Source organism: Corynebacterium sp. HMSC074C03, assembly GCF_001838285.1.
In the GTDB taxonomy this organism is placed as follows: domain Bacteria; phylum Actinomycetota; class Actinomycetes; order Mycobacteriales; family Mycobacteriaceae; genus Corynebacterium; species Corynebacterium amycolatum.
On the sequence record NZ_KV836189.1, the window covers coordinates 1 to 57671 of the forward strand.

Consider the following 57671-nt stretch of genomic DNA (forward strand, 5'->3'; position numbering starts at 1 on the left):
GTCTTGGGCTTTCTGCAGATGTTCCATTGCGCGGTAAGCGCCGGTTAGCGTTGCGGTATCCAAACACTGCTGAATCGCTGCCTGCGCTGCCTGTAGACGCTGGAAAGCTGCTTGGCTAGTCAGCTGTGCAAGCGCGTTGTTAATCAGCCCCAGCTCTGCCATACCCAGCGGGTGGGCACTGTAGCCGTTGCTGTTGCTAATGCGCCGCCATACCCGCGTGCCTGTGCTGTGCTGCTTTTCCTGCAGGCGTTGACCAAACTGCACCATATCCACACGTTCCGAGGCGCTACCCGTGTTGATGTGTTCCTCAGCGCATTCCAGCAATACGAGGTACGCCGGGCGATACAGACGCGGGAAATCAGTGGCCGTTACGCCGCGTCGGGCGGTGGCATACTGCACCATCTCAGCGGTGGAGGATACGAGTAGGGCTAGTGCGTCTACAGCGAGTGTTTCCCACGCGCTAGGCATGCTGCGCCGTACTTGGTTACGATATGGGTAACAGTTGTTTTGAATTTCCCTGCGTTCGCCCGGCGCGGGGTTTTTCTTTGTGTCCACGGTTAGAACCCCCCGAAATCCGTGCTCTGGGATTGAGCAAGGGAATCCAGTTCATCGAGGTTCACGCGCAAGGTACGCGGGGTGAGTTTGTAACCGGTGATTGTTCCGGCGTTAATCATGCGCCGGATAGTTTTGGTGGATACTCCCCAGTGTTCCGCCGCCTGTTTTACGGTGGCCGGGCGGGTACATGGCTTTGAGTGGGTTACAGGATTCGACATTGCCGTCGCTCTTTCTGCGCCCATTTTGGGCACGCAAAAGCGCAACTCACACTCCATACGGAATCTAAGTTGCGGAATGAGCGTCAACGGCAAATGCCATTGCCGAGCAGTGCGTCACCGCTCTGCCATCGGAGGGGTATTTGAATCTCCCTGTCCACAGGTTAGCACAACAGCCCTATTGAGCCTGCGAGTACGCCGCAATAGCCCTCTGCAACTGAGACGCGTCAACCTCTAAACTCCCCTGTGGAGGCTTCGCCGTTTCGCGAATCACCGCGCGGTCTACATCGTTGTTTATAAGCCGTTCAAGCGTCTGCGCCACAAGGTCAGCCCGGTATCTCCCCGCCCCAGGAATCTGCACCATAAAGGCCATATCCATTTGCCCCACGATTTTTAGCGCCTCATCGTCGCGGTACGCGTTACCCTGCTCCAGATAATCGTGCTTCTTCACTGCCTCCGTGGTGTCCAGCGTGTTCTTGCCTTCACGGGCAACACGTTTCCCGAGCGCTTCAGACTTCACTTCTTTAATCGAATCTGCCCACACCCATTTGCGACTAGGGGCAAAGTGAATACAGCCCGCAATGTGCCGCCGCTTTAGCTCTTCTCTATCGTCGCGTACATACACGTGCCAGCATTTTCCATCGTTGCTACCCATTACTCTCCTGCCTTATGGGTGGGGCTAATACTTGCGTCTACAACGTCCATAAGCTCCGTTGTCCGTTCAGCACGCACCTGCATGTAAATCTTCATGATTGTGTCAAGATCGTTGTCTCCCAGAATCTTGGCAATCTCTTTTACGTGCGCTCCCTTTTCCGCTAGCCGGGTTACCAACCAGCGCCGCCCCGAGTGCGGTTTAATCCGCTCAGACACGCCCGCCCGCTTAGTGGTGCGGTCTAGTACCGACCTGTAGGACGTATCCATCAACATCGCCCCCTTATCGGTTGTGGTCAACAGCCGCGCCGGGCGGGTACCTCCCCCGAGGTCTGCAGCAAGGTTCACTGATACAGGGGCGGTAGCAAGGTGGTTAGCCATGTGTTCCCACAGCACCGGCACCATTGACGGCATAAAAGGAACCTCCCTGTTACCCGCCTGGCTCTTAGGCTTTTGAAGCAACATGTGCGTGCTACCCCCGTCCGGTGTAATCCGTTGGGCATTCTGTCTAACCCGAATCGAGTACCGAGGGGCATACGGCATGGGGGTATCGGAAATAACGTCGTCTATCTCCAGGGCGATTGCCTCCCCGAGACGCAACCCGTGGAACAAGCACAGCACGGTCAACAGCTTGTACGACGGCTTCATTGCGTCCACTACCGCGTGTAGCTCTTCCGTCTTTGGCAGATACGGCAATTCCCGCTCTACACGCCGCCTAGCCGCCGCTATCTCTACCGGGTTACGGTCTATCAACTCACGCCGCACCGCTTCATCACACGCCGCGTTAAGCCGCACATATGCCTTGTGGTTAGTTTCCGGGGTGTCATAAGCACGGGTGATACCGGCCCACCACGAATAAATGTCAGCTTTGGTTAGTTTCACAAGGGGAATATCAGCAAGCCGTGTAACGTCCGGGTCTTTGTCGCCGGGTGGCCGGGGGTCAGTAATGCGGTTGCGGACGGTACGCCGATAAGTCTGCAGCGTGGACGCGCGGACTGTAAGGCCGTCGTGATACTGCTCTAGCCAAGCTTTGACTGTGAGGGCGTGGCGCTGCTTCTCTAGCTCCTTTTCCGCCGCGCGACGCTCTGGCGGTGTCCATTCGCCAAAGGTGATTAACTTCTCTTCCGCATTTAGCCAGCCCTGTGCCAGCCCCCGAGTCTTAAAAGTCCCGGGTGCCTTGAAGTTGGCTCCCGCGTACCTGTAGCGCGCTTGGTACCTGCCAGAATTGAGCTTACGAATATTGCCGAATGTCATGCCGCCCCGCCGCCTTTCGTGCCAAATTCGTGCCAAATTTTTCTGAAACGTGCCAAATTTGTGCCACTTCAAAGCCTACCCGTGCCCACACCTGGCGTTCTACAGAAACCCAAAAACGCGCTACTATCAGGGCAGATACAAGAAAACCCCCGGTCAAACGACCGAGGGAATTTTCTACTTGTGGAGCTAACGGGACTCGAACCCGTGACCCCCACACTGCCAGTGTGGTGCGCTACCAGCTGCGCCATAGCCCCAGAATCAACATCGAAGTGGCTTTCACCCTCCGCTGTGGACTCCTCAAAGGCTACATGGCACTGTCATGTATCACCAAATCCGCATGTAGAACACTCTTTTACGCATTCGCCGAGTGCTCCAGAGCGGATCTGCCGAACATGAACTGAAGATGAATCGTGTGAGCGTGCACGGAACCTAGCGCAGGGCCACCTTGACCCACTGCCCCAGTCCGCCATCACCGGAAATGTTCTCCAGAATATCCTTGCCATCGACAAAGACGTGCGGCGAGGAAACCTTGCCCAAGCGCTTCTCAAGGTCATCGAAGTTGGCATTCGCGCTTGCCTTGGCCTCGGTGGTGTCGATGCCGGAGCGGACTTCGCTGACAATTTCGTCGGCGACACCGAGCTGCTCCAGGCGGTCAGCCAGCTCGTCATTGCTCCACGTGACGGAGTTCTGCTGGTCAGCCATCACCATTGTGCGGAAGTTCCAATATGCGCGAGCATCCCCGGTCTCAGCAATCTTGCGGGCAGTCGCGTAGACGCGAGTGGAGTGACCGTCACGCTGCTCCTTCTCCTCACCATCCAGGAAGTTCAGCGTGCGGTATTCAGCGACTAGCTTGCCGTCGTTTAGTGCCTTGAGCTCATCATCGTGGCCCTCTTCGCTCATCTGAGCACAGTAGTGGCACGAGAAGTCCTCAAAAATCGTGGCTGTTTTAGCCCCTTCGGCGCCGTCCTTGCTTAGTCGGATGACATCGCCGTCGAGTGCGACAGAGAAGTCGACGTCCTCATCTGGCAGCCCCTCAATCGGCTGCGACCGGCCGATGTAGATAACGCCACCAATAACAACTGCAACGACAGCAAGAAGAGCAATCAGGCCGACGACGAAGCCACTGCCCTTTTCATTTGGATTCTTAATCTTCTGACTCACACCGCTTACGATAGCGGTGTTTTCTTGCCAATGACACAATTGCGCCTGAGAAAACGGAAATGGTTACTAGGTCCCATCACTAGCCCCATCACTAGGCCCATCGCCTTGACCCCAGCCCCCCTGTCCCTTCCCTCAGACTTCAACCTCTAGCCAGCGGGCTAGGCGTAGATGGCAAACTTCTTCCACGGCCATACGTACACAAATACAGCCAAGGCCAGAAAACCTATATCTCGGGCGATTTCCGTCAGATACGTAGCGGGGCCAGCGTTCTCGTCGTAGCCACCGCCACCAAAACAACCGCAGTCAATTTGCAGGCCGCGCGCCCACGCCGAGATAATGCCGCCGATGAACGCCAGTAGGAGCAACCCCGACAGCACTGCTACCGGACGCAGGAAAAGCCCCAATACCAGTAAGAGTCCGAGGATGACTTCGAAGGCGGGCAGCGCAACCGCTACCATCGGCACCAAATCACTCGGCAGCAGCTCATAAGCTTGCACTGCCTGACGCGATTCCAGCGGGTTCAGCAGTTTGATTAGACCCGAGTACAACCAAACTGCAGCCAGGCCGAATCGTGCCACCACGCCTACGAAATTCTTCATGCATAGAAATATTAGTACAGGCTAACTGTTTACAGCTAGCCCAACGGATACCGTTTACCCGTTCAGAACCGCCGAGACCACGTCCTGTGCCTCAGCCTGAACCTGTGCCAGGTGATCCGCGCCCTTGAAAGACTCCGCGTAGATCTTGTACTTATCTTCAGTGCCCGACGGACGCGCCGCGAACCATGCGTTTTCCGTAACCACCTTGAGGCCACCAATCGCAGCGCCGTTGCCCGGCGCTTCGGTCAGTTTGGCTGTGATGGTCTCCCCTGCCAGGGTGTCGGCCTTGACCTGCTCCGGTGAGAGCTTCTTCAGGATTGCTTTCTGCTCACGGGTTGCGTCCGCATCGGTGCGGGCGTAAGCCGGGGCACCGTACTTATCGGCGAGCTCTGCGTAGAGTTGCGATGGAGTCTTCTCGGTCACGGCCTTGATCTCGCTGGCCAGGAGGTCCAGGATGATGCCGTCCTTGTCGGTAGACCACACAGTACCGTCGTGACGCAGGAACGATGCACCAGCGGATTCTTCACCACCGAAACCGATGGTGCCGCCGAGCAGACCCGGGACGAACCACTTGAAGCCGACTGGAACTTCCACGAGCTTGCGGCCCAAATTGGCAACGACGCGGTCGATCATCGACGAAGACACCAACGTCTTACCGACCGCGGTCTCCTGCGACCAGCCCGGACGGTGTGCGAAGAGGTAGTCAATGGCAACGGCCAGGTAGTGGTTCGGGTTCATCAGACCCGCGTCCGGTGTCACAATTCCGTGGCGGTCCGAGTCCGCGTCATTACCGGTGGAGATGTCGAACTTATCGCGGTTACCAATCAGGGACGCCATCGCATTCGGCGAGGAACAGTCCATACGAATCTTGCCGTCTGTATCCAGCGTCATAAAACGCCAGGTCGCATCAACCAGCGGATTGACCACAGTCAGGTTTAGGTTATGCGCATCGCCAATTGCGCCCCAGTAATCCACCGACGCACCACCCATTGGGTCGGCGCCGATACGCACGCCGGCATCACGAATCGCGTCGAGGTTGACAACATTTGGCAGGTCCGACACGTACGCATTGAGGTAGTCGTGCTTTACGACGAGATCTCCTGCCTTATCCACCAGCTGGCGCTTAACCCCATCCAGGCCCTTAGCCAGGTATTCATTGGCACGAGCTGCAATCCAGTCCGTTGCATCTGCATCCGCCGGACCACCGGTCGGCGGGTTGTACTTAAAACCACCATCCCGTGGCGGATTGTGGGAAGGGGTAATCACGATGCCGTCGGCACGCGCGGAGCTACTACCCGACGGACCGCCCTCCACGTCGCGGTTATACGTCAGAATCGCGTGACTGACGGCCGGGGTCGGCGTGTAGCGATCCTGAGCGTCAACCATCACGGTAATGCCGTTGGCCGTGAGCACCTCGAGGGCGGAAATCATTGCCGGCTCGGACAGGCCGTGGGTATCGCGGCCGACGTACAGTGGCCCTTCAATGCCCTGGCCCTTGCGGTAATCCACGATGGCCTGAGTAGTGGCGTGAATGTGGTCTTCGTTGAAAGCGCCGTCGAGGGAGGAACCGCGGTGACCGGAAGTACCGAAGACGACCTTCTGGTCGGGGTTATTCGGGTCCGGGTGCTTCGTGTAGTAGGCAGTGACCAGTTCCGCGACATCGATAAGGTCGGATGGCTGGGCCAATTGCCCGGCGCGCTCATGAGCCATTGTGGGTATCCTCCTGCTGAATCGGCGAACTGCGCAACCACCGATTTCACCGCCGACCAGCCGGCCGGAATGGGGAAACCGAACTGAGATGCGCTTCCTCCTCTCCAGTGTCCCCGTTTTAGGGACAGCGCGCATGGCAAGAACCACTCGGTAAGGCAAACTCGCCCCTGCAATAGGGTGCAGTAGGTAGATTGTCGCGCGCCGACGGGAACACCTTTTCGTGAAAGATCCCGAATTGTCGGCGCCTACCTCCCCTTTTAACCACTGTGCTAGCGTTTTCACCGTGAATGAGGAATGTGCTAGCGTTTTCACCGTGAATGAGGAATCTGTCGCTGCGAAACTGCCATCAGCAGGACGAGCGCAGGTTCTCATGGCTCTGTCCGTGGCCGGCGGCGCCGCTATTGGCGCAGTAAGTCGCTTTCTGCTCGGAGCGGCAATCGATGCGATTGTGAGTTCGGGAATTAGCGCAGTTTCGATCACTGTCGTCAACTTGTTGGGCTGCTTTCTCTTCGGTCTGGTCAGCAGTATCGCGTTTACTAATCCTCGGCTTTCCGTTTTCTGCGGTACTGGCTTTTGTGGCGGTTTCACCACTTTCTCCGCATTTGTCATTCTTTTGTTGGCGCAGGCGGACACGTCAGTCGTGCTGATTGTGAGCGTTGGACTTATTCACCTGCTGTGCTGCCCTCTCGCCTACTGGCTGGGCACCAAGTGCTCACGGGAGGTCGCGGAATGACCGGCGATCTCCTCAGTTCTTTTCCCTCGGCGCTCTCTGCCATCCTCGCTATCGCAGTTGGCGCCGCGGTAGGTGGAGCGCTGCGCTATGCGCTGGCCGAGCTTGCGGTGAAGTGGGCTGATTCCAAACTGCCCGGAACGTGGACCGCGAATATGATTGCCTGCTTCGTCGCCGGTGTCGCTGCTGTGGTGTGGTCGCGAGGAACGTCGATAAGCAATGGCATGACACCTGCCCTAGCCTATGCGACGGTAATGATTGGTTTCGCCGGCGGCCTGTCGACGTGGTCCACACTCGCCGGAGAGATCACACGCCTTAAAAACCAACACTTTTGGAGGGCATGTGGGTATGTTGCTCTCACACTGATTGGCGGAATGATTTTTGCTTTCGCCGGAATGCGTTTACCCCCACTTGTGGCGAATTAGTAGCACAATAATCATTTTCTGAGAATTTAATGATCGGGTTTAGGCTTTCTACCAGTAAAGTTCCACAGCATGGAAAGCTTCAGCGATTTTGCCTCAGCGGCGGATAGTTTTATTTGGAGTCCGTACCTCCTCATCCCCGCGCTGATCGGCACCGGAATCATCTTGACCATTCGCCTGGGCGCAATTCACCTGGTCAAACTCGGCCCGGCACTGCGCCTCGGACTCATCGACCGTAACGACGACGACGCCGAGGGAGATATCACCAACTACCAGGCGCTGGCGACGGCTCTCGCGGCAACTGTCGGTGTCGGCAACATTGTCGGTGTCGCTACCGCAATTGGCTTAGGTGGACCCGGTGCGCTGTTCTGGATGTGGGTAACCGGCCTGCTAGGTATGGCATCGAAGTACTCCGAGGCATTCCTGGGCGTAAAGTACCGCCAGACCGATGCAGCTGGCGAACAGTCCGGCGGTCCACAGTACTACCTGCGCAAGGCCATCCCGAATGGTTTTGGTAAGACGTTGGGCATTCTCTTCGCCGTCTTCGCTGCGCTGGCGGCGTTTGGTATCGGCAACCTGACCCAGGGCAATGCCGTGGCCTCGAACCTGGAAAACAGCTTCGACATCGATCCGACGCTCTCCGGCATGATTATGTTCATCCTGGTAGGTGCAGCTCTAATGGGTGGCATTAAGTCGATTGGCCGCATCACCGCCAGCTTTGTGCCGATGATGATTGTGCTCTACATCGGTGCGGCCGTGTGGGTGCTCGTCGCCAATGTCTCGGCGCTGCCCGAAACCTTCAAGCTCATCTTCACCGATGCTTTCACCGGCACCGCGGCCGTTGGTGGGTTCGCAGGCTCCACGCTCATTCTCGCCCTGCAGATGGGTGTTGCCCGCGGTCTGTTCTCCAACGAGTCGGGCCTGGGTTCCGGGGCTATCGCCGCTGCCGCCGCATCGACGACTCACCCAGTTCGTCAGGGTTTGGTCTCCATGACTCAGACCTTCATTGACACCATCATCGTCGTGTCCTTCACCGGCCTGGTTATCATCAGCACCGGTGTTTGGCAGGATGGCAACGTCGACATTGGTGCTCTGACCGCTGAGGCATTCTCCCGCGGTCTGCCGGGCCACTGGGGTGGCACCATCGTCACGCTGTCGGTTGTCTTCTTCGCATTCTCCACCATGCTGGGCTGGTCCTACTACGGTGAGCGCGCCTTCGAGTCCCTGGTCGGTCGCCGCGGCACCGGCCTCTACCGTGCAGTCTTCACCTGCGTGGTCTTCGTCGGCGCGGTAACTCAGCTGGAAACCGTCTGGTCCGTCGCCTCGGCCCTCAACGGCCTGATGGCGCTGCCGAACCTCATCGGTCTGATTGTCCTGTCCGGGCTCATCGCGCGTGAGACAAAGGCATACCTCGAATTTGACCCTCAACTTCGCGCAACGGCTGCGGAAATCGACAAGTGGCAGTCTCAGCAAGACTTCGAGGCTTTCAGCAAGAACTAACTGAAACTACCTGCTGCCCGTAAGGGCTACGGCAAAACTACGAGCAGGTCTGCGCGGTCTCCGGCTTTTCGATTGCCGCAAGCGCGTCGTCAAGCACAGAGACCTTTACCAACTTCATATCGCCTCGGTCGGCAGTCACAGCTTCTGCACAATTGCCTTCCGGCACGAAGAACATCTCGGCGCCCTCATCTCGGGCAGCCGAGATTTTGTGTGTAATGCCACCGATTTCGCCCACGTTGCCGGCAGCGTCAATAGTGCCAGTGCCAGCGAGGTGCTGCCCCTCGGTCAGATCGCCTGGACTCAGCTTGTCAATCACTCCAAGCGTCATCATGAGACCCGCCGACGGACCTCCAATGCCGCTGAGCTGGTACTCAACTTTGGTGTCGTCCGCGGATTGCGCCCCCATCCCAACGCCGAGCAGCGCGGCATTCTTTTGATGCGGGTTTTCCGCCAGTGTCACAGAAATATCAATGGCTTTCTCGGGGGCAGAGTCCTCGCCCTTAGCAGCCTTCTGCTTATCGACGGTCGCAGGCTTGACCCTCAACGTGACAGTATCGCCCGGGTTGCGTCCGGCAATAATCGCCTTGACTTGCTCGGGCTTGCTTACTGCCACCCCATCCACTGCGAGAATCACATCGTCTTCATGCAGTCGCCCATCGACGGGACTATCCGGCACTGTGTAGGCGACGGTGACTTCCATCGGCAACCCGAGATGTGCCAGTGCAGCGGAGGTGGCGTTGGCCTCCGACTCGGTGAATGCAGCCTTGTTCTCCTCTTCCACCTCGTCCTGGCTCTGGCCCGGAGGGAATACCGCCTCAATGGGGACGATATCGTTGTCACGATCGAACCACAGGCCAATGACCTGCGGCAATGTCAGGTTATGCCTGACTGCGACGGTTGTCATATCCAGCGTGCCCTTAGAGCGTTCGGAGTCCGCAGCACTGCCGCTGACTGAGATAATGCTCTTTCCCTCGACATCGCTGAGGACGTCGAAGACCGGGCCAGGCCCCTGCGCGGCATAGGGCACTGTCAGCGTTGGCAGCGAAAGCACAGTTGCCAACGCGGCGATGGGCACAGCGCCCGCAACAAGAGTTTGGGTACGACGATTCACAAATAACACCCTACATTCTCGCTATCTGCCTACTGGACACCTGATGAATCTTGTCCGTGTCTGTTCGCTGGGCGCGAAGTTGCCAATAAAGTGGTGCTTTTAAGTACTCACGCGGGTCATTGCCCGGTACGGTGGGAGCATGAGTTCTAACGGATTTGGCTTTGGTCCGAACGACAATGATGACGATCGTGACGACGCTGGCAACAATGACTCCGGCCAGGGCGGTCAGGGCGGCCAGGGCGGTCCTTTCGGTTTCTTCGGGTTTCCCTTCGGCGGCATGGGCGGCGCCGGTGGCTTCGGTTTCGGCGGCCCCGGGCAGCCCGGCAGCGGCGCCTCTGGCAAAGGAGAACAGCCGAACTTGGGCGATATTCTCAACCAGTTCGGCGAGATGTTCTCCGGCATGGGGCAGCGATTCCAGGAGTCTAACTCTGGCCCTGTCAACTACGACGCGGCCGAGCGCGTTGCGCGGACCCGTCTTGGTAACCCTGCTCCGGTGAAGGACTCGGCCCGCGAGGCGCTGACTGATTCCTTGCGCCTGGCCGAACTGTGGCTAGATGACGTCACCTCCCTTCCCGCTGGTGTCAACCGCGTAGAAGCGTGGAATAGCCTGCAGTGGTTGGAGAACACCAAGTCGACATGGACTCGCCTTGTCGATCCCGTCGCCAGCCGCATGAGTGATGCCTCCCTCGAGGGCGTTCCAGAAGAAGCTCGCGAGATGATGGGCCCGATGCTGGGCATCATGCGCCAGATGAACTCGATGAGTTTCGGTACTCAGCTAGGGAATGCGCTGGCTGAATTGGCACAGACGAGCCTGACTGGTTCTGACCTCGGGCTGCCGCTACACACCACTGGTGCGGCGGTACTGCTGCCAACGCATCTCGTTGCTCTCGCAGAGGAACTCGAGGTTCCAGCGCGCGATCTGTTTATTTACGCCACTGCCCGCGAAGCTGCGCACCAACGTCTTTACGACCGCGTGCCATGGCTGGCTGAACGCATGATTTCCTCTGTCGAGGAGTACGCCGCTGGCATCGTCATCGACTACTCCGCGATTGAAGAGGCCGCCCGCGGTCTGGATATTGAGAACATGCAGGATCCGCAGCGTATGCAGGAGGCTATGAGTCAGCTGCAAAATATGGATCTGAGCCCGAAGATTCGTTCTCGTAACGAGAATGCTCGTACTCGTTTCCAGACGCTGCTAGCACTGGTCGAAGGGTGGGTGGACATGGTTGTCACCGATGCCCTCGGTGAGCGTCTACCGGGTGCCGCACAATTGGATGAAGCCTGGCGTCGTCGCCGCGCCACCGAAGGTGCTGAGCAGGCGCTGGAGAAGGCCACCGGCATTGACCTCGGCTCCCCCAAGGTGCGTGAGGCAACCAACTTGTGGCACCGCCTGACCACCGCTGTGGGCATCGAGCGACGTGACAAGGTCTGGGATCACCCGGACTTCCTGCCCGTAGCAGAAGATTTGGATGAACCCGCGGCCTTTATTGACTCGGTTCTTGGTGGCTCGGACAACGATGACTTCGACCCGATCGCAGAGCTTGAAGAGCAGCTGCGCAAAGAAGCCGAAAAACGCGCGGCTGAGGGCAAGGACAGTGACACCGACGAGGACAATTCTGGCGACACCGATGACGATAAGTAGCTAGTTAGCTCTGGGTTCCCCAGCGCTGATACGCCTCTAAATAGCCCCGTGCCCGTTCGTGGTACGGGGCTTTTGCCGCCCAATACCAGAACTCTTCGGTATGACCCCCGTCGACGAAAGTGTGCACCAGTTCGTGCACAATGACATCGTCGAGGACGTACCCCGGGACGTCGGCAAGCCTGTGCGAAATGCGAATACGCCCCGGACTATCGACGCCGCCGGTGACCGATGCCCACCTGCGCGACATGTTCTTGACCCATTTGATTGACTCAAACCGCGGGCGATCTTCCAGCACCGTACGCGAGAGCAGCCGCGCGCGGCGCTCCAGCTCGGAATTATCCAGGTTGCTGCCAACTTTCTTCCGCACTCGCGCCACAATTTCATTGACCTGCTGTTTTTCCGCAGCGGCGCTGAGGTCGTCCGGAACCATGACAATGATCCGGTTTCCCTCCGCGCGGGCGGACACAGTACGGCGGCGGCGCTTCGAGCGCCGAACCTCAACATCCGGGCCGTACTCAGGTCGCTTGGTGCTCATGCTTTTTAAGCGTATATGCTCTGCGCTGCGATTGCGTAAAAGCTGGCCCCGGGGTAAAAGATATTTTTATGGGGGAATACAGGGATACGTCTCGGGGGCGGGATGGTACGGCTGGCGTAATAGGTTCGGACGCACCCGCAGCACAAACGCTTGCCGCGCCTACCACGGACTACGCGCTGCGGCCGGAGATACCGATTGTCATGCGCCCAGGCGCGCGGATTCAGTTCGGCGTGGAACCGGAGCGCAGCATGATTCTGCCGCTTTCCGACGGCACCCCGCCGGGGCCTGTCTTCTCGGCACTTCTTGCAGCTCATAGAGGTAGCACCTTAAGCGAGGCCTTTGCTGACAGTCACGACAAACTGTCACCGCAGTTCATTACCGCACTTATCTCCGACCTTCACCGAGCCGCACTGGTCCAAAAACCACCGACACGGCGGAGGATTACACTGATCGGTCGGGACAGTTTGCGCACTGGACTTTTAAAAGAGCTTCGTCGCACGGGTTGTGGTAGTTGGACGACGGCAATGTCGCCTACTCGCAATGCGACGCTGAAGATATCTCAATCCACGCCGGAAGACATCGGGCTCGCGGTGGTCACGGGCATGGAAGTACCGAGCATGCCCTTGGTTCGCGCTCTGTTTCATCGTGGAATTGAGCATCTGCACACGCATTTCCGCGATGGAGCACTGATTCTTGGGCCGCTTGTTCAGCCAGGTCAAGGGCCCTGCTCGATGTGTTTCGAAGCTTATCGACGAGACCGCGACCCCGTCCGGGCACTGATTGCGCTGCAGCTTCGCACTTTTACGCCCGTAACCGCACCGGAATGGCTGAACACAGCGGTGCCGCTGTTGGTTGGACAGCTGCGGCGACCGGACCTCTCAGATCTATGTGCGACAGAGGTGCGCATAGATCTGGAAAGCCTCGATATCACCCGCACTACGGTTGCTCCCCACCCGCAGTGCCCAGTGTGTGGTCATGGCAACTCGCAGATGCAGTTCATGTAATTCGAAGTGCCTTGAGCAGAATCTGACTAGGAATTCACAAAAGAATTGACGATTCCCAAGATGCCTTCGCCGAAATGATTGAGCTTCGCTTCTCCAATTCCGGGAATCTGCAGAAGTTCCTCCGGCGTAGTCGGTTGCTGCTCACCGATGGCCAGAAGGGTCGCATCGGAGAAGATCACGAATGCGGGGACAGTCATTTCTCTCGACATTTCCAGGCGCCATGCACGCAATGCTTCCAGTAGCGCAGGATCCGCACTGACCGGGCACTCTTCACAGCGCCCTGAGATCCGCTCCGCATCGGTGTGCAATGGCTTAGTGCAGCCCTTGCACTGTTTGGACTGCTGACGCTTACCACGGGAACTAGAGCTCCTTGAGCTTCGCTGTGCCTCCGCCGAGTAGTCAGAGACATCAATGTCGAGTTCATCGAGGAATCGTGTGCGGCGACGTGACCTGCGGCCGCCTTCTGTCCTCGACAATGACCAAGATAGCTCCAGATGTTCACGGGCTCGAGTAATGCCGACATAGAACAGACGGCGCTCTTCCTCGATGGCTTCCTCTCCCTGTGCAGGAGATCGGTCGAATTTATTCAGCGAATGTTGGATAGGCAGCGAACCGTCGGTAAGCCCAACAAGGAACACCGCATCCCACTCCAGCCCCTTGGCTGCATGCAGGCTAGCCAACGTCACGCCATCCAGCGTCGGCGGATGCTTGGCCTGCTGCCGAGTGTGCAATTGACCGAGGAGCGCCTGGATATTGACCTCGATGTTGGCATGAACGATGTCCTTACACAGGTCGAATAGGGCGCGCAGTGACTGCCAACGTTCCCTGGCACCAGTGCCTTCCGGCTCTTGGTCAGTCATGCCAAGACCCGCGAAAACCTGCTTGACCAAATCCAACAGATTCGTGCCCTGCAATGTCGGAACAGTCCGTGAGGAACGGGAAACTCGCACAAGTGCTGCGATGGCATCGCGAATCTCGGGACGCTGGTAGAAACCGTCCCCGCCACGAACCTGGTAGGCGACTCCTACCTCGGACAAAGCCTGCTCAAAAACTGCGGACTGTGCGTTAATCCGGTACAAAACGGCAATCTCCGATGCCGGCGTACCCGCGTCGATAAGTCGCTTGATGCTGCGCGCGGTCGCGCGAGCTTCCATCGGCTCATCGTCGTACTGATTGAAAGTCGGCTCCGGGCCGTCTTCACGCTGCCCAATCAGCTTCAGCCGCGAGCCGGCGATACGTCCCTGCGCACGGCCGATGACATTGTTGGCCAGCTCGACGACCTGTGGGGTCGATCGGTAGTCCCGCTGCAGGCGGACCACTGTGGCTTCCGGGTAGTCCCGAGAGAAGTTCATCAGGTATTGCGGAGTCGCGCCTGTGAAAGAGTAAATCGTCTGGTTGGCGTCCCCGACAACTGTCAGGTTGTCACGGTCTCCCAGCCAGGCGTTGAGAACTCGCTGCTGTAACGGGGTGACATCCTGGTACTCATCGACGACGAAGCACCGATACTGGTTGCGGAATTCCTCCGCCACTGCACGGGAATTCTCCATCGCACCGGCGGTGTGAATGAGTAGGTCGTCGAAGTCGAGCAATAGCCCGTCAGGGGTGGTTTTTATGTCCTCGTAAGCGCGATAGCAATCGACAATTTTCTCCGCAGACAGAGGCGCCGTGCGCCCATGCTCCCGCAGCGCGGCTTGGTACTGATCCGCACCGGCCAGAGTGGCCTTAGCCCACTCAATCTCGCCCATGACATCTCGGATTGTTTCCTTAGAGATGTCCAAGCCCACTCGACGTACTGCTTGGGCGACAACACGGAATTTCTTGTCATCCAACAGCTGCCAGGGCATATCACCGGCGACTTGGGGCCAGAAGTAGCGCAGCTGGCGAAGTGATGCCGAGTGGAAAGTGCGCGCCTGGACTCCAGGCGTTCCCATCTTTGCCAGGCGGTCGCGCATCTCCCCTGCGGCACGCGAGGTAAATGTCACCGCTAATACCTTTTGCGGCTGCACAAACCCCTGGTCAATGAGGTACTTGATGCGATGAGTAATTGTTCGGGTCTTACCTGTACCGGCTCCGGCAAGAATGCACACCGGCCCCATCGGAGCCGTGGCTGCCTCGAGCTGATCTGGATCCAGCCCAGCTAGATATTCCGGCTCGTTCACATCCGCCTCTGAGTAAGTCAAAAGTTGTTAGACCCCATTTTTAAACTTGTCGAGTGCTATTCGTCATTGCTGTAGACACGGCGGACGTACAGCAGCCGGTCGCCTGGCTCCACCGATTCACACTCTGGTGAATCAATTCGGTACAGCTCACCCGAGCGCACCACACCGAGTGCAATATCCGCGAGGTGCCGTGGGCTGGCACCGATTTCCTCTTCGGTGACGAGCCTCTCTGCAACAGAGAATCCTTCATCCGGGCTCAGGAGGTCTTCCATCATCTCCACCACCGAAGGAGTCACTGTGGCCAGCCCCAGCATTCGGCCGGCGGTTTCAGAAGAAATGACCACTTGGTCCGCACCTGACTGCGTCAACAAGTGGCGGTTTTCTGATTCACGCACTGAAGCCACAATTGAGGCACCCGGTGCCAACTCGCGGACAGACAACGTGACCAGCACCGCTGTGTCATCTTTGTTCGGTGCAACGACTATAGAGCGGGCACGCTGAATACCAGCTAACTTCAGCACATCAGATTTAGTAGCCGACCCATGCACCGTCGCCAAGCCTTGATTCGAAGCGTGGTCGAGTGCTTCCTTGTCCGTATCAATGACAACGATTTCTGCCGGATCTACGCCGTCCGCGAGAAGAGCTGCAATGGCAGAACGACCCTTGGTGCCGTATCCGATAACGACGGTGTGGTTGCGCAACTGTCTCCTCCAGCGCTGAATTTGCAGGGTTTTCCGAGACTCTTGGGTCAAAACGGTCAGAGTAGTACCGACCAAGAGAGCAAGGAAGGCCACACGCAGTGGCGTAATGATCAAAATATTGAGTAATCGAGCCCTCTGAGTCACCGGCGTGATGTCACCGTAGCCCGTCGTCGACAGGCTGACAGCCGAGTAATACACAGCATCGATGAAGGTGAGAGGCTCCGTGTATCCGTCGTGGTCGTAGTAGACCACGACGGATGCAATCAGCAGCAAAAACACGGCGTAGTTCAAACGACGTATGATTAGCCGCCAAGGATTCTTCGGCGCGGACTCAGGCAGACCAATGACTCCCAGCAGTGCATGCCCGGGAAGATCATTGAGCCCGGTTTCGTATCCCGAAGATTTCCGAATTGGATTACGCAACCGCTCCTCGCCTGCCTTTCATAAAACTCCTCCCGGTGAAAAATAGCGCATACAAACTGCAGCTTTCACCTGGATAACTGGCCACGGCCACGCGGCAGTTACATACGTAGATGATTATCCAATCAGCTCGCGCATTTTCCTGTCCAACTCTATCCTGCTTGGCAGTAGCGCTTCATCTGGTATTAGCGTTCGTCCTGCCGAAACATAGAAGAACCCGGCTTCAATGTCTTCGGGGGCCGTTTCCACTCCCATCTCACGCAGCCTATCCGACCACGCCAAGCGGTAAATCGCCAGCTGTAGCGCCGCTACTTCCCTTTCCTTTCCGCGCGGCATCTGGCCTGTCTTCCAGTCAATGACGCTCCACTTCCCGTTGTCCTTAAACACCGCGTCGATTCGGCCGACGACCCGCCGTTGCCCAATGGCAATTTCAAACGGCACTTCCACATGCACTGGCGTGCGGTCAGCCCACTCGGATGCCTCGAAATTCGCCTTCAACTTCTCAAGTTCGCGTTCGGACGCGACTTGTTCTGTGCCGAGGAAGTCATCCAGTTGATCCCCGAAGAGATCCTCATCGTCCAGCAGGCTGTGTGCACCGAAGCGATTCTCCAACCAAGCGTGGAATGCCGTACCTCGGCGTGCGAATCGGTTTGGCTTAAACGGCACCGGGCGTGCTTTCCGACGAGCAAACGCGACCGGATCCGCAATCATGGCTTGGTATTCGCTTGTGGACATGCTTGTCGGCATTGGCAGATGGATCTCCGCGGCCTTAGCCCGAAGGATTTCATCCACGAGAATGGTCGTTTCCATTTCCCATACCTCAGACAGGTCACCTGCAATGGGGCGCTCATCTTGGTTCTCGCCCATGTAGCGCATGACGCTTTCGGCTGCTCGCTGCACACTATCTCGGCGGTCCCCCAGGGTATCGACGGGCCAGACCACCCCATCAACCGCAGTGTCGCAGTCCAAATCGACTTCGGTGTCCTCTACCTCAGGGTCCTCCCCATCTGTCCACGACACCACATAGTCACTGAATTGCGTAGCGATGGCTGCGAAGTCTGCCGACACGTCAGTGGGATTCTTCAAGCTCGGATTAGGCCGCCTGCTTGCAGTAACAATGAGCTTTTTTGCAGAGCGAGTCATGGCAACGTAGAAGAGGCGCTGCTTTTCTTCCCTCTCCACTTCTCGCAGCTCTTCCTTGTAGGCTTTGATCACCTTGTTGAGGTCGGTCTGGTTATCTGCGCCTGATATGTCCAGTTCGGGGGCATTGCTATCGACAGAATCAGCGACAGGAGCCCAATCGCCTGCTGCAAGCTGTGTTGCATCCTCTGTTGTTTCTGCACTAGCCGTTAACGGATCCACTTGGGTAATTGCACCAGGAGGAAGTTGAACTGAATTGGTGAGCCACGATGACAAATCAACTTTGTCGAATTTGCTGGTGGTGATGCCCGGAACAGCAACCGTTTCCCACTCCAAGCCCTTTGACTTGTGCATAGTCATGATTTGGACGCAGTTTTCCGGCATGTTCATAGGTGCCCGTTCCAAACCATCATCGTGTTCAACAGCGAATTCCAGATAGTTCAAAAACCCTGTCACATCGTCCGAGATATTTTGCGAATACGTCGCAGCGATATCGACAAACCTATCCAGATGCGCAGTCGTCGGCCTGGTTATCGCGGTAGCGGAACCGTACTGTCCAGCCGCTGCTTCTACGCGAATTCCAAACTCAGTAGCGATGTCCTCGACCAGTTCCGGCAGAGGCTTATTCAGCGAGAACCGACGTAGTTTTCGTAGGCTTGCACCCAACTGTGCGATGCGCGCCATTGCTTCATCTGTGTAGTTCAGTGACTCGCTGCAGACCAACCGCCCATTTTTTTCCACACTGCCGCGCGCCAGCGGGGTGCCGTCGTAAAAACGAATATCCGGGTCGGCGATGGCGTGCCCCAGCCCCACCGCGGACGATGCTGCTTCGGCATCTTCCACGAGCTTGTCATACTGGCGAGCGAGCTGGGAAAGCGGTGAGGAGTCTGAAGTCTCTTCGACGTTGCCCTTCTTTCGAGCCAACTCGTCCTTGCCTGCCATTGCCAGCTGGTCTACACGAGTGCGAAGTGCCTCCACGTCTGCGGCACCCAAATTGAACTGTGGGCTGAGCAGCAGACGCAGAGCATCCTGGTCTGAACTGGGGTCGACCAATATCTTCATCACCGAGGTGATATCCATGACCTCGGGCAAATGCAGCAATCCAGCGAGTCCCACAATGATTGCAGGCACACCCCGCTCAGACAGTGCATCTAAATAGACAGCCGATTCAGCATTTGTCCGAACCAGGATGGCGGCATCGAGCTTGTTGCCAGCTGCTTCACATTCGCGTAATTGCGCCTCCATGCAATCTGCGATGTATGCAACTTCTTCCTCACCGGTTGCGGTGAAAGCAAGCTGCACTTCACCCTGACCTGCTTTTGGACCGGCATCCAGTGCCTCTACCGTACGAGCCTGCCCCGCGAAAGCACGGTCGGAGACTGCGTTAGCAAGCTGCAACACTGACTGCGGATTTCGCCAAGAAATGGTCAGTTGCTTTTTCTCCGCTGGCTGCCCATCCGACCGCGGAAAATCATTGACAAACTGGACAAGGTTTTCGGCAGTTGCTCCTCGCCAGCCATAAATTGCCTGCATCGGATCGCCGACAGCGGTGACACAACCACCGGAGAACAGCGCACGCAGGAACAGCCGCTGTGTGTGCGACGTGTCCTGGTACTCGTCGAGCATGATGATCTTAAAGCGACGCCGCTCCTCCTCTCCGACTTCCGCGAAGTCGGTGGCTAGTAGGGCCGCACGAGCCATCTGCATACCGAAGGTGGCGACATTTTCTTCATTGCACCGAGCTCGAACCTGTTCTACCAGCGGCAAAATCTCTAATCTCTCTCGCTGCTTATCGACGATGCCCTGTAGATCGCCAATTAGCCCCTCGCGTTTACCCTTCTGCGGGGTTTGCTCAATATTGCTGATGAATGCTTCGGTTTCCTCGCGAATCGCCTGCGGTGAAGAAAGGTTTGAGTCGATGTTCGCCCCCAGCTCAATAATGCGACTGGTCAGCGTCGATGGTGCAATATCGACATCAATTTCCTTCACATTACGAGCGGTTTCCCAAGCCAACTGCCACTGCGTCGCGCCATCCATAATGGTGACCCCCGGCTCCGTCGGCAGCAAAAGACCATAATTGCTCACGACTTCAGAGGCATAGGCATCGTAAGTAAGCGTGGTTGGGGCAATGACCTCGAGGCTTGCTAGTACCTCTGGTGAAGCCTGTGCACGAAATGCGGCAGAGGAAGCAAGCGCATTGAGCTGTTGTCGGATACGGACGCCGAGCTCGCGCGCTGCCTTCCTGGTGAAGGTCAAACCTAGAACTTCTTCTGGGCGGATAAAGCCATTGGCGACCAACCACACGACACGGGAAGCCATTGTCGCTGTTTTACCAGCACCGGCACCGGCGACAACAAGCATTGGTTCCATCGGTGCACCGATTACCGCCGCTTGTTGCGGTGTGGGCGGAAAGTCCTGGCCCATCATCTCCGACAGGGTGACGGGATCAATGATGGTTCGTTCCTCCGACATGACTACCGATTCCCTTCTGCTGCCGGGCACGCCTTCGAAAGCGTGCAGAACTTGCAATGATCACCAGCGAGCGCCAAGGCACGCGGGCCAGACGTCGCACGTGCTACCTGCTCCACACGACGCTCCCAGTCAGCCAACTTGTCTTCCGTGAGCTTTGACTGTTCTCGGCTAGTGATAATGGTCTTATTGTGTGACTTTCGCGGAAATACCAGGTACGCCCCTGATTGTTCAATGCCTTCGCCGTTGTCCACAGCAAGCCCAGCTCCGCTTTCAACGAGCTTCCCCTTCGACAACGCCAGCTGATATGTAGCTAGCTGTGCGTGTCCTTCTACTTCTTTACCGGAGGGCGCTGTCTTACCGGTTTTAATATCGACGATTTGAACTGCGCCATCAGCGTCTTCAATCAATCGGTCGATTCGTCCGACAATCACGATGTCATCGTTGATGGTGACTTTTACCGGAACCTCGGTCCCGATATCTTTCTTAGTCTCAATCCACCGCTGCCAATCCTCCAGCGCTGTCAACCAGATGTCTTCCTCAGTACGCTTACGCCACTCCGGATCATCGGACAGGTCACCAAACACACGCCGGATTTCGGACTGCGCCTCAGGCACAGTCACTCCCTTGGCTACGGCTTCTACCGCCTGATGAAGTAGAGAGCCTAAATACATGGCCGATGTCGGTGCTGATTTATCCAGCATGGCCTTCAGCGGGCAACTCAGGGCTGCTTCCACCTTGGAAGGGTTGATTCTCATCGGCTTCTTGTCATTTACCGGCTTCGAGGTCGACGGTGCACGGAGCCCCCACCAGGTGTCTGGATGTGCGCCAGCAACCTCAACCTGCGCCAATCGCGCGAGTTGACGTGCAGCTTGTCGACGCCGCGTCTCAGTCTCCGCATCGTCTACAACGGCTGTACGCAGTTCTGCCAGCAGTGACTCCACAGAGAGCACCCGTGGCAGGCCTTCACCGGCCCATTTGGAATCTTCTGCCTCTGCAACATCCGGATTGCCGGTGTCTGCTTCATTAGCCGTAGCCCCGACTCCGTTCGCAGCCGAAGAGGCTTCTGACTGCTTCGCCAACTCCGTCGCCGAATTACCGAGCTTTTCAACGAGCTCGATAACAAACGGACTGGGAACTCCAACATCATCAGGAGAATCGACTGCGGTCAGCAGCACCCTGTCGCTAGCCCGTGATACCGCGACGTGCAGCAAACGACGCTCCTCCGCTAGCGCATCCGCCATGGAATTGATGTACTCCCGCGGTGCAATCCCGTGGTCGACGAGACCGATGAACTCGTTCTGCTTCATCACCGAGCCAGTCACACCGAGGCTGGGCCACTGGCCTTCCTGTACTCCGACAACTGCTACTGCCTTCCACTGCCTGCCCAGAGCCGCATGCGCTGAGAGAATGCGCACGGCGTCGCGCTCTACCCCGCTACGGTCACGTGCGCCGATGGGCAGCTCCTGTTCTTCCACAGAAGCGATAAAACCGTCAACCGTCAGCTTTGGATTCAGCTCCACACGGTCACCAGCAAAGTCGAACAGTGCCATCACAGCATCCAGGTCGCGGTCAGCCGATGCTCCAGCTGTACCGCCGCGCAACGATGCCGCCACCAGATGGTCTGCCAAACCAGTGGACTGCCAAATTGCCCACAAAGTTGCTTCCACACCATCACGCAACGCTTCACGCGCTGCGCTCAATAGATCCAGCGGCACCTGCAGCGCCTGACGTTCACGCTGCGACAGAGACTCAATAAGCTCCAGCTGCTCTGTTGTGAGTCCATCTGCTTTCAAGATTCCGATGAGCTGAGTCATCGCGGCCCCGCCGAACAGGTCGGCCTTTCGGATTCCGCGCAGCAGACGCTCTTTGACAATCGGATCCATGTTGACCAGTGGGCCGGAGAGGAACTCGTCCCACTCCACGTCATCGAGCTGGTTCATAGTTGCCCGCAACGCCACCATCAGCGCTCGCACCAATCGCTGATGACTTAGCACGATGTCCGTTGGGTCAATCTGCACAGGCACCCCCGCACGCGACAATGCACGGAACAGAGAGGACTCCCCTGCACCGGACCGGACAATGACCGCCATATCCTTCCATGCCACCCCCTCGTCAATATGAAGGCGCCGGAAGTAGTCCGCGGCTGTGGCTCGCTGTGCACGTTCAGAGGGATGAATAGCTATTTTTACTGCACTTTTAGCTGCGTACGAGTTTTCCGCTGCGACGGTCTCGCTGTTGTTTCCAACGTCGGATTCACTAGCTTCTTGTGTTCCAACTGAACCAACAATGCCACGGTATGCAGGAGCCTTAGGCAAGCGCTGAGAAACTGCGTTGACTAAATCTGCGATATCAGCGTTACAGCGGTAAGACTGCTGCAAGTGGATTGCCTTGTACTCGGCCTCACCAATCCCCCGGAGATAGTCATTATTAGCACCGCGGAAGTGAAATACCGATTGATCTTCATCACCAGTAATGACGGCCACCGCCGCCTGCGACACAAACCGATCCACAAGACGCGCAGCCTCCGGGGATAGGTGTTCAGCATCATCGACCAGCACTACCGACTTTCCCCACCGAGCCAGTGCTTGCGCGTCTGTATCCAGCTCCATCAATGCCGCAGAGACAATCTCTGCTGCGTTCAAGCTGGGCTCCCACGCCAACCGCATGGTTTGCTGATACTCCGCCATAAACTTGCCAGCCGCACGCCACGACTCAATGCCATGGTCCACGCCGAGCTGCTGAAGCCTCGGGGCATCAATCCCCCGCTCAGCTGCACGCAGCAGAAAGTCACGAACCGCACGGGAAAAACCGACTAATGGAAGAGCCGGGCGCAACCGCTCTGGCCAATACGCACCACCATCTTCCGCATGACCGGCCAAAAGCTGCCGCACGACAGCATCTTGTCGTGCACCTGTGGTCAACGATGGTTCAGGCTCTCCCCGACTGACGGCGGCATCACGTACTACTGCATAGGCAAGTGAATGCACCGCACGCACCATGCCACCTTGACCTGCCCCGAACGAACCGCCTTCCCCCAGTTCAGAGGAAAAACGCCTGTCAATATCCCGTCTCAATTCCGCGGCGGCCTCTTTTGACTGCGACACCACCAAAATACTGTCCGCCGGAATGCCCGCCTGCATGTAGTCCACCGCGAGATCTGCCAGCAGCGAACTCTTGCCAGTCCCTGGGCCGCCTAAAACGCGCACAACAGACTGGTCTACAAGCTTGTTCTCTACCACGAGCGCCTGATTATGGGAAGGGAAAAGCGCCTCTACCGCAGTACCCAACCACTGCCGACGACGAGGAGGTTCTTCCTGGACGAACCGAACCTTCGGCATTCCATCTACGTTCATGTGCACCATTGTGGCACAACCTCCGGACAAGCACTCGAACACACATTCGAAACTGGGGGAAAATACCCCCGCCCCAAAAACTCCCGTGAATACTGCCCGGCGCTACTTAGACACAAATGCGCGAACTAGCGAAGCCGCGCGGAACAGACCTCGATACGCACCCGGCTGCGATTCTGGACTAACAGCGTGGACAAAAAGTCGATAACACATAGCACGAACGAGCAGCTGACCGAAATCCGGCAAATGATCGAAGCGTCGCAGTAGCTCTTCATCAGCACCCATCATGGACAGACAATCCACTGCCGCTAAGGCAGCTGTCCAACCGCGGACACGCCATGCTGGCACGATATCGGTGAGAACTGGGGCGGCCGTGCCGTCGTAAAGCAGCGTGCCGACGAGGTCTGCGTGACAGACCTGCAGAAGCTCCGTTGGCACAACCATCTCTGCCCGCAACTGGAGAAGATCACCGGAGATTGTGAGAGCCTCGGCGCAATCGGCGCGGGGGACGCTATCCGCGTCGAGAAGCTGCTCGAGGATGCCGATTGGGTCAGATTCCCAAGCTGCGCGATTACACATGACGAAGTAATCGGGCTCCTTATCAAGGAGGAACTGTGGCCGTTCAATACTGACAAGCGACTCTTCCACGCGACCAGCGGCAACAATGGTTTCATCGGCACGTGGCGCGAATCCCCCCGGAATGAAATGACGGGCTTGCCACCCAGCAATGACCAAGCGGCCGTCACTGGTACGCACGGATTTCGCTACTCGGACGCCATCGACATCTAGCGCGCTGCGAACCTTTGCAGACCACAGCGCCTGCGCCGAATTATGTACCGGCGAAAGGACAATGGAATCGTCGTAGACCCAGCCATTGTCCCAAGCTCGCCCGGCACGATGCGGCTCACCCTCGGCACCAAAGGCCTCCAAAACACGGTCGGGAGGAGTGGCAATCATAATCTGCTACTACCTTGCTTTCTGAGTCGGTGCGGCCGTATCGTCGTCCGCCCCAAATGGATACGGCCAGCCGTTGACAGAACACGTCTTGCCATCGGTCTGATAGACCTCGCTGCTGTCGATTTCATGCAGTTCATCGTTCGACACGCTCAGGGTCTGCTGCATCATGATTGGCGCGATACCGCCATCCCTCGGGCAGGGCTCGTGAACCGCGTACCCAAGTCCGTGCCCAACCTCGTGATTAATAAGGTATTGGCGATACAATCCCAGGTCCCCCTCAAAAGGCAGGGCACCTCGAACCCACCGGGCGATACTGACGACCACGCGCCCAGGCTCACCTTCCCGCTGCCCAGACAGGTAACAGGAGGTCTCCATTCCCAAGGTGTTTCCGCACAGCTGATGTGCGGTTCCAGTCGCGGAAAGCTGCACGACAATCGTCGGATCCTGATCGCGAGGCACTGCCTCGAAAGAAAAATCTGGATTAGCTGTCCAGCCACGTGGATCGGCCAGAATCGAGTTCACCGTCTCCGCAAAGGCGCGCTCGCCACCAATTGAAGGAACATCAATGTTGTCTTCAATTTCCACGGAATACCTGATCGCATTGCGGCGCCCCTCCCCGACACGGGGATGCGCCACGGTGACATCTTTAAAATTCCCCGAGGGTTCCGTGGCAAAGGCCGGACCAGGTGGCAACTGTCCTCCCTCGTAACCATCACCGTACCCCTCACCGGGCACCGGACCAGGGCGACTGTTACCACTCTGCGAGGTGACAGTGCCATTGCCGGAACCTGGAGAATCATCTTCAGCAGTGAAGATGTCGAAGAGAATGATGACTGTGAGCACCACAAGTACGGGGATGGCATAGGCTCGCCACCCCCAACTCCTTGCAATGCGTACGAGAAAGGGTTCTTGCGTCATTAGGCGAAGAAGCCAACCTTACGGTCTGCGTTATTACCGGTACGGACGTAGGCGACCTTGGCAGCATTAATCAGGTACTCCTGACCAGCGCCGTCACTGATCTCAATCACACCTTCGCCAGCAGCCAGCTTCTGGGAGATCGCAGCCTTGACCTCCTCGCCACCAGCGACGTTTTCAATGCTCAGCTCACGCGTATTGTCTGCAAATCCAATAGTGATGTCCATGGTGACATCATAACCATTCCCAAAGCGGCTAGGATTAGAGAGACCGATTAAGCCGTCGTGTCACGTGAGGTTACAAACAGCAAAGGAGTCGCCGTGGCAGAGTCCCAGTCCCCGACATTCGTCGAATTGGGGGTCGCCGCGGAAATCTGCGACGCACTCGCCGACGAAGGAATCAACCGCACATTTGCCATCCAGGAACTGACGCTGCCCTTGGCGCTCGACGGCACGGACATCATCGGCCAAGCCCGTACTGGCATGGGAAAAACCCTTGGGTTTGGTGTCCCCCTCATTGACCGCGTCTTTGATGACGCCCGCATTCCAGAACCGGATGGCACTGCCCGCGCAATCATCGTCGTTCCCACCCGTGAGCTGTGCGTGCAGGTCGGCGAGGACTTAGCCCGCGCTGCGTACTCAACCAATCTGCGTGTATGCACCATTTACGGTGGCCGCCCCTATGAGGAACAGATTGAACAGCTAGACCGCGGCGTGGACATCATCGTCGGCACTCCGGGCCGTCTCATCGATCTTTACCAGCGCAATAATCTAGAGCTGTCAGGCGTAAAGATTTTGGTTCTCGACGAGGCCGACGAAATGCTCGACTTGGGTTTCCTGCCGGACATCGAGAAGATTCTGGCTGCGGTGCCGGATGAACGTCAGACCATGCTCTTCTCGGCAACAATGCCGGGCCCTATTCTGACTCTCGCACGTACCTTTATGAATCGTCCGGTGCACATCCGCGCTGAATCAGGCGAGGAAGAGGCCACAGTCCATGAGACCACTAAGCAGATTGTTTTCCAATCGCACCAAATGGATAAGGTTTCAGTCATTGCCCGCATCCTGCAAGCCAACGGTCGTGGGCGCACCATCATTTTTGCTCGTACAAAGCGTGGTGCCGCTTCCGTTGCTGAGCAGCTCGGCGAGCGGGGCTTCCTGGTCACCGCCGTCCACGGCGATATGGGCCAGCCTGCACGTGAGCGCTCACTGACGGCGTTCCGCAATGGCGACGTCGACGTCCTGGTCGCAACCGATGTCGCGGCTCGCGGTATCGACATCGACGATGTCACCCACGTCATCAACCACCAGGTGCCCGATGACGAAATGACTTATGTCCACCGCATCGGCCGTACCGGACGCGCGGGACACAGCGGTGTCGCCGTTACGCTCGTCGGCTGGGATGAGACCGCAAAGTGGAAGGCTATTTCAGATGCTCTCGACCTGGACATGGCCGAGATTCCGACGTGGTTTTCCACCTCCCCCGAGCTCGCCGAAGCTCTTGACATCCCCGAGGGAATCGATGAGAAGGTCGGGCCAGCCCGTCCGGTGTTGGGGTCCCGACCGCCTCGCGGGCGTGGCGGAAGAGGTCCGCGAAACAACCGCTCACAGCCTCATCATCGCAATCGCGGCCAAGGACGAAACTCAAGGCGGGACGGCCACTCCAATTCTCATCGTCGCCGCTAAACTGCTGCGCGTGCCAACTCCCCCGCCTCACTTCTCTCCACGACCACTCGTCGACAGGACATTCCAACCGTGCTGCAGTCACCACAAGCCAATGCTGAGCCCACCACTGCAGAGACCCGACTGCGTCGAAATCGAATCGCATCAGTCATTCTCATCATCGCCGTAGTGCTAGTCATCGGTTGGACATGGGTCGCTTCCCCGGCCCGCAAGGTCGATCGCACTGAAACGACGGCTTCTGCCGGCTCGGCAATGCAAGCCCCGGCTGCGAACGATCCGGAGGCAATGCCACATACTCTCCAGCCGGTGTGGTCCACCGAATCGTCGGCAAGCACAAGCACGCACACCATCTCCCCGGTGCCACTGGTGATGGACAACTCCCTCATCGTTGCTGAGGACCGGGGCGTGCGTGCTATCTCGCTTAACGACGGCACGGAGCGCTGGCACTATCGACGAGATATTCCGCTGTGTGCGCTCTCGGGCAGTGATGGCCAAGTTTTCGCGACTTTTCGTGGGGCAGCTGGCTGCGGTGAGACCGTTGCACTCAAACCCGATTCGGGGCAGTATGTCGCGACCCGAAAATCGATTGCGGCTGACAGCCCTGCCGCCGTGCGCTCGAATTCATACGCGGGTGTCTACGACTCTGAATTCCTGGAGCTGTGGCGTTCTGACTTGGTCCGAGTAGTCGAGTACGGCAAGATTCCAGCATCCCCGGAACCGAAGATGCAGCCACATCCAGAGTGTTCGATTATCAGTGCGCTCACACGCGTGGAGCTGCTGGCCGTTGTAAACAATTGCGATGGTCACGGACGCCTGGTCATGCAGGTGGCAAATCCGGAGGAATCGCGGAAACCAGAGGTCAAGAGCGATATTGACCTTGGTCCAGTAACTGCAGATATGTCGCTGGTATCGGTTGGCCAGGACACGGCAGCGGTACTGGCAGACAATCGCATCCGCGTTTTTCGTATGGACGGCACGATGCTAACTGAATTGGCGCTGGGTGAGACTACCCTGCGTCCAGCACCGGCTGAAGCTAATTCCGACGGCGATGCCCCGCGTGCGCCTTTTACAACGGATCTCCCCCATCACATGACGTGGTGGTCGCCACGTGGATTACTTGGCTTCCGTCCGAGCACCCTGGCACCGGATTTCGAGTTTCCTGAGGCCACAGGGACCCCAGCTCCATGGGGTGAGCATGTTTTCATGCCAGTCGCTGACGGAGTCGCGGTATTGAATGCCTCAACTCTCGAAATTATCGGCACACTCCCGTTGCCTGCAGCTGCGAAGTCCACTCATGCAAATGATGCGGACAAGCCGGAACTGCCCGTGCGCCTTGCAGTTGTCGGTGACACGCTACTGGTTCAGCGCGGTGAGTCAGTCGACGCGTTCGTCATCGAAATTTAAAAAGAGCGGGCAGCCCAGTCAATCGCCTTCGGACTAAACATACAGACCAGCGCCGCAATTGAAGCTGCCGCCGTCGGCAGAGCCAGCAGAAAAGCGCTCGAGCGGAACATGTAATAGGCCACACCCAGCAAGCAGAGGTTGAGCATAATAATCGGCCCGCGCCCCCAACGGGCGCCACGCAGCAACATAATCGCACCAGCGAGAACAGAGCCAAAAATGAGAAGGAACCACAGCGCGGTACCCCAACCGGAAATGACCGCGGCCTCGTCGCGGTACCCCATCAAATCACGAATCAGAAGGAAGACTCCGTAGCCCAGACCGAGGGCACATTCGGCGACACCGATCCACGCACCGACCATGACAACCTGAGGTGCGGCCATCGGCCCGTCAGTTACCGCAAGCTGGTCAGTAGTACGCGATTTGGACGCATTGCTGCTGTTTTTCTGGTTACTCACGCCCTACATGTTAGCCCGGTGAGAACCGATGAATACACTCTGGAGGCAAGTCGACCAATGCACCCATCACAGGTCTATTCATGCACTACTCTTGGTGCCTGTGCGTGCGTTGCTAATCTCCAATCCGAATTCGACCAGTAACTCTGCTCGACGCATGCCCAGCATTGTGCGGGCGCTTCGCTCAGTCGATGGGATCCGCTTGACATCCATGTTCACCGCTTACCCCGGCCATGCTGAGGAAATGGTCGCGGGAATAACGGTTCGCGATTACGACGTCATTATTTCCCTCGGCGGCGACGGAACCATTAACGAGATTGTCAATGGGCTCATGTACTCCAACCCATTCTCCGCACTGCCTGCCACTGACCTGCCTGCCATCGCAACAATTCCCACAGGCAGCGCCAACGTCTTGGCAGGTGCGTTGGGCATTCCCCGCGACCCCGTAGATGCCGCGTGGTACATCGCAAGCCTGCTGCGCTCCCGAACCCGCAGCGCTATTAGCGTTGGACATGCAGCAGAGCGATGCTTCGTCGTCAATGCCGGTATCGGCATCGATGCGGAAGTCATTTCCACCATGGAACAGCTCCGACATAACGGCACCCGCGCCAAAGCCGTGCGCTATTTGCCGGCAATTTTCACCGCATGGAACGAGTTGCGCAAAAGCCCGCCACAAATCACCGCAACTATCGACGGCAAGGAATTTGGCCGCGATCTCGCAATGGCTGTGGTGTCCAACTCCAATCCATGGACATTCCTCGGCGACCTCCCCATCGTCACCAACCCCACTGTGTCACTGCGCAGGGGCCTGGGGTTTTATGGCTTCACTTCTTTAAAGGGAGTGACGGGGCTTGTCGCCGCAGCCAATTTGGCCGGTTTCTTCACCCGACTGCGCTCCCCCTTCCACATAGAAGCCCGCGAACGACGCGTTGACAACGCTCAGCACATCCAGCTCACCGCTACTGCTCCACTTCGCCTCCAATTGGACGGCGAGTACATCAATCAGCGCGATTCCCTCAACATCCACGTTAAGCAAGGCGCAATCAATTTTGTGGCGCGTGCCGACGATTACACCGAGGACCAGTTCACCAAGAAGGTCGCTACCCGCCCCGTGGACGAGCGCTTGCTCGTTGTGGTGACCAAAAAGGCCATGGATCGCACACGCCGCCTGTTCAGTACAAGCCAAAAGACCGAGGCAAACCCGGCTTAAGCTGTAACTGTTTACTGACAAGCCAACAAAAACGCGCCATACACCCTCACTACTGCAATTACCAAAACTAAAATCACCCCCACAAGGGGCTAGTTTTGACCTGGCGTTTTAACCAAAACTTCACTTTTCTGTGAGGTTTGGCACTTTTATTCATTTTGCTCTTTACGAACCGCTCCAGTCGTGAAAACATGTAAATCGTCAGCGAGACAGGCACGCAGTTCACTGGATGTGCAACCATGCAAGTCTCGCCTTTTTAGGCGCAAACTCTTTGGTGAGTCCCCACTACCTTTCCCGTCGCATAGGCGATGCAACAGGTAGCCCCTCCCAAGATGCCTAATACCCCTGGGCAACCGGGAATGAACCCCAACCCTCGTTGAGATACGGCGATTTGTCGTGTCTGACGAAATCCATTTCCGGAACTGCCTTCCCGCAAGGAAATTTAACCCTGCCCTCACCCGGGGCTCGTAATGTTTTAGGAGTTTGTCATGGATTGGCGTCACAAGGCCGTTTGTCGTGAAGAGGATCCGGAGCTGTTCTTCCCGGTCGGTAACTCCGGCCCGGCTCTCGCCCAGATTGCTAAGGCCAAGGTCGTTTGCAACCGCTGCCCCGTTACCGCTCAGTGCCTGGCTTGGGCACTTGAGACCGGCCAGGATGCAGGTGTCTGGGGCGGCATGAGCGAGGACGAGCGTCGCGCGCTGAAGCGCCGTCGCAACCGCGGCCGCACTCGTCGCACTCGCACCAGCACCGCAGTCTAATTAAAAGACTTACCCCCTTACCGTGTAATCTATAGCGGTTGATACCTGTTTAACCCGATAGAAAGAGAGCCCAGCTATGAGCAAGCGTGGCCGTAAGCGCAAGGACCGCCGTAAGAACAAGGCTAACCACGGCAAGCGTCCGAACAGCTAAGTTGCCCTTAGTTGCAGCAGTCTTAGCCATCGCCGGCTAAGACATCTCACTCCACCCCGACACAACTCGGTATTGCACCGAAGGACGGGGTGGAGTTTTTTATGCCTCCAGCGGATACCTCAACGGGTAGCAGGTCTGAAAGTGACTAGGTTTATGACACGTGAATTGAATTCACCCGCGGTTTTTTGTCATAAACCTAGTCACTTTCTGCGCCTTTTCGATACCTCTTCGATACCCCATACTCGCTTTTCAGGATTAACCATCCGCCAAATCACTACCAGCGAGTTTGGAGCCCAAACCACACCGGGAGTAACGTCTAAAAATAGAGCTTTTACAGGAGCTCCAGCTAGGTTGCTCGAAAGCAATGGGGCTATAGCTCAGTTGGTAGAGCGTCGCGTTCGCAATGCGAAGGTCAGGGGTTCGATTCCCCTTAGCTCCACAAATAATTCCACAAAAATATCCCAGGCACATCTCCATGACCTGGGATTTTCCTTATTTCGCATTACCGCATTACGCAACATCGCATTAAGCATCAAAGGAATACACGCCAAAAGATGACGCACCAAAACCTAGCCGCCAGCAACTACCTGCGGTACTCCACCCGCGTATAGGACACGCGTATGCGGGTGGTAATGCGCTGGCGGAGGTCCTCAGGGGCAGGTTGCTGGCAGCACCGGCGCAGCAGCCGGCGTATAGCTTGCTCGGAACCGAACTCTTCTAAGCACTGAGGGCATTTGTGAATGTGTTCCTCGAGAAAGCGGCGCTCCTCCGAATCACACTCGCCATCCAAAAATGCGTGTAGGCGCGAGTGAACACCCTGACAGAAAGCATCTTCACAGGCGTGCCCGCGCTCTGGCGTCTGCTCCATATCTTGGCTCGACTCTCGGCTCATCGCGGAGAATCTCCCTTCTCTTCTTTCAAGAATCCACGTTCCACGGCTACGCTGTGCAACGCGTCTCGGAGCTGTTTTCTTCCACGGTGGAGCCGACTCATCACAGTTCCGATGGGCGTGCCCATGATTTCGGCGATTTCCTTGTAGGGCAATCCCTCGACATCGGCGTAGTAGACCACCATCCGGTAATCCTCTTTGAGACTCATCAAAGCGTCACGAATTTCCTCGTCAGGAAGCTTTTCCAGCGCTTCAACCTCAGCAGAGCGCAGCCCTATCGAAGTGTGCGACGCGGTTTCCGCGATCTGTGAATCGGTGATGTCATCGGTGGCGTACTCGGCAGGACGACGCTGCGCCTTGCGGTAGTTGTTGATGTACGCATTCGTCAGAATGCGGTAGAGCCACGCTTTCAGATTCGTGCCCGGCTTGTAGGAGCGGAAGCCCTGAAAAGCCTTTATATAGGCCTCCTGCACCAGGTCTTCGGCATCGGCGGGGTTGCGTGTCATCCGCAGCGCCGCTCCATAGAGCTGATCCAAAAGCGGCATGGCATCACGCTCAAAGCGCTGCGCAAGCTCCTCATCCGACTCATCAGTCCGGATGGCCGATGTTCCTGTCTGATCACCTGACATGCTACCTATCCTAAAACATCCGCACCCACGAGTCGGCAGACCCCCGTCACCAGGCATTTCGTAGCGTAATTGCGCTGGTGTGCAACGATGGGAAATTATGTCGAAGAAGTCCGCCAAAAAATCCGCTGCCGCCACCCCGGCCATCGCCTTCTGTCAGAACGCCGGAATCGACTTCCACGTTCACCAATTCCCCCACGGCAGCGACAACTTCGGCGAAGAGGCCGCCTCTTGGCTGCTAGAACACCTCGGCGTCGAGCCCGAACGCATCTTCAAAACTCTCATTATCGAGCTATCCGGCAAACGCACTGGGCTGGCCATCGCCGTCGTCCCCGCCACTGGAATGCTCAACCTCAAGGCCGCCGCCGCGGCTATCGGGGCTTCCAAGGCCACGATGGCCGATCCGCATGACGCGTCACTTGCCACCGGCTACATTCCCGGCGGCATCTCCCCGCTTGGCGGTCGCCGCACGCTCCCCACGGTCATTGATGAGACAGCCGCTCTCTCCGACACTGTGTTCGTCTCCGGTGGTCGCCGCGGGTGGGACATAGAACTGTCACCCGCTGATTTGGTTTCGCTTTGCGACGCCACGGTCGCCGACATCGCCCGCTAATCCTGCGGCTACTCCTGCAACCTCCCCGCTGATACGGCCTTAAAACAGCTCCTCGTTGTGGCCGGGTACCGCGCCATCGGGCTCATCCAACAGGTGCGACCCTTCATTCGCAACATTACCGACGACGCGGTTGACCGGTCGGATGGTCAGTTTGTCCACCACCTCGGCGCTGGTCACGCCAACATCTCCGTTTGCTGCCCAGGCCGAGAGATCCAGCCAATCGCTGACTTCATCGTCGGCAAGCACGCGCGGCATACGATGATGCAGATCCACGAGCTGTCCCACGGCGTCGGTGGTGAGAATTGTGGCGGAGACTATATCTCCCCAGCGTGCCCACAGACCCGCGACGGTGAAAAGCGGTGCGTCATCACCGAAGCTGACGAAGTAGGGCTGGCGATTTTTCCATTCATACCAACCGTTCATGGGGATTGCGCAGGGAAGGCCGTCCCGGAAAGTCGGTTTGGACTGCCAGGTTTCCGCACGGGCGTTGAAGAAAGGTGTCGTTGGCACTTCGCGGGCCCACTGCGGAATTAAACCCCAGCGCACGGTGGCTGCAATGGTTCCTGTGCGGCCGGGATGCTCGCGGGCAAGAGCAACTATTGGCATGGTCGGGCCGATGTTGTAGCGGGAGGTGGGCAACGGGCCGTCGGCACGCACGGGCGCCAAACCGGGAATTTCAGCCGTGGTGCTGAGCAGCTTTTCGGCGACTGTGAAATTGACGAAGCGACCACACATACCAACTGATTGTGCCGATGACTCCCCCTCTAGTCGAGGTATGGAGTGAAAGTGTTCCATAATTGGTTGTGTGTGTTCCCAAAATCAGAATTGGTCTGCCCCTACTGTAAGTGTCGACGGTGCCGAATCCGGTCGACAGCCTTTTAGCGCCACGGTGCAGATTGCCGGCTCGAAGTCGATTACGAACCGTGCTCTTGTCATCGCGGCGCTATCTTCGACCCCATCGGTTATCCATGGTGCTCTGCGCTCTCGCGATACCGATCTTATGATTCGCGCACTGCAGGCCCTGGGAACTGACATCAGTGCCGACTCGACATATTCGGGTTCCCCGAACCACACGCTCCGTGTCACTCCACGCATACTCCGCGGTGGTGTCGTGGAATGTGGCCTTGCAGGTACGGTTATGCGCTTCGTGCCGCCTATCGCAGCTCTTGCGCAGGGGTCGGTGTTCTTCGAAGGCGACGTAGAGGCCAAGGCTCGCCCGATGTCAGCCGTGCTGGATGCCCTGCGCAGCCTCGGTGTGAACATCGCTGGAAATGGGCTTCCTTTCACGGTCAATCCACAGGGTCCGAACCAGGGCAACCGCCTCGGTGACTCGGTCCAAGAGCAAGATCTGCCGGACATCGGCGGCGAAGTGGAAATTGACGCTTCGGCCTCAAGCCAGTTCGTCTCCGGCCTGTTGCTGTCAGCGCCGCGCTATGGCCGTGGCCTCGTACTTCGCCCGACCGGAGAGATTCCATCCCGCCCGCACATTGACATGACCCTGGACATGCTCCGTGAGGCCGGTGTGCAGGTCGACGAGACCACGGCCGACGCACCTGAGGGATCACGCACAACGTTCACCATTCACCCCACCGAAATGATGGGTCGTACTTGGCAGATCGAGCCCGACCTGTCCAACGCTGCCGCCTTCCTGGCCGCTGCGGCTGTCACTGGTGGCAGCGTCACCGTGCCCGACTGGCCAGAGCACACCACGCAGCCGGGCGACCGCATCCGCGAGATCCTCACCGCTATGGGCGCTACCGTGACGTTCAACCGTCACGAGGGCGGCCGCACCAGCCTCACCGTCGTGGGCCCAAAGCCGTCGGAGCTGCGCGGAATCACGATGGACATGTCCGAGATTGGCGAGCTGACCCCAACGGTTGCTGCCATCGCCGCCCTGGCCACCACCCGCACCGAGCTGACGGGTATTGCCCACTTGCGCGGTCACGAAACCAACCGTCTTGCCGCGCTCACCACGGAAATCAACCGCCTCGGCGGTCGCGCTACGGAGCTTGACGACGGCATTGCGATTGACCCCGTTCCGCTCCACGGTGGCCTCTGGCACAGCTACGCCGACCATCGAATGGCCACCGCTGGTGCCATTGTTGGCCTGCGCACGGAGGGCGTGGAAGTCGAAAACATCGGTACCACCGCTAAGACCATGCCTGGATTCGACCTGCGCTGGCTGGAGATGCTCGGACTGGCCTCCCCCAGCCCTAGTTCGTTGGAAAAGTCGGTCGACACTCGACTTGATGGCATGGAGGACGGAACCGAGGCAGGGAAATAACAGTGGCGGCACGCAGGCGTGGACGGCAATGGGACGAGTCCGATGTACGCATCCGCCCCGGTAGAGGGTCTCGGCCACGGACGAAGGATCGCCCTAGCCACGCAGATGCCCACTGGGGCATGGTGGTGACCAAGGATCGTGGTCGTTGGGGTGTAGTCCTCGATAACAACGCTGATGTTGCAGTGACATGCATGCGTGCCCGCGAGCTCGGCCGCACCAATATCGTTGTCGGTGACCGTGTCGGTGTCGTCGGCGATGTCAGCGGCCGTGAGGGCACACTGGCCCGCATCGTCAAGCTGGCAGAGCGCAGCACGGTTTTGCGTCGCACCGCCGATGACAATGACCCGTATGAGCGCATTGTCGTGGCCAATGCCAGCCTGCTACTCATTGTGTGTGCAGTCGCCGATCCTGAACCCCGCACCGGTTTTGTCGAACGCGCGCTGGTCGCGGCCTACGCCGGCGGTGTCCGTCCCGTGCTCTGTCTGACTAAGTCTGATCTGGCTGACCCAGAGGAATTTGCCGGGGAGTTTTCCGCACTCGGAGTGGATGTCGTTGTCTGCGGTATTAACGATGACTTGGCTCCTTTGTCAGAGCTCATCGATGTTCCAGAACGAGTGACAGCTTTGGTTGGGCATTCCGGTGTTGGGAAATCAACCCTCGTCAACCGGATTGTTCCCGAAGCCAACCGTGAGACCGGCGAAGTCAGTGGTGTGGGTAAGGGCCGCCATACCTCCACGCAGTCGGTGGCGCTGATGTTGCCGTCGGAAAGCGAAAACAGCGCGCCCTCGTGGATCATTGATACCCCGGGCATTCGTTCCTTTGGCCTGGCTCATGTGACACCGGAGACGCTACTGGCGGCGTTTCCAGATATCCAGGCGGCAACAGATGGATGCCCACGTGGTTGCACCCATTTGGGACCACCCGGGGATCCAGAGTGCGCCCTGGACAAGTTGGAGGGAGTTCAGCACCGTCGAGCGATGGCAGTGCGTCGTCTATTGATCGCTATCAGCGACAACGAGGACTGGGAGCTGGACATTGAAAGAGACTAGCCACACCAATTCTGCGGAGACGCCCTCTGAAGCCTCGGCAAGTGCTGAGTCGAACAAAGAGGACTCCGGTCTCTACCCCGCTCCCGGCAGCTGGATTCGACTGTGCATCTACACGCTTATCGTCGGTCTTGCGACGGGGCTCGGAGCAGCCGGGCTCGCGCTGATTATGCACGGGATCGAGTACGCGGTCTACGGGCAGCACGAGGGTGACGTAGCGGTCGTGACCGATGGCACCACCGGCCTACAGCGCTTTGTCGGGATCGTGTTGGCGGGGCTGATTGCAGGACCAATGTGGGCCGCTTTGCGCACAAAGGCGAAGCCCATTGAAAGCGTTGAGGCGGGCATGCACGGCCGTCTCATGCCTGTGTGGTCGACTCTTGTCAATGTGTTTTTGCAGATGGCGACCGTAGCCGCAGGTGCATCCATGGGACGCGAGAATGCCCCGCGTGAGCTAGGTGCAATGGTGGCCTCACAGATGTCGCATCGACTACGCATCGATCCGCTACACCGCCGTATTCTGGTCGCAGCAGCGGCCGGTGCCGGCCTGGGGGCGATTTATCATATCCCGCTGGCTGGAGCGGTTTTCTCGTTGGAGATTCTGCTGGGCTCACTGAGCATTACCGCGGTGATGGTGGTGCTGGCTTGTTCGGCCATTGCGACGGTGACGTCGGGCATTGTGGTCGGAAGTAGCCCGCTCTACAGCCCAATCAATCTCTCAGACGGATGGGGCAACCTCGGTGCGGCACTGCTCATCGGTGCTATCTGCGGCGTCATTGGCTACGCATTTCGCATTCTGAGCTCGCGGATGTCGGACAAGGCACCGACTGGCTGGCATTCTGCCTGGGCCATCCCCCTCGCGTTCACGCTAGTTGGTGTGATTTCCCTGTGGGTTCCAGAAGTCTTGGGCAATGGCCGTATCGCTGCGACCACAGTTCTCATGGACCGCCCGCTGCTGGGTTTTGCTGTCATCCTGCTGATTGCGAAAGCTATCGCGGTTCTCGTTACTTTCCGTTCGGGGGCCGTCGGTGGTCTCTTGACTCCCGGCTTTGCCCTTGGCGCGCTCAGCGGTTTCATCGTCGGCTGCTTCGTACAGCCATTGATGCCCTCAGTTCCGCTGAGCGACTTTGCGATTCTCGGCGCGGCGGCCTTCCTGTCGGCGTCCATGGCAGCTCCACTGTTCGCACTGATCGTGACCGTGGAGTTTACCGGCCAGAATTCCTCGGCTTACTTAGCGCTCTTCCTCGCTGGTGCAACTGCGACACTAACTGTGACCATAATTCGCGCCTGGCTACGGCTCCCCCACAAGCAATCAATGCCATGGAACCGCAAACCGGCAGCCGCAGCTGCGGTCCGCAAGCGGGTCGAGGGCTAACCGTGCGCAGCAGTGTGCGTTGAGCGACCTGTATAGGCTCGGACAATTTCCCGGACGCCTGGGCGAAGACGGCGGAGCATTCGCAGGCCCGTCGCTAAGCCCTTGCGTTGCGGGGAACTGGACTGGAGCTCCGCTTCAACCTCCGGGTTCTTCGCAAATGCCGCCTCGGACCGCACCTCCGGAGCGTTGTCCGGGTCAGCGACTAAGAAGCGATCCGGCAGCGACAACTTCAGCAGTGTGCGCTGGACCTGGAAGAACTGCTTCGGGAACGACCCCGTGTTGTATGGCAGGTCGTATTCTCGGCAAATCTGCTGAACCTGCTTCGAAATCTGCGCAAGCCTGTTGGATGGCATGTCTGGGAAGAGGTGGTGCTCAATCTGGTAATTCAGATTTCCCGAGAGCACCGACAACGCCAGCCCACCGTGGAAGTTCGCCGAGCCCAGCATTTGGCGCAAATACCACTCACTCTTGTCCTCGGTGTTGTACTGCTCCTTGGTGAAAGTCTCGGCATCATCCGGGAAGTGTCCGCAGAAGATGACAGCGTAGGCCCACAGATTACGGGCGAGGTTGGCCATCATGTTCGCAGTTGCCACTTCGCGGTAACGCGGACCCGCCATCGCCGGGAAGAGAACGTAGTCCTTGATCACCTGGCGCCCCGACTTGTTGAGAACCTCCATGAGCTGCGGCCGGGCCTCATCCCAGGATTTCTTGCCTGCGAACACACGCCCGAGCTCAACGTCGTAGAAAGCCACTGCCCATTGGAAAAGGCTGGCCAAGACCACGTTTGTCACCGGCTGCAACAGCGTCGATGGCTTCCAACGGCGGTCACGAGTCACCCGGAGAATGCCGTATCCCACATCGTTGTCCATACCTAGCACGTTGGTGTACTTGTGGTGGACAAAGTTGTGGGAGTGCTTCCACCCGCTCGATGGGCAGGAATTGTCCCACTCCCAGGTGGCCGAGTGAATCTCGGGGTCATTCATCCAGTCCCACTGACCGTGCATGGTGTTGTGGCCGATTTCGAGGTTTTCCAAAATCTTTGCCAGCCCCAGCGCTGAGATGCCCGCCCATTTGAAACCCCAGTGTGCGGTGTTCCTCCACGACTTCGGCAGCAGCCCCAATTTGTTCAGGGCCATGCCTGCGGTCGGGACCATCAGCAGACCTCGACCAGTCACCTCAAGGGTGCGTTGAATGCGGATGAGCGTGCGGATGTAGCGAGCATCCTTCTGCCCCAGCGAATCGCGGTGTTGCTTTTCGATTTCCGCAAACCGACGCCCAATCTCTGCGACGTCTTCTTCGCTCAAGTGCGCATACGATGCGATATCGGAAATTGCCATGGGAAGGGTCCCCACTCCTTTGAGGTAGTTTCTCCTGGTTAATGCATGTTGAGATAGATGTGGGGCGAACTTACAGTTCGATACGCGCGTGCCCCGCCGGCGCACAGACGCACGTTCGGACTCGCTCCCCCGCCACAAACGTCGCACCGGTGCGGATGTCCCGCGCTGCGCCGTCGGAGAGCTGCTGCACGCACGTCGCACAGATTCCCATCCGACAGCCGTACGGCAGGTCAACTCCGACGCTCTCCGCCGCCTCCAGGATGGTGGTTGCACCGTCTACGTCGATATCGCCTCGGCTACCGAAACTCACCGTGCCACCGGCCTCCTCCGCCGCGGAGCGGTCAACGGTGAAACGTTCCGTCCGCAGCCCGGGGAACTCCGGCTCAAGGTTTTTCAGCAGTTCAACCGGACCACAGGCATAGGCGCTTGCCGACGATGCCAGCGTTCCAAAGTCACCAATGATGTCGGTAACCGCAGCAGCGTCAATCCGCGGCTGCGTCTCCGTATTCCGGGCATGCAGGCGATACTTCAACTCGCTAATAGCACTGCGCTGTTCCATCTCCCGGAGTTCGTTGACAAACACAGCTTCTGCCTCGCCGCGGTAGGAGTGAATGTGTTCGACTTCCACTGATGCATTGCGAGCTGAAAGATCACGCAGCATGGAAATCACAGGAGTTACGCCGGAGCCTGCGGTAACAAAAGCAATGCGGGCTGGGAGTGGCTCCGGAAGATGGAAATCCCCAGCCGGGGCAGCCAGGCGGACGACAGTACCCGGTTTTACATTGGCGACGAGATGTTGGGACACGTAGCCGTCGTTGAGTGCACGAATGTTGATAGTCAGCAGCCCGTCATGAGGCCGCGGTGCATTTGTCAGTGAGTAGGAACGCCACAGGTATTTCCCCTTGACCTCTACGCCGAGTCCAATGAACTGACCTGGCTTGAAGTCTGTTGGCATCCCCCAACCCGGACGGATTATCAACTCTGCTGAAGTAGGAGATGTGGGATTAATGGCCTCAATCTGACCGCGCAGCTCGCGACTTGACCACAGCGGATTTAGCAAATGCGTGTAGTCATCGGGCAAAAGTGGCGTGGATAAATGCTTCAATACCCGGGAAACTTTGGTCTTAAGCCCCATTCTTGGCCCTCCTGACTGTCACGGGAGAACAAGTAATAATACTGTTCATCAGCGGGCATTCCCCGCCCGATCCATTATTACGTGCCCGTAGGTTACTTAGACGTAGACTACGGAGCGGTAAGTTATTGGTCAAGAGAAGCAAATGATTTTGACACAAATAGCGAAATTGTCATTACCCCCGCTTTCCTGCGAAACACACCCTTTGACATGGAGCTTATCCACACAAAACAATCCCGCCTTTTATACCCCCGCAGAAAAAACTTGTGCCATACAAAAGGGGACTGGGTTCCAAACCCAGTCCCCTTCTTCAACACCAAGCACGCGCTACTACAGGAAGTCGACCACCATGCCGAGCTCAGCTACGTCATACCACGCCAGCGGAATCTCCAGCGCATCGCCGACAGTGAGCTCCGCATCCTCGTCACCGAGATCTGCCTTATCGACGGCTTCAATCGCAGCCTCAACCTTGCTTTCCGCCTCTTCCACATCAATGTGGAGCGCTGCAACGTCGGCAAGCGAAATTGGGCCGCCGACCTTAACCACAGCATCGCCCATATCCGACTGTGGTTCCGCCTCCACATCGACGGAAATGACTACTCGGCGGTGCGGGAACTTCTCTTCTGCAGCATCGAGCAGACGGAGCGACGCACGCGCAGCCTCATCAAAGGCCACCTCTGCCAGTTCCTCATCATCGCCCTCAGTAAAGAAATCGCGCAGCGCCTCAGTGACAGCAAAGCCCCAACCACCGCGGGCGTGGAAGAGCTCATCCTCCTTCAGCGCCTCAAGCATGGAGAAAGTCGCTGGGATATAGACACGCATTAGAACTCGCCCTCGAGACCCAGTAGACCAGCAATCTCGACCACTGCGCGGTCGAACTGCTGATAGAAGACTCCCACCATGCCGTTAGAGACGGCAGCATGGATGTTCTCAATCGAATCATCCACCAACACACAGTCCCGTGCCGGCAGTTCAATAGCCGCAGCAGCTGCATTAAAAGCCTCCGCCGAAGGCTTCTCATGGCCAATTTCACCAGAGAGCACAACTGCGTCTACCAGGCCCTCATCTTCGAGCTTGCGAATCGGATCCGCCGATGGGCCACCTGGGTCATTCGACAGGACTGCCAGGCCAACACCATTTGCACGCGCCTCTACCAGCAAATTACGCCAACGTGCCTGGTCTTCATCCGTACCGTCGAGGACACCACAGTAATCGATAATCATTCCGCGCATGGCCTGTAGTTTATCGCATGACCTGGGGGTTTGCCTTTTTTCCAGTTCAGAGTGTTAATTGGCTGTTCGTGACGCCAATTTATAGACGACCAGAACGGCTTTGACGAAAACCTATAGGGCTATTAACAGCGAGACACTCAGCCCACTTCGCGGCTGCATCTTCTCCCCACCCCCCATGCCAGCCGTGAATTCCCCTTCACAAGCTGCACACTTAAAGCACTTGTAGGACAATGGTCTTCAGCAAGGGGGAACTTGCCAATGGAGAGTTTTTAGGGGGATTAATCCATGGCACCTACGTCTCACGTACCAACATCGCAGGCGCCGATGCCTTACGCGCTGTCGCACGCCGCTGAGAACCGATCCAGTGACAGGGAATTCATCGAACCAGCAACGGGCTTTTCGCTTCTCCACACAATTCAACTTGGCCAGTCAGCTAATGCCGCCACTTCTCCAACCGCAAAAGTGGCACCGACCTATAGCGGATATTCCGTTGCTTCCGGGACCGCTGTCATGACGGCATTACCGCCCGCCGTGGCCACTCCTGCGGCAAAAAAGACGCCGCAAACACCGCACGTCGTCCAGCACTGTGAGCAGAATCTGAGACAGGAGCTTGGCACGATTACTCGCCGCGTCTTCGACATTATCGCGGGTCGCCGGCGAGTCAACGATTTGCGTCGCATCAACATCGACCCGATTATTCACGCTGCGATACTCACGCTGTCGAAAAACACCAGCCTCAAAGGTGTCGCGTTGCAATCCTTTCACGCCAGCGCTTCAGCGGACGGCAAAAAGGTCGAATTCCTGGGTAGTTGCCGTGTCGGTCCGCGCGTTCGCGCGTTCACGGGCACGTTCCGCCGCGGAACAGCAAAAACGCGGCCATGGATCATGACCGCGTTTCGTGTGCTTTAGTGCTTAGCGACGGCGCTTGCGAGCCGCCTTCCGACGCTGCGCCCGGTTTCCCTCAGGCTCTTGATCCATGCGCTGCTGCTCTGCACTGCCGTCCTCGCTGGGGCCGGAGTAGGTCATCTGCTGATTTTTCTCAGCAGCTTCCGTTGGCAGAGCCGGAGCCTGGTTTTCCTGCCCCTCAGTGTTTTCCACTGCGGGCATAACCTGCTTACGGATTAGGAACAGCTGACGAACCGATTCTTCCTTGATGCCGTCCATCATCGCGGTGAACATGTCGTAGCCCTCACGCTGGTACTCCACCAGCGGGTCAGCCTGGGCCATGGCGCGCAAGCCAATGCCCTCCTTGAGGTAGTCCATCTCGTAGAGGTGCTCGCGCCACTTCTGGTCCATGACGTTCAGGATGGTGAAGCGCTCGATGTTGCGCATCTGGTCGTCGCCGCCAATTGCGGAGACCGCATCCTCAAGCTGGTCGTAGCTGGCCGAGATGTCCGTGTGCAGAGCCTTGGACAGCTCATCGGCGGAGAGGTCACCCGGGGTGCCGAAGTCAGAGCCATCAATGAGCTCTTGTGCCGTAAACGTCGGGCTGTAGAGCTGCTCAAGGGCATTCCACAGCTCGTCGAGGTCCCAATCCTCCACGTAACCGTCAGCGGTGGCACCGTTGACATACGCATCGACGACGTCGTCCTGCATGTCACGGACCTGAGTCTCCAAATCCTCACCTTCGAGGATGCGACGGCGCTCAGCGTAGATGACCTTACGCTGCTGGTTCATAACCTCGTCATACTTCAGAACATTCTTACGGATTTCGAAGTTCTGGCTTTCCACCTGAGCCTGAACGCTCTTAATGGAGTTGGAGACAACCTTGGAGTCAATAGGAACGTCATCTGGGACATTCAGAGTGTTCATCAGCGCTTCCATGCGCTGACCGTTGAAGCGGACCATGAGATCATCGCGCATGGACAGGTAGAAGCGGGTGACGCCCGGGTCACCCTGACGACCGGTACGACCACGCAACTGGTTGTCAATGCGGCGTGACTCATGGCGCTCAGTGCCCAGGACGTAGAGGCCACCGGCCTCACGTACCTTGTCAGCTTCTTCCTTCGACTGCTGACGAACACGCTCAATTTCAGCGTCCCACGCCTCTTCGTACTCTTCCGGAGTTTCCACCGGGTCCAGACCACGAGAGCGCAGATTCAGGTCAGCGATGATGTCCGGGTTACCGCCCAGCACGATGTCAGTACCACGACCGGCCATGTTAGTTGCCACGGTAACGCCTCCGAGACGACCTGCCACTGCGACAATCTCGGCTTCCTTCTCGTGGTGCTTAGCGTTCAGCACAGAGTGAGGAATACCTTCGCGCTGCAGGAGCTTGGAAAGGTACTCGGATTTCTCGACTGACGTCGTGCCAACGAGAACTGGCTGGCCCTTTTCATGGCATTCGCGGATGTCCTCGACAACAGCGGCGAACTTTGCCTCCTGCGTCTTGTAAATCAGGTCGGGCAGATCTTCGCGCTGCTTCGGGCGATTCGGCGGGATCGCCATGACGTTCAGCTTGTAAATCTGGTGTAGCTCAGCCGCTTCGGTCTCAGCCGTACCGGTCATACCGGACAGCTTGTCGTAGAGGCGGAAGTAGTTCTGGAGCGTAACGGTTGCCAGCGTCTGGTTCTCGTTTTTAATCTCCACCCCTTCCTTGGCCTCAATTGCCTGGTGCATGCCCTCGTTATAGCGACGGCCTGCCAGCACACGACCGGTGAACTCATCGACAATGAGGATCTCACCATTGCGGATAATGTAATCCTTGTCGCGGGTGAACAGCTCCTTGGCCTTCAGGGCATTGTTCAGGTAGCTGACCAGCGAGGAGTTTTCCGGAGCATACAGGTTGGCAATACCCAGCTGATCCTCAACGAATTCAACACCCTCTTCACGAATACCGATGGTGCGCTTACGCTCATCGACTTCGTAGTGAATGTCGCGCTTCATACGCGGCACAATCTTGGAGAACGCCAGGTACCAGTGCGGATCGCCATCTGCCGGACCGGAAATAATTAACGGGGTACGGGCCTCGTCAATCAGAATCGAGTCAACCTCATCGACGATGGCGAAGTGGTGCCCACGCTGCACCAAATCGTCGAGCGAATGCGCCATGTTATCGCGCAGGTAGTCAAAGCCGAATTCGTTGTTCGTACCGTAGGTGATGTCAGCAGCATAGGCCTTGCGGCGCTGATCCGGGCTGAGCTCAGAGAGAATGACGGAAGTCTCAAGCCCCAGGAAGCGGTGGACTCGGCCCATCCACTCCGCGTCACGCTTAGCCAGGTAGTCATTAACCGTAACGACATGAACACCCTTGCCTGCCAACGCATTGAGGTATGCGGGCAGCACACAGGTCAGGGTCTTACCTTCACCAGTACCCATCTCGGCAACGTTGCCGAAGTGCAGTGCAGCACCGCCCATAACCTGGACACGGTAGTGCTTCTGCCCCAGCACGCGCCAGGATGCCTCGCGCGCCGTGGCGAAAGCATCCAGCAGCAAATCGTCTACATCGGCACCGTCAGCCAGCTGCTTCTTAAACTCCTCGGTCTTGGCACGGAGTTCATCGTCTGAAAGAGCTGCGTACTCGTCTTCCTTGGCGATGACCTGATCTGCAATATTGCCAAGCCTCTTGACAGCGCGGCCTTCACCAATGCGGAGCAACTTGCTGAGCGAAAACACTAAATTGGGACCTTTCCGGCCGATTCACGTCGAACTTTAATGTGCAACGGTTGATTATACGACGAACCCGCCTTCCCTTCTAAGAGAAGACGGGCTCATGTGAGCAATTACTTACCAATACACAGCTCTGCGCGGTATTGCGTGCTCTTTTTGGTGAAGACTTACTTCTCGTCTTCGTCTGCCAGCTCAATCAGACCGTAGTCGTATGCGTGTCGACGGTAGACCACGGACGGACGAGAGGTTGCCTCGTTAACGAAGAGGTAGAAGTCGTGACCGACGAGCTCCATCTCAGACAGAGCATCTTCCACCGTCATCGGAGTTGCGGAGTGCTGCTTGGTACGCACAACCTGGCCCGGACGTACGTCCTCAACCAGATCCTCGTACGGATCAGCCTTTTCCGGAGCCGCTGCCTCAGCCTCTGCAACCAGCGAAGCAGTTGCCTCGCCGACGGACATCGGTGCACGGTGGCCAGAACGGCTAATCTTGCGGCGAGCCTTCACCTTACGCAGGGAGCGCTCCATCTTGCCCAGAGCAGACTCCAGTGCAGCGTAGAAGCTATCTTCCTTCGCTTCCGCACGAGCCAGGTGCCCCTTGCCAGTAGCGGTGATCTGAATACGGTCAGAGCGGTCTGCACGGCGCGGATTCGGCTCGTGCTGGAGCTCCACGTGGAAGAAGGTCAAAGTCGGGTCGAGGCGCTCAATCTTCGCCAGCTTCGCCTTAACACGATCTGCGAAGTGCTCTGGAACCTCAACATTGCGCCCGGTGATGGTCACCTGAGCGTTCGGGCTGAGTACCTCGTTGTTGTCAGCAGGTGTGGACACTTGCTACCTACCTCCCGGTATGGCCACCGCCCTTCCGTGAGCGGGATTACTCACGGCGTCTACGGTGACGAGTCTTTCTGCACCCCCAGGATACAGTTCCGGGGGTAACCAATGCCACGTTCCCCTCGTTTATTTTTCGCTTGCCGACGACACCCCTGCGTCTACGCCCGGGCGAGCACCAACACCATGTCGATGCGAATCCCCAATGACGCTGCCACCAACTCAGTTTCCGCTGCAGTGGCACCAGTGGTGGCCACATCATCAACCAGAATTACTGTCGCCTGTGCACAGCGTTGTCGCAGCTTGTCGCTAATTCCGCGCTTGAATTGCGTCAGCGGCACAATGTGGCCAGAAAGGTTTCGTCTGCGTTGAGAAGCCCCCAGCTCCGCCGAATCCCGCGTGCGCCCACCAATGCGCACCAGGGGCAATACCGAACTGGAGGGGAGCTGACTGCAGGCAAAGTCGCAGGCAATTGTTACCGGGTCCCCACCCCGTTGTCGACGGGATGACGATCTTGTCGGCGCGGGAATCAAAATGACGGGGGTAATTTCCGGGGGCATTATATGGCCGTCTGAGGCCAGTCTTCGTACCGCAGCGGCGAACACGGCCCCCATGATTCGTCTGGCTTCACCACTGCCCCGTTCTTTGGCCGACAAAATGAGATGTCTCCTCGCACCGGAGTACGGACCACAGGTCCACGCTGCTGCGCGTAACGCAGCCCGCGGTGAAAACCGCACTGGAGGTTGCTGGAGATCGTCCTTGCAATCACGACACAGCGTCCCGGAGCAGCCGCACACCGGGCAGGTTTCCGGTATCACGAGGCCAATCGCATCGCGAGTGACGTCGTAAAGCACGCGCAGTACATCCTGCGATGATTTCCCCTGCGCCATTGATCCCCTCCCCGATTTGCGCTTACTCCACAGACACCGGAGCCATTCGACCATGCGCACCCGGAACCTGGCGCCAGAACTGCTGCTGCCCCTCGCTGGAGATCAGCTCCATGACACCGGTGGCATCCAATGCGTAACGCTTCGAGGAGGTCGCGGTAACCACAGGAATTGGCGGTGTCAGGTTGAGCTTCGGCAGAACGGAGCTGGTCGCACCGTCCGGGAAGGCACTCCACATCGGGGTGTCTCCGCTGTAACCGCCCACCGTGACCGTTTGATTCGGCGACCACGTCAGCGACACCGGGGAAACGTTTTCAGGGAGCGGCAGTGCGCGCGGATGCGTCAACTTCCACGGTTTGTCGTCATGCCTTTCGATGGTGGCGATATAGACCTCACCAGCGATAATCATCGCTACCTGGGTGCCTGAAGAATCGACGCGGAATTCAGAAATACCGGCGCTCGGGTGGCCCGTGCCTTCGCCGCCGTCAAGAAGGTGATTGACCTCAGAGGTATCAACCTCCTCCTGCTGAATCCGGGATGACGTCGGCTGCCGAACCAGGCGTACGACGGTTGTGCCGTCCTTCACTGTCCAGACCGCCTCGGCATCTGGCGACCATGTCGGACGGGTGAGACTCTCGCCAGTCAGCACAGGAACCGGCTGATCTTGTATTCCACCGAGCATCAATGTGGACTCCCCAAGGTCATACGAACCGGTACGACCATCCACAGCCGAGCGGAACACGGCGGCAATAAGCTCGCTGCCATTGGGGTTGATGCCCACTGCCGCGGAAAACACCGCAGTGCTGCCGCTGGCGGTCCAGCCACGTCCCACAGGTGTGGCGTGGCCGTCAGCAATCTCGTAGATACCGCTGCGGTCGACCGTCCGCAACGGCGCGTTATCAGCCGGTAGATGATTCGGGTCGTAGAGCTGGATTGCGTCGGTATCCTTCGTCCACGGCTCGTCGTGGCTGGCAATTAGTGGTTCGCCGTCGGCCATGAGGATCCACGGACCACGGAAATCTGCCGAGTCGAGAGTCCAGATAATCTGTGCCGCGAGCATGACACGCAGTTCCTCGGAAACATCACCCAATCCGGTGATTTCGACCCTGCGACCGTCCGAGTTGGACACAGGTCCCGCTTCCACCGCAATTGAGGCATTGGGCTTGAGCACTGTGGTGACGCCCGGTCGCAGTGGTGCTGATGGTCCGTTCTTCAGCTTTGTCAACAGATTGGTCGCGCCATCGGTGACGCCACGATAGAGCCAACGACGATCTGTGACCAAATGATTACCGGCCGGGTCGAGGAAATAGATATTGCGAGGCACATTGTTTTCCAGGAATGCCTGACGCTCCATGACAACACCGTCGGGCAGCGAGGAAATGCGCCACTGCCCATCCGAACCGAGCTTCATCTCCACGGTTTCCTCATAATCACCGGACTGGGGCTCATAAGCACCATCAGTACCAAATTGACCAACGCTGCGACCTCGGGCAACGAAGGACTGTCGAGAACCTCCTTCATCCCGTTGAGCGATGAGGTTGACACCGTCAAGAATGCGGGCGCTATCATGCGGCTTCCAACTGGCCGCAAGTTCCGGGGTCATGAAGGCACGCATAGCTTGAAAATCATCAACCGGATGCGCGGCCGCGGCGAAAAAGTCGCGCAGGACAATGTCTGCATTGACATTCGGTCGTGGCTGAGGAACTTCAATACGAACTTGGGGCGGCTCAAACGGACGCAGCACCTGGGGGCTGGTGTTTCTCGGAATGGTGGTACATCCTGCGGCCGTGCCCAAAATGATCACTGAGCTAAGCGCCACTGTCTTACGCAGGACGCGACGAGCCTTTGACTGTTGCTGCGCCGTCATTTAAATATCCTCCTCTCGTGCCTGTCGGGATTCGCTATCGCTAGTCGGCTGCCCCTTACCCTGATGCTGACTCTTGACTTGCGGTGCAATCGAATCCGATTCCAACTCCCGTGCACCAATTTCCTGCTGATGCGGAATCTGATCGGGCAGCGGCGGAACTTCCAGGCCGAGCGGATGCTCACCGAAGCTCGCATCAGGCTCCAGTGGCACAGTCAGGCGGAAACAGCTACCGACCGTCGGCACGCCAAATGCCTCCAGTTCCCCACCATGCAATTGTGCGTCCTCACGCGCGATCGCCAAGCCAAGTCCGGTCCCGCCGGTGCGTCGGACACGCGAGGGGTCAGCGCGCCAGAACCGGTTAAACACCAGCTCTTGCTGTTCCGGCTTTAGCCCCACACCGTGGTCAACGACCGTAAACGAGACCGCGGAATCGCTCGCCCGCACTGTGACATCCACCGGATTGCCCTCACTGTGGTCAACAGCGTTGGCCATAAGATTGCGTAGCACGCGCTCGATACGACGCGAGTCGACTGTTGCCATTACCGGTTCATCGGGCAGGTGGAAGCGGATGGGTGTACCGGTCTCCTTAGCCACGACCGTTACCTGCTGATAGGCAGCATCCACGCAGCGACGGACATCGACCTTTTCTGCGGACAGGTCAGCAACGCCGGCATCGTGGCGTGAGATCTCAAGCAGGTCATTGAGAAGCATCTCAAAACGCTCAAGCTCCTCATTCATCAGCTCAGCTGCGCGGCGAGTCGCCGGATCGAGGTCCTCAGCGCCGTCAGCAATAAGATCGGCGGCCATACGCACCGTGGTCAGAGGCGTCCTCAACTCATGCGAGACATCGGAGGTGAACTGTCGCTGCAGACTGCCGTATTCCTCCAGCTGTCTAATCTGCGTCGACAGCGATTCGGCCATCTTGTTAAAGCTCATGGCCAGTCGCGCCATGTCATCTTCACCCTGCACGACCATGCGTTCGCGCAAGTGGCCGTCGGCAAAGCGCTGGGCAATCTGGGCGGCGGAACGCACTGGTGTCGTCACCTGATTGGAGAAGAACCAAGTAATACCGCCGAGAAGCGCCATGATGACTACTGTCGCACCGGCGAGCAGACCACGAACCAACTTAATAGTCGATTCCTCTGCAGCCATAGAGGTGACCAGATAGAGCTCGAGCCCATCAACCGAGGTAGAAGTAGGGCTACCGATAATTAACGCCGAGTACGTATCGCCACGGTTATCAGTGACTTGGCGTACCTGATACGCAATTTGCCCTTGTCGGACTACTTCATGCAATCGTTCTGGAACCTCGGCCTTAATCGGCGATGAAGCCAACACCGTGCCTCGTGGCACCGGCGCCACGAGCAGCGGTTCATAACTTGTCAGTGGCGCAGCACCGGAACCGGCTGCACGGTTCACAAGGGCATCGCGCCCCACGTTGAGCAGAGCTTGCAGCTCGTTGGACGAAGAGTTCTCAATCGCCTGCTCCACCACCGCGCGAGCACGGTCAATTTCCTCGTCGGCAGCGGTAACCTTTGCGTCGATAAGCCGCTGGGTAACAATAGTCGCCAGCGCGAAACCGAGGACCGCAATCACCATCGCGCTCAGTACCACGACAGAGGTCAGAATGCGCGCTTGGATAGACGTGCGCCAGAGCGTAACCGCCCAGGTCACTCCCCTATTGGTGAAGTCTCGAAGCTTCGTTATTAATCGACGCAAGAATCGGCTCCCACTAAAGCTGACTGACCTTGATTAGTCACCCGTCTTGTACCCGACACCGCGGACGGTCAGCACAATCTGGGGGTTTTCCGGATCCAGTTCAATCTTCGAGCGCAGACGCTGAACGTGAACGTTGACGAGTCGAGTATCCGAGGTGTGCTGATATCCCCAGACCTTTTCCAACAACTCATCACGGGAAAAGACCTGCTTCGGACGGGAAGCAAGAGTGTGCAATAGGTCAAACTCCAACGGGGTCAGAGAAATCTCCTTGCCATCGCGGAACACGGCGTGACCGGGCACGTCGATAGTCAGGTCGCCGACCTCGAGGGTCTCACTCGGGCTATCCTCTTGACGACGCAGCCGAGCGCGCACACGCGCCACGAGCTCCTTCGGCTTAAAGGGCTTCGTGACATAGTCATCCGCACCGGATTCCAGGCCGAGGACCACATCGACCGTGTCGGTCTTCGCAGTCAACATGATGATCGGCACCGCCGATGTCTCTCGCACAGTGCGACAGACATCGACACCACCCATGCCCGGCAACATGAGATCCAGCAGAATCAAATCTGGATTCTCCCGCTCTGCTGCCTTGACAGCTTCGAGGCCATCGTCGACTACTACTGTGTCGAAGCCCTCGCGCTCCATCACCATCGTGAGCATTTCGGCGATGGCCGGATCATCATCAACAACCAGGATTTTTGAGCTCATGCGTCATATTCTAAACGTAAAGCTATCTAGTTCTGTAGTTTCCAGTTGAGGTGGCTAGCGCAGCCGTGCACTGATCCATTCCACAAGACGGTCCGCCCCATCATCCCCCGTAAGCATCAACCATGGTGACTGCCACGAGCCCCCCGCGAACTTCTGGTACGCCGCCAGCGTGCGCTCCTGCAAACCCGAGTCCTTTTCGTAGGTATCCCTAGTTCGCTGCACATCAGAGGCTTCCCGATTGCGTGCGCGGTCGGCTGCCACTCCCACCGACGTGGCCAGACAGACCTGAACGTCGGGAAGCGGAAGCTGGAAATCTCCGAATTCGGTCTTCTCAATCCACTCGACGATCGCCGGATCCTGCGTGCGAGCCAGGGAGTAGGCCGCGTTGGACCCGACGTAGCGGTCGATGATCAGAACATCGTTCTCGCGCGCTGCATCAACAATCGCTTGACGACGTTCTTTGCGGTCCAGAGCGAACAGGAGTGCCATTGCCCAAGCGGAGTCCGCAGTGTCGCCGAGCTGACCGTGCAAAGCTTGATCGGCGAAATCAGCGAAGATCGTCTGCCGGTACGCCGGAAAGGTCATCGATGAAACGGAGTGCCCTTGACTTCGGAGTTGATTGGTAACAGCTGTGACAAGCGTGTTCTTGCCAGCACCGTCGATTCCTTCGACTGCGATAATCAAATTTTTCTCCTCGCACACATGGCTACGACCTAGCCGTGGCTAGAACTAGTAGCGGTAGTGCTCTGGCTTATACGGACCCTCGACATCAACGCCGATGTATTCGGCCTGTTCCTTGGACAGCCGGGTGAGCTCGCCGCCGAGTGCCTCGACGTGAATGCGAGCGACCTTCTCATCCAGGATCTTCGGCAGACGGTGGACAGAGTTGTCGTACTTTTCGCCGTTGCAGTAGAGCTCAACCTGAGCGATCGTCTGGTCGGCGAAGGAGGTCGACATTACGAAGGACGGGTGTCCGGTGGCATTGCCCAGGTTGAGCAAACGCCCCTCGGAAAGCACGATCAGAGAGCGCTCTTCGCCGTCTGCATGCGGGAAGATGTACTCGGTGACCTGCGGCTTGATCTCCACACGACGGACATCATCGCGATGGTGCAGGCTGTGCATGTCAATCTCGTTGTCGAAGTGCCCGATGTTGCCCAGCAGCGCGTGGTTCTTCATCTGCTGCATGTGCTCGAAAGTAATGACGTCCTTGTTGCCTGTGGCGGTGATGACAATGTCGACATCTGCGATGACGCTCTCAGTAGCGACAACGTCGAAACCGTCCATCAATGCCTGCAATGCGTTAATCGGATCGGCCTCGGTGACCTGAACGCGAGCGCCCTGGCCAGCCAGTGCCTCTGCGCACCCCTTACCCACGTCACCGTAGCCACAGACCAGTACGTTCTTGCCCCCAACCAGCATGTCGGTACCGCGGTTGATGCCGTCCAGAAGGCTGTGACGGGTGCCGTACTTGTTATCGAACTTGGACTTGGTGACCGCATCGTTGACGTTCATGGCCGGGAATGGCAGCACTCCCTGCTCTGCGAAGTGGTAGAGGCGGTGGACACCAGTGGTGGTCTCCTCTGTGACACCCTTGACCGACTCTGCAATTCGGTGCCAACGGCCGGCATCCTTCTCCAGGCTGGCGCGAAGCATGTCCTTGAAGGCAATAAACTCATCCGAATCCGACTCTTCTGCAGGCGGCACCAGGCCAGCATCCTCGAATTCCATGCCCTTAATGACAGCCATGGTGGCGTCGCCGCCGTCGTCCAGAATCATGTTGGCATCTTCATCGCCCCAGTCGAAGATGCGGTTGAGGCACCACCAGTACTCTTCCAGTGTCTCGCCCTTCCAAGCGAAAACCGGAACACCCTGCGGGTCCTCCGGAGTGCCGTTTCGCCCAACGACGACTGCCGCAGCGGCCTCATCCTGGGTGGAGAAGATGTTGCACGAGGCCCAGCGGACCTGTGCGCCCAGCGCCGTCAACGTCTCGATGAGCACTGCGGTTTGAACCGTCATGTGAATGGAGCCGGAAATACGGGCACCGGCCAGTGGCTGCTGCTCCGCGTACTCTTCGCGCAGCGCCATTAGACCTGGCATCTCGTGCTCAGCCAGACGAATCTGGTGACGACCGGCCTCAGCCAGGGAGAGGTCTGCAACCTTGAAATCAATGTTCTTCGAGGACATGTAACGCTTTCTCTAGATTCTTTGACGTGAGATTCTTCTTAAAGAATTACTACTGGGGACGCGAGAGTTACTCTACCGCTTCGACGCAGTTTTCCAGCGCCGCCTGGTCAGACTCACTGAGTTCCCCCAGAAGACTATCGAACACCTCGGATGCGATAGCCAACGCATCTTCCTCGCTGCCGTGCGCCTCGGAGATTCCCTCCCGGATGAAGCTGTAGTCCTCCACAGTGTCACCGCTGCTAAATGGCGCACCATTCCAAATTGCAATGATCACAGCCGCCGCGAGTGCGCATGCTTTCTCATCGCTATTTTCGGAATCCACCCCAATGCGGCCAGCATCAATCAATGCACCAACACGATCCTGTGAGTCGAGATCCTGAACCTCATCGAAGAGTTCAATGACCGAATCGCTACCAAAAATCTCAGTATCCCAGATGGACATGATAGGTGGCCACGCTCCTTTCGCGCTTCGAACCAATAGCCAGTTTTCGTCTATCGACGAGCGCTTTCCAAAGAGCGCTTTTCGACGAGCCCACGGTAATCTGGCCGCCGACCTAAAAGCTGTCGCCTGCACGTACCGCTAGCCGGAAAACCGCATGTGGCCTTACCGAAGTTCTACCCGACTTTTCGTCACTTTTACAGTTCGAGAGACATATTTAATCCCTTCAACACAATTTTCACCCTAGAGAGAAGATAACGGGCATGTTAAGTTAGTTCCCAGACCTCGTAATGCAACTGTTATCTTTTTCGTTACAGGGCGACCTCACGCATGACACGAAAGGAGTACCTACCATGGTGAAGAAGGCTTTTGGAGCTCTTCTGCTCGCAGCCCTTCCCCTGAGCGCTACGCTCGTAGGCTGCTCCGATAGCAGTGCCGCCAAGGGGGCGAATCCGGAAAACGCCGGCTCTCAGTCGAAAATGGAGACCTCTGCTCCACTGCCTCCAGTTCCTAGTGATGCCGAGCTGCAGCAGACCACTGAACCGAATTCAGATTCCTCGCTGACTGAGACGAACGACAGTCTAGTATCTCGTCCGACCACGTCATCGAGCACCGAGATCGTTGAGGATCCGTACCTTCCACCGCAGGCGTACATCCCCCCGACTTCCACAAGCTCAAGTGCGACAACTCCGACGTCGACGACATCGACACCTCCGACGACCACGGAGACCACAGAGCCCACCTCTGACGACATATCTTCGCCGACGCCCAGCAAGCCGGTGCCACTGCTACCGGAAGATAACTCGGAAAAGCCGAACGACAGTCTTCCGGAAGGCGATGGTGGTGCAGCAGCTGAGCCGAATCCGCCTTCATCGCAGGCGCAGTCCCAGTCGGGTACGCAAACCACAACTCCGTCCGAGACTCCTCAGAAGACTCCTTCGAAGGAGCCGACATCCCCGAAGGAGCCGACACCTCCGAAGGACCAGACCCCTTCGACGGAGAAGGACACCACTGGCGGCAATGGGGCTAGCAATAGCAAGATTTCCCCAATCCCGGAAAAGCCGAAGGACTCCGGATTCCTGGGAAATCTCTTCGATAACGACGAGGACTAACCCACCCGCGGGACGGTCGCGACAAAGACGGTTGCCCCGTCTTGGCGCGCAGTCAGCTCAATATCGACTGCGTCGACAGCCGGAACCCAGGCCGCATGGCCGCTGGGAACCTCAACCACGGAGTCGTCGTGACGCAACGCCACCGTGCCCGCTGTAGACAACACAACCGTGGCGGATTCTTCGTCGAGCAGAACATGTTCGCCCGGCTCCAGATCCCGCGAACGAAGGCGAAACTCGCGCACCGGCGCGTCATAGTCATTCCAGCCATCATCGGTCAGCCGCGACTGCAGCACCGGATCTGGCAGCGGTCGGAAAGAGAGCACGCGCAGTAGCTCCACGACATCGACGTGCTTAGAGGTCAGCCCTCCGCGCAGCACGTTGTCGGAGTTGGCCATGATTTCCACGCCCATGCCATTGAGGTAAGCATGCAGCTGTCCAGCACCAAGGTAGATGGCTTCGCCCGGCTGTAAGCGAAGGCGATTAAGCAGCATCGACCCCAGGACTCCCGGGTCCCCCGGATACTTTCGAGCCAGTTCGCAAGTGGTCTCGGCTACTCGCGAGAACTCCTCGTCATCGCCACTGTAATCCGCGCACTTGGCAGCCACGGCCTCGACCAGCTCATCGAGGACATCCTGGGGCAACGTCAACCACGTTGTAAACAATGCCCGCAGAGCACTCTCGTCATCGGCGGCATCGAGCAGTCCCATGTAGTGGTCGAGCTCCGGTACCGCCAGCGTCGCGAGCAACTCCTTCGTGCGCTCCACCGGGCGGAATCCGGCCAACGCGTCGAAGGTAGTCAGGGCGACAATAAGTTCCGGCTTGTGGTTGTTGTCCCGGTAATTGCGGAAATGTGCAGTGGCCGGAATGCCCTCCGCATTTTCGCGTGCAAATCCCTCCTGAGCTTCTGCCAAGGTGGGGTGTGCCTGCAGCGATAGCGGTTCATCAGCTGCGAGCAGCTTCAACAGGAACGGCAGCCTGCCGTTGTCGGTGTCAATTGCATATCCGAGCGCAGCTGCCGGATCCTGCGCAATGAGCTCATCCAGCGGCGTGCCGGCGACCGTGGCCGATGCCAGTGCATGCGCACCAAACCACAGTTCCGCCCAGGGCTTCGATGTGGGAGCGTCCGCACCGGTGATTCTCGCCAAATGTGTACGAGACCCCCAGGGGTACGACTGCAGCACGGGGTCTAGCAGCTCCATGCCCGTATCACTCCTCTAATAGTCACTTCTGGCGCGAGCACGCCAATCTCACCGAAGGCCCAAAAGCCTTCGGTGACACCCGGCGATTACGCAGAAAACGCCGCAATCGCACCAACTCTGGCTGCAGCAACACATACTTCAACCAATGGATGATGAGTCTCCGCATCGAGCGCAGGGCACTCCACACGAGCCCATCCAACCTCGCCGTAGTGGTCCCGGTAGTGGCCCACATTGTTCGGCGCAGCTAAAACAATCGCCCCCAACGGTAGCACTGTCGCCCCTTCATCCCCACCATCAATAAACGGGTCATAGAAAATATCGCGGTTTTCCTGGGGTTCTGCAGCGAGCAACGCGCCCACGCTAAGAGACAATTCGCTTATCGACGACGCTGCCGAGACCACGCCTGCCTCAAGCATCTGTAACGATGCCAGTTCCGCTACCGGTGCCAGCGCCGAGGTCGTCGACACTGCAAGCATTCTGCGGCCTGCCACCCACTGCGCTACCTGCCGCGCGGGGTTAACTGTTTCATCTCGCTGCGGAGCACAGGCAGCAATATCGGCGTCCACCGCATCAGCGACTTCCTCCACTACCCCGGCCGGAGCCAGGGCGGTGGCACCACATTCGGTGAGCGCGCTGGAGATGGCACCGACATAGGCGGTAAAGGACGCGGACTCCGCCATCGCCGGGCGCGGAACCACAACCGTATCGGGGCTACCGGCGGCACGCAGTGGCCCTTCACCGGGATCCACCACGACCGTGGCAGCACCTCGCCTATCAGCTTCAGCCAGAGCTGCCCCCAGTGGGCTGCCGGGGTTGTCGTCACAGACTATGACCAAGTCGAGGGCACCGACATAACTGGGCAACTGATGCGCAATTACCACCGGGCAGCGGATGTCGTCGGCAAGCGCGCGCACGGATTCGGCGGCGCGCTGCGCCCGACGATTTCCCACGAGGATGACCGCACTGCGTGGCAGTGGAAGTTGAGCAAACGCTCCCCCGCGAGTCGCGGAGGCAGCAGCTCTGAGACCTGCACCGGCAGTGGCCATACGGTAGAACAGGGCCTCTTGGCGCGGGTTATGGGAGGAGTCGAATGACGAGGTCATACTCCCAAGCATGCCTGAAAACGGGCGCGTGGGGTTGATTAACCGCGGATGATGCCGAGAACTTCGTCGACAAGAGCGTCGACCTCAGCACGCGTCGGAGCCTCGACGTTCAGACGCAGCAGCGGCTCCGTATTGGAGGCCCGGACGTTGAACCACGCCTTGGAGTCCGCCAGCTCAATGGTCAGGCCATCCATCCAGTCCGAGGACTCCGTGCGATCGGCAAACGCGGCCTCGATTTCCTTCTGCTTGGCCTGCTGCTCCTCGGCACTACCCAGGCGGGAGTTAATCTCACCGGAGGCCTCGTAGCGGTTGTACTCGGCCATGAATTCACTCAGCGGCTTATCCTGCTCGGCCAGTGCGGCCAGGACATGCATGGCAGCCAGCATGCCGGAGTCTGCGTTGAAGAATTCCTTGAAGTAGTAGTGCGCTGAATGCTCGCCACCAAAAACAGCACTGTGCTCGGCCATTTGCGCCTTAATAAAGGAGTGCCCAACACGGGTACGAACCGGGGTTCCGCCGTTTTCCACAATCATCTCCGGCACGACGTGCGATGTGATCAGGTTATGGATGATAGCCGCACCCGGGTTCTGCTCCAGGTAGCGGGTGGTCACCAACGCACAGATGGC

At 58.0% G+C, this 57671-nt stretch carries 52 protein-coding genes and 2 tRNA genes (1 of these 54 running past the window's edge); 17 read left to right on the forward strand and 37 right to left on the reverse strand.

Annotation, left to right across the window (positions count from 1 at the left end; all coding sequences use genetic code 11):
* The 8 genes from HMPREF2847_RS00160 to pgm all read right to left on the reverse strand — a co-directional run.
* Window positions 1–468 (reverse strand): hypothetical protein (locus tag HMPREF2847_RS00160; protein ID WP_141765037.1); only part of this gene is annotated, 468 nt, incomplete at its 3' end.
* Window positions 469–557: 89 nt separating this feature from the next.
* Complete coding sequence (locus tag HMPREF2847_RS11850; protein ID WP_336620226.1) at window positions 558–830, reverse strand: helix-turn-helix domain-containing protein; 273 nt, start codon at window positions 828–830, stop codon at window positions 558–560.
* Window positions 831–948: 118 nt separating this feature from the next.
* Complete coding sequence (locus HMPREF2847_RS00165) at window positions 949–1425, reverse strand: hypothetical protein (protein WP_070851101.1); 477 nt, start codon at window positions 1423–1425, stop codon at window positions 949–951.
* A complete protein-coding gene (locus HMPREF2847_RS00170; protein WP_070851102.1) occupies window positions 1425–2675 on the reverse strand; it encodes a tyrosine-type recombinase/integrase in 1251 nt (416 codons plus the stop codon). Before HMPREF2847_RS00170 ends, HMPREF2847_RS00165 begins: the two co-directional genes overlap by 1 nt.
* Before the next feature lie 181 nt (window positions 2676–2856).
* Window positions 2857–2929, reverse strand: a tRNA-Ala gene (locus HMPREF2847_RS00175).
* Between the two features lie 175 nt (window positions 2930–3104).
* Window positions 3105–3836 carry a DsbA family protein gene (locus HMPREF2847_RS00180; RefSeq protein ID WP_070851104.1) on the reverse strand — a complete coding sequence of 244 codons (732 nt, stop codon included), beginning with the start codon at window positions 3834–3836 and terminating at the stop codon, window positions 3105–3107.
* Between the two features lie 158 nt (window positions 3837–3994).
* Window positions 3995–4435: a MauE/DoxX family redox-associated membrane protein gene (locus HMPREF2847_RS00185; protein ID WP_070833890.1), complete on the reverse strand. Its 441-nt coding sequence runs from the start codon at window positions 4433–4435 to the stop codon at window positions 3995–3997.
* Window positions 4436–4489: 54 nt separating this feature from the next.
* Entirely contained in the window at window positions 4490–6145 is a 1656-nt protein-coding gene (pgm, locus tag HMPREF2847_RS00190; protein WP_070601171.1) for a phosphoglucomutase (alpha-D-glucose-1,6-bisphosphate-dependent), read from the reverse strand.
* Between the two features lie 313 nt (window positions 6146–6458).
* Between pgm and HMPREF2847_RS00195 the strand changes: the two genes are divergently transcribed.
* The 3 genes from HMPREF2847_RS00195 (at window position 6459) to HMPREF2847_RS00205 (ending at window position 8797) form a co-directional block, all read left to right on the forward strand.
* Complete coding sequence (locus HMPREF2847_RS00195; RefSeq protein ID WP_246821875.1) at window positions 6459–6878, forward strand: fluoride efflux transporter FluC; 420 nt, start codon at window positions 6459–6461, stop codon at window positions 6876–6878.
* Entirely contained in the window at window positions 6875–7300 is a 426-nt protein-coding gene (locus HMPREF2847_RS00200) for a fluoride efflux transporter FluC (protein WP_070851106.1), read from the forward strand. The genes HMPREF2847_RS00195 and HMPREF2847_RS00200 overlap by 4 nt, the downstream gene beginning before the upstream one ends.
* Window positions 7301–7369: 69 nt before the next feature.
* Window positions 7370–8797: an alanine/glycine:cation symporter family protein gene (locus tag HMPREF2847_RS00205; RefSeq protein WP_070851107.1), complete on the forward strand. Its 1428-nt coding sequence runs from the start codon at window positions 7370–7372 to the stop codon at window positions 8795–8797.
* Between the two features lie 37 nt (window positions 8798–8834).
* Here the strand turns inward: HMPREF2847_RS00205 and HMPREF2847_RS00210 are convergent, their stop codons facing one another.
* Window positions 8835–9908: a YlbL family protein gene (locus HMPREF2847_RS00210; RefSeq protein ID WP_070851108.1), complete on the reverse strand. Its 1074-nt coding sequence runs from the start codon at window positions 9906–9908 to the stop codon at window positions 8835–8837.
* Window positions 9909–10047: 139 nt separating this feature from the next.
* Here HMPREF2847_RS00210 and HMPREF2847_RS00215 point away from each other — a divergent pair, with 139 nt between their 5' ends.
* Window positions 10048–11550 carry a zinc-dependent metalloprotease gene (locus HMPREF2847_RS00215; RefSeq protein WP_070601180.1) on the forward strand — a complete coding sequence of 501 codons (1503 nt, stop codon included), beginning with the start codon at window positions 10048–10050 and terminating at the stop codon, window positions 11548–11550.
* A gap of 4 nt (window positions 11551–11554) precedes the next feature.
* Here HMPREF2847_RS00215 and HMPREF2847_RS00220 read toward each other — a convergent pair whose 3' ends face one another.
* Complete coding sequence (locus HMPREF2847_RS00220; RefSeq protein WP_016422236.1) at window positions 11555–12085, reverse strand: YgjP-like metallopeptidase domain-containing protein; 531 nt, start codon at window positions 12083–12085, stop codon at window positions 11555–11557.
* 68 nt (window positions 12086–12153) lie between these two features.
* Here HMPREF2847_RS00220 and HMPREF2847_RS00225 point away from each other — a divergent pair, with 68 nt between their 5' ends.
* Complete coding sequence (locus HMPREF2847_RS00225; RefSeq protein WP_242458713.1) at window positions 12154–13089, forward strand: TOMM precursor leader peptide-binding protein; 936 nt, start codon at window positions 12154–12156, stop codon at window positions 13087–13089.
* Between the two features lie 26 nt (window positions 13090–13115).
* Here HMPREF2847_RS00225 and HMPREF2847_RS00230 read toward each other — a convergent pair whose 3' ends face one another.
* The 7 genes from HMPREF2847_RS00230 to HMPREF2847_RS00260 all read right to left on the reverse strand — a co-directional run bounded on the left by HMPREF2847_RS00230 (window position 13116) and on the right by HMPREF2847_RS00260 (window position 25430).
* Window positions 13116–15185, reverse strand: coding sequence for an ATP-dependent DNA helicase UvrD2 (locus tag HMPREF2847_RS00230; RefSeq protein WP_070851220.1), 2070 nt, complete (start codon window positions 15183–15185; stop codon window positions 13116–13118).
* Between the two features lie 119 nt (window positions 15186–15304).
* Window positions 15305–16372, reverse strand: coding sequence for a potassium channel family protein (locus HMPREF2847_RS00235; RefSeq protein ID WP_049182182.1), 1068 nt, complete (start codon window positions 16370–16372; stop codon window positions 15305–15307).
* 114 nt (window positions 16373–16486) lie between these two features.
* Window positions 16487–19981: an ATP-dependent helicase gene (locus HMPREF2847_RS00240; protein WP_070851109.1), complete on the reverse strand. Its 3495-nt coding sequence runs from the start codon at window positions 19979–19981 to the stop codon at window positions 16487–16489.
* Between the two features lie 2 nt (window positions 19982–19983).
* Window positions 19984–23334 (reverse strand): ATP-dependent helicase, encoded by a 3351-nt coding sequence (locus HMPREF2847_RS00245; protein WP_246821877.1) that lies wholly within the window; start codon window positions 23332–23334, stop codon window positions 19984–19986.
* 102 nt (window positions 23335–23436) lie between these two features.
* Window positions 23437–24288: a TIGR02569 family protein gene (locus HMPREF2847_RS00250; protein ID WP_070851113.1), complete on the reverse strand. Its 852-nt coding sequence runs from the start codon at window positions 24286–24288 to the stop codon at window positions 23437–23439.
* A 9-nt stretch (window positions 24289–24297) separates the two neighbouring features.
* Complete coding sequence (locus tag HMPREF2847_RS00255; RefSeq protein WP_038627952.1) at window positions 24298–25206, reverse strand: DUF3152 domain-containing protein; 909 nt, start codon at window positions 25204–25206, stop codon at window positions 24298–24300.
* Window positions 25206–25430 (reverse strand): DUF3107 domain-containing protein, encoded by a 225-nt coding sequence (locus tag HMPREF2847_RS00260; protein WP_070851115.1) that lies wholly within the window; start codon window positions 25428–25430, stop codon window positions 25206–25208. Before HMPREF2847_RS00260 ends, HMPREF2847_RS00255 begins: the two co-directional genes overlap by 1 nt.
* A 93-nt stretch (window positions 25431–25523) precedes the next feature.
* Here HMPREF2847_RS00260 and HMPREF2847_RS00265 point away from each other — a divergent pair, with 93 nt between their 5' ends.
* Together HMPREF2847_RS00265 and HMPREF2847_RS00270 are read left to right on the forward strand one after the other, a co-directional pair.
* Window positions 25524–26888, forward strand: coding sequence for a DEAD/DEAH box helicase (locus HMPREF2847_RS00265; protein WP_070851117.1), 1365 nt, complete (start codon window positions 25524–25526; stop codon window positions 26886–26888).
* Window positions 26889–26957: 69 nt separating this feature from the next.
* Window positions 26958–28289, forward strand: coding sequence for an Rv3212 family protein (locus HMPREF2847_RS00270; RefSeq protein WP_070851118.1), 1332 nt, complete (start codon window positions 26958–26960; stop codon window positions 28287–28289).
* Here HMPREF2847_RS00270 and HMPREF2847_RS00275 read toward each other — a convergent pair.
* Window positions 28286–28744, reverse strand: coding sequence for a hypothetical protein (locus tag HMPREF2847_RS00275; protein ID WP_236658477.1), 459 nt, complete (start codon window positions 28742–28744; stop codon window positions 28286–28288). The two genes, HMPREF2847_RS00270 and HMPREF2847_RS00275, sit on opposite strands and share 4 nt — an antisense overlap.
* A 100-nt stretch (window positions 28745–28844) precedes the next feature.
* Here HMPREF2847_RS00275 and HMPREF2847_RS00280 point away from each other — a divergent pair, with 100 nt between their 5' ends.
* The 4 genes from HMPREF2847_RS00280 to HMPREF2847_RS00290 all read left to right on the forward strand — a co-directional run bounded on the left by HMPREF2847_RS00280 (window position 28845) and on the right by HMPREF2847_RS00290 (window position 31296).
* A complete protein-coding gene (locus tag HMPREF2847_RS00280; protein WP_246821878.1) occupies window positions 28845–29951 on the forward strand; it encodes a diacylglycerol/lipid kinase family protein in 1107 nt (368 codons plus the stop codon).
* A 485-nt stretch (window positions 29952–30436) separates the two neighbouring features.
* Window positions 30437–30706 carry a WhiB family transcriptional regulator gene (locus HMPREF2847_RS00285; RefSeq protein ID WP_005511107.1) on the forward strand — a complete coding sequence of 90 codons (270 nt, stop codon included), beginning with the start codon at window positions 30437–30439 and terminating at the stop codon, window positions 30704–30706.
* A gap of 76 nt (window positions 30707–30782) precedes the next feature.
* Window positions 30783–30857: a 50S ribosomal protein bL37 gene (locus HMPREF2847_RS11915; protein WP_014300525.1), complete on the forward strand. Its 75-nt coding sequence runs from the start codon at window positions 30783–30785 to the stop codon at window positions 30855–30857.
* A 366-nt stretch (window positions 30858–31223) separates the two neighbouring features.
* Window positions 31224–31296, forward strand: a tRNA-Ala gene (locus HMPREF2847_RS00290).
* Window positions 31297–31440: 144 nt separating this feature from the next.
* On the opposite strand, the gene rsrA is transcribed toward HMPREF2847_RS00290, so the two are convergent.
* Window positions 31441–31749 carry a mycothiol system anti-sigma-R factor gene (gene rsrA / locus HMPREF2847_RS00295; protein ID WP_070851120.1) on the reverse strand — a complete coding sequence of 103 codons (309 nt, stop codon included), beginning with the start codon at window positions 31747–31749 and terminating at the stop codon, window positions 31441–31443.
* On the reverse strand, window positions 31746–32375 hold the full coding sequence (locus HMPREF2847_RS00300; protein ID WP_070851122.1) for a sigma-70 family RNA polymerase sigma factor: 630 nt from the start codon (window positions 32373–32375) through the stop codon (window positions 31746–31748). The genes rsrA and HMPREF2847_RS00300 overlap by 4 nt, the downstream gene beginning before the upstream one ends.
* Before the next feature lie 97 nt (window positions 32376–32472).
* Here HMPREF2847_RS00300 and ybaK point away from each other — a divergent pair, with 97 nt between their 5' ends.
* Entirely contained in the window at window positions 32473–32985 is a 513-nt protein-coding gene (gene ybaK / locus HMPREF2847_RS00305) for a Cys-tRNA(Pro) deacylase (protein ID WP_070851123.1), read from the forward strand.
* Between the two features lie 39 nt (window positions 32986–33024).
* On the opposite strand, the gene HMPREF2847_RS00310 is transcribed toward ybaK, so the two are convergent.
* Window positions 33025–33720, reverse strand: a complete 696-nt coding sequence (locus tag HMPREF2847_RS00310; protein WP_048731692.1) for an SOS response-associated peptidase — start codon at window positions 33718–33720, stop codon at window positions 33025–33027.
* A gap of 70 nt (window positions 33721–33790) precedes the next feature.
* Here HMPREF2847_RS00310 and aroA point away from each other — a divergent pair, with 70 nt between their 5' ends.
* From aroA to HMPREF2847_RS00325, 3 genes are read left to right on the forward strand one after another with little or no spacing between them, the layout of a single operon-like run.
* A complete protein-coding gene (gene aroA, locus HMPREF2847_RS00315; RefSeq protein ID WP_083327276.1) occupies window positions 33791–35269 on the forward strand; it encodes a 3-phosphoshikimate 1-carboxyvinyltransferase in 1479 nt (492 codons plus the stop codon).
* Window positions 35270–35271: 2 nt separating this feature from the next.
* Window positions 35272–36318 carry a ribosome small subunit-dependent GTPase A gene (gene rsgA, locus HMPREF2847_RS00320; RefSeq protein WP_048731688.1) on the forward strand — a complete coding sequence of 349 codons (1047 nt, stop codon included), beginning with the start codon at window positions 35272–35274 and terminating at the stop codon, window positions 36316–36318.
* Window positions 36305–37690, forward strand: a complete 1386-nt coding sequence (locus HMPREF2847_RS00325) for a chloride channel protein (RefSeq protein ID WP_070851127.1) — start codon at window positions 36305–36307, stop codon at window positions 37688–37690. Before rsgA ends, HMPREF2847_RS00325 begins: the two co-directional genes overlap by 14 nt.
* On the opposite strand, the gene HMPREF2847_RS00330 is transcribed toward HMPREF2847_RS00325, so the two are convergent.
* The 4 genes from HMPREF2847_RS00330 to HMPREF2847_RS00345 form a co-directional block, all read right to left on the reverse strand.
* Window positions 37687–39027 (reverse strand): fatty acid desaturase family protein, encoded by a 1341-nt coding sequence (locus tag HMPREF2847_RS00330; RefSeq protein ID WP_070851129.1) that lies wholly within the window; start codon window positions 39025–39027, stop codon window positions 37687–37689. The genes HMPREF2847_RS00325 and HMPREF2847_RS00330 overlap by 4 nt on opposite strands.
* 70 nt (window positions 39028–39097) lie before the next feature.
* Window positions 39098–40162, reverse strand: coding sequence for a flavin reductase family protein (locus HMPREF2847_RS00335; protein WP_070851130.1), 1065 nt, complete (start codon window positions 40160–40162; stop codon window positions 39098–39100).
* 327 nt (window positions 40163–40489) lie between these two features.
* Window positions 40490–40981, reverse strand: a complete 492-nt coding sequence (locus tag HMPREF2847_RS00340; protein ID WP_048731681.1) for a DUF6912 family protein — start codon at window positions 40979–40981, stop codon at window positions 40490–40492.
* A complete protein-coding gene (locus HMPREF2847_RS00345; protein WP_038627918.1) occupies window positions 40981–41391 on the reverse strand; it encodes an HAD-IA family hydrolase in 411 nt (136 codons plus the stop codon). Before HMPREF2847_RS00345 ends, HMPREF2847_RS00340 begins: the two co-directional genes overlap by 1 nt.
* A gap of 285 nt (window positions 41392–41676) precedes the next feature.
* Between HMPREF2847_RS00345 and HMPREF2847_RS00350 the strand changes: the two genes are divergently transcribed.
* Window positions 41677–42300, forward strand: a complete 624-nt coding sequence (locus HMPREF2847_RS00350; RefSeq protein ID WP_048731677.1) for a hypothetical protein — start codon at window positions 41677–41679, stop codon at window positions 42298–42300.
* Window positions 42301–42303: 3 nt separating this feature from the next.
* Here the strand turns inward: HMPREF2847_RS00350 and secA are convergent, their stop codons facing one another.
* The 9 genes from secA to HMPREF2847_RS00395 form a co-directional block, all read right to left on the reverse strand.
* Window positions 42304–45006, reverse strand: coding sequence for a preprotein translocase subunit SecA (gene secA, locus HMPREF2847_RS00355; RefSeq protein ID WP_070851131.1), 2703 nt, complete (start codon window positions 45004–45006; stop codon window positions 42304–42306).
* A gap of 161 nt (window positions 45007–45167) precedes the next feature.
* Window positions 45168–45827: a ribosome hibernation-promoting factor, HPF/YfiA family gene (gene hpf / locus HMPREF2847_RS00360; RefSeq protein WP_070851132.1), complete on the reverse strand. Its 660-nt coding sequence runs from the start codon at window positions 45825–45827 to the stop codon at window positions 45168–45170.
* A gap of 161 nt (window positions 45828–45988) precedes the next feature.
* Entirely contained in the window at window positions 45989–46246 is a 258-nt protein-coding gene (locus HMPREF2847_RS11160; RefSeq protein WP_141737802.1) for a hypothetical protein, read from the reverse strand.
* Window positions 46247–46739: 493 nt separating this feature from the next.
* Window positions 46740–48581, reverse strand: coding sequence for an LpqB family beta-propeller domain-containing protein (locus tag HMPREF2847_RS00370; protein ID WP_070851134.1), 1842 nt, complete (start codon window positions 48579–48581; stop codon window positions 46740–46742).
* A complete protein-coding gene (gene mtrB, locus HMPREF2847_RS00375) occupies window positions 48582–50255 on the reverse strand; it encodes an MtrAB system histidine kinase MtrB (protein ID WP_187401085.1) in 1674 nt (557 codons plus the stop codon).
* Window positions 50256–50333: 78 nt separating this feature from the next.
* A complete protein-coding gene (gene mtrA / locus HMPREF2847_RS00380; RefSeq protein ID WP_048731669.1) occupies window positions 50334–51008 on the reverse strand; it encodes an MtrAB system response regulator MtrA in 675 nt (224 codons plus the stop codon).
* A 54-nt stretch (window positions 51009–51062) separates the two neighbouring features.
* Window positions 51063–51692, reverse strand: coding sequence for a dTMP kinase (locus HMPREF2847_RS00385; RefSeq protein WP_070851138.1), 630 nt, complete (start codon window positions 51690–51692; stop codon window positions 51063–51065).
* Between the two features lie 45 nt (window positions 51693–51737).
* A complete protein-coding gene (gene ahcY / locus HMPREF2847_RS00390) occupies window positions 51738–53192 on the reverse strand; it encodes an adenosylhomocysteinase (protein WP_070851139.1) in 1455 nt (484 codons plus the stop codon).
* A 67-nt stretch (window positions 53193–53259) separates the two neighbouring features.
* Window positions 53260–53634 carry a DUF4259 domain-containing protein gene (locus tag HMPREF2847_RS00395; RefSeq protein ID WP_070851140.1) on the reverse strand — a complete coding sequence of 125 codons (375 nt, stop codon included), beginning with the start codon at window positions 53632–53634 and terminating at the stop codon, window positions 53260–53262.
* 350 nt (window positions 53635–53984) lie between these two features.
* Between HMPREF2847_RS00395 and HMPREF2847_RS00400 the strand changes: the two genes are divergently transcribed.
* Window positions 53985–54743, forward strand: coding sequence for a hypothetical protein (locus tag HMPREF2847_RS00400; RefSeq protein WP_070851142.1), 759 nt, complete (start codon window positions 53985–53987; stop codon window positions 54741–54743).
* Here HMPREF2847_RS00400 and manA read toward each other — a convergent pair.
* The 3 genes from manA to HMPREF2847_RS00415 all read right to left on the reverse strand — a co-directional run.
* Window positions 54740–55942 (reverse strand): mannose-6-phosphate isomerase, class I, encoded by a 1203-nt coding sequence (gene manA, locus HMPREF2847_RS00405; RefSeq protein ID WP_049172794.1) that lies wholly within the window; start codon window positions 55940–55942, stop codon window positions 54740–54742. The two genes, HMPREF2847_RS00400 and manA, sit on opposite strands and share 4 nt — an antisense overlap.
* Window positions 55943–56028: 86 nt before the next feature.
* Window positions 56029–57045 carry a hypothetical protein gene (locus tag HMPREF2847_RS00410; protein ID WP_070851143.1) on the reverse strand — a complete coding sequence of 339 codons (1017 nt, stop codon included), beginning with the start codon at window positions 57043–57045 and terminating at the stop codon, window positions 56029–56031.
* Window positions 57046–57083: 38 nt separating this feature from the next.
* On the reverse strand, window positions 57084–57671 hold the 3' portion of the coding sequence (locus HMPREF2847_RS00415; protein ID WP_083327278.1) for a phosphomannomutase/phosphoglucomutase. The gene runs 792 nt beyond the window's last position; 588 of the gene's 1380 nt are visible here — the last part of the coding sequence; its start codon lies off the right edge, out of view; the stop codon is at window positions 57084–57086.

What these genes read in the sequence shown, in the direction of transcription:
- HMPREF2847_RS11850 (WP_336620226.1), bottom strand. Translation starts at nt 830, where the DNA reads ATGGAGTGTGAGTTGCGCTTTTGCGTGCCCAAAATGGGCGCAGAAAGA.
- HMPREF2847_RS00165 (WP_070851101.1), bottom strand. Translation starts at nt 1,425, where the DNA reads ATGGGTAGCAACGATGGAAAATGCTGGCACGTGTATGTACGCGACGAT.
- HMPREF2847_RS00170 (WP_070851102.1), bottom strand. Translation starts at nt 2,675, where the DNA reads ATGACATTCGGCAATATTCGTAAGCTCAATTCTGGCAGGTACCAAGCG.
- HMPREF2847_RS00185 (WP_070833890.1), bottom strand. Translation starts at nt 4,435, where the DNA reads ATGAAGAATTTCGTAGGCGTGGTGGCACGATTCGGCCTGGCTGCAGTT.
- pgm (WP_070601171.1), bottom strand. Translation starts at nt 6,145, where the DNA reads ATGGCTCATGAGCGCGCCGGGCAATTGGCCCAGCCATCCGACCTTATC.
- HMPREF2847_RS00200 (WP_070851106.1), top strand. Translation starts at nt 6,875, where the DNA reads ATGACCGGCGATCTCCTCAGTTCTTTTCCCTCGGCGCTCTCTGCCATC.
- HMPREF2847_RS00205 (WP_070851107.1), top strand. Translation starts at nt 7,370, where the DNA reads ATGGAAAGCTTCAGCGATTTTGCCTCAGCGGCGGATAGTTTTATTTGG.
- HMPREF2847_RS00215 (WP_070601180.1), top strand. Translation starts at nt 10,048, where the DNA reads ATGAGTTCTAACGGATTTGGCTTTGGTCCGAACGACAATGATGACGAT.
- HMPREF2847_RS00220 (WP_016422236.1), bottom strand. Translation starts at nt 12,085, where the DNA reads ATGAGCACCAAGCGACCTGAGTACGGCCCGGATGTTGAGGTTCGGCGC.
- HMPREF2847_RS00225 (WP_242458713.1), top strand. Translation starts at nt 12,154, where the DNA reads ATGGGGGAATACAGGGATACGTCTCGGGGGCGGGATGGTACGGCTGGC.
- HMPREF2847_RS00230 (WP_070851220.1), bottom strand. Translation starts at nt 15,185, where the DNA reads ATGGGGCCGGTGTGCATTCTTGCCGGAGCCGGTACAGGTAAGACCCGA.
- HMPREF2847_RS00240 (WP_070851109.1), bottom strand. Translation starts at nt 19,981, where the DNA reads ATGTCGGAGGAACGAACCATCATTGATCCCGTCACCCTGTCGGAGATG.
- HMPREF2847_RS00245 (WP_246821877.1), bottom strand. Translation starts at nt 23,334, where the DNA reads ATGAACGTAGATGGAATGCCGAAGGTTCGGTTCGTCCAGGAAGAACCT.
- HMPREF2847_RS00250 (WP_070851113.1), bottom strand. Translation starts at nt 24,288, where the DNA reads ATGATTGCCACTCCTCCCGACCGTGTTTTGGAGGCCTTTGGTGCCGAG.
- HMPREF2847_RS00255 (WP_038627952.1), bottom strand. Translation starts at nt 25,206, where the DNA reads ATGACGCAAGAACCCTTTCTCGTACGCATTGCAAGGAGTTGGGGGTGG.
- HMPREF2847_RS00260 (WP_070851115.1), bottom strand. Translation starts at nt 25,430, where the DNA reads ATGGACATCACTATTGGATTTGCAGACAATACGCGTGAGCTGAGCATT.
- HMPREF2847_RS00285 (WP_005511107.1), top strand. Translation starts at nt 30,437, where the DNA reads ATGGATTGGCGTCACAAGGCCGTTTGTCGTGAAGAGGATCCGGAGCTG.
- rsrA (WP_070851120.1), bottom strand. Translation starts at nt 31,749, where the DNA reads ATGAGCCGAGAGTCGAGCCAAGATATGGAGCAGACGCCAGAGCGCGGG.
- HMPREF2847_RS00300 (WP_070851122.1), bottom strand. Translation starts at nt 32,375, where the DNA reads ATGTCAGGTGATCAGACAGGAACATCGGCCATCCGGACTGATGAGTCG.
- ybaK (WP_070851123.1), top strand. Translation starts at nt 32,473, where the DNA reads ATGTCGAAGAAGTCCGCCAAAAAATCCGCTGCCGCCACCCCGGCCATC.
- HMPREF2847_RS00310 (WP_048731692.1), bottom strand. Translation starts at nt 33,720, where the DNA reads ATGTGTGGTCGCTTCGTCAATTTCACAGTCGCCGAAAAGCTGCTCAGC.
- HMPREF2847_RS00330 (WP_070851129.1), bottom strand. Translation starts at nt 39,027, where the DNA reads ATGGCAATTTCCGATATCGCATCGTATGCGCACTTGAGCGAAGAAGAC.
- HMPREF2847_RS00335 (WP_070851130.1), bottom strand. Translation starts at nt 40,162, where the DNA reads ATGGGGCTTAAGACCAAAGTTTCCCGGGTATTGAAGCATTTATCCACG.
- HMPREF2847_RS00340 (WP_048731681.1), bottom strand. Translation starts at nt 40,981, where the DNA reads ATGCGTGTCTATATCCCAGCGACTTTCTCCATGCTTGAGGCGCTGAAG.
- HMPREF2847_RS00345 (WP_038627918.1), bottom strand. Translation starts at nt 41,391, where the DNA reads ATGCGCGGAATGATTATCGATTACTGTGGTGTCCTCGACGGTACGGAT.
- HMPREF2847_RS00350 (WP_048731677.1), top strand. Translation starts at nt 41,677, where the DNA reads ATGGCACCTACGTCTCACGTACCAACATCGCAGGCGCCGATGCCTTAC.
- HMPREF2847_RS00370 (WP_070851134.1), bottom strand. Translation starts at nt 48,581, where the DNA reads ATGACGGCGCAGCAACAGTCAAAGGCTCGTCGCGTCCTGCGTAAGACA.
- mtrA (WP_048731669.1), bottom strand. Translation starts at nt 51,008, where the DNA reads ATGAGCTCAAAAATCCTGGTTGTTGATGATGATCCGGCCATCGCCGAA.
- ahcY (WP_070851139.1), bottom strand. Translation starts at nt 53,192, where the DNA reads ATGTCCTCGAAGAACATTGATTTCAAGGTTGCAGACCTCTCCCTGGCT.
- HMPREF2847_RS00395 (WP_070851140.1), bottom strand. Translation starts at nt 53,634, where the DNA reads ATGTCCATCTGGGATACTGAGATTTTTGGTAGCGATTCGGTCATTGAA.
- HMPREF2847_RS00400 (WP_070851142.1), top strand. Translation starts at nt 53,985, where the DNA reads ATGGTGAAGAAGGCTTTTGGAGCTCTTCTGCTCGCAGCCCTTCCCCTG.
- manA (WP_049172794.1), bottom strand. Translation starts at nt 55,942, where the DNA reads ATGGAGCTGCTAGACCCCGTGCTGCAGTCGTACCCCTGGGGGTCTCGT.
- HMPREF2847_RS00410 (WP_070851143.1), bottom strand. Translation starts at nt 57,045, where the DNA reads ATGACCTCGTCATTCGACTCCTCCCATAACCCGCGCCAAGAGGCCCTG.